Consider the following 56,490-nt stretch of genomic DNA (forward strand, 5'->3'; position numbering starts at 1 on the left):
TCGAACTGAATTGGTGTGAAGCATGGACCGGCATTATCCCAGCCGCGCGGCGGTTTGTCCTTTTTTTCTGCACCTTTCGACAAGAAAACAGGAAACCGCGGCGCCGGCAGGTTTTACGTGCGCAAGGCGCGGGCCAGGATGGCGGCGCAGTCGCTGGACGCCGGCAGCCGCCCGAAGGCCCCGCCCGGCGCGACGGCGATGCGCGAGGCCACGAAGGCCTCGGCCACATAGCCGGGCGCATGGCGCAACAGCAACGCGGCCTGCACCGCCAGCACCAGGCGCTCGGCCAGGCGCCGCGCGCCGGCTTCAACGCGGGCCAGCGCCGGCAGTTCGTCGAGCAGGCCGCGCGCGAACGCGTCGAAGCGCGGATCGAGGCCGACGGCCGGCAGCAGCTCGGCAGAGAGGGCCTCGCGCGCCTCCGGCAGCGCCTTGCCGAGCGCGCGCAGCAGGTCCAGGCACATCACGTTGCCCGAGCCTTCCCAGATCGAATTGACGGGAAATTCGCGGTACAGGCGCGCCAGGGGACCGTCCTCGACGTAGCCGTTGCCGCCCATGACCTCCATCGCCTCGGCGCCGAAAGCCGGACCGCGCTTGCAGATCCAGTACTTGCCGGCCGCAGTCAATATGCGGCCCAGCAGGGATTGAAGTGGATCGCCGCCCTGGTCGAAGCAGCGCGCCAGGCGCAGCGCGAAGGCGGTTGCGGCTTCGGATTCGAGCGCCAGGTCGGCCAGCACGTTCTGCATCAGCGGCTGCTCGCTCAGCACGCGGCCGAAAGCGCTGCGACCGCGCGCGTGGTGCAACGCATGGCACAGCGCCGCGCGCATGATGCCGGCGCTGCCGAGCACGCAGTCGAGCCGGGTGTACCCGCCCATCTCGAGGATGGTCGGGATACCGCGGCCCGGCGCCCCGATCATCCATCCCAGGGCGCCCTGGAACTCGACCTCGGACGAGGCGTTCGAGCGGTTGCCCAGCTTGTCCTTCAGGCGCTGCACGCGGATCGCGTTGCGGCTGCCGTCCGGCAGGTATCGCGGGACAAAGAAGCAGCTCGGGTGGTCCGGCATCCCGGCCTGGCTGGCGCCGTCGCCGGTCTGTGCCAGTATCAGGTGCGCGTCCGCCTGCGGCACCGAGAAGAACCACTTGTGGCCGACGATGCGCCAGGCGCCCTCGCCCATGCGGCCGAAACGCTCTGCCGCCTCGGATGGCGGCATTGGCTCGGCGCGGGTGGTGTTGGCGCGCACGTCGCTGCCGCCCTGCTTCTCGGTCATGCCCATGCCGACCAGCGCGCCGCGCTTGTGCTCGACCGGAAGCGAGCGCGGATCGTAGTCGTTCGACAGCAGCTTCGGCAGCCAATGCGCCGCAAGCAGGGGCGCCCGGCGCAAGGCGGGCACCGCGGCGAAGCTCATCGTCACCGGACACTGGCTACCGTTTTCGACCTGCCCGAACAGCAGGTACTGGGCCGCGCGCGCCACCTGGGCGCCTGGGCGCGGTTCGCGCCAGGGCGCGGCGTGCGCGCCGGCGCCGATCAGCTTTGCCATCAGGACATGCCAGGCTGGGTGGAATTCGACTTCGTCGACCCGGTTGCCCATGCGGTCGTAGCTCACCAGGCGCGGCCCGTTGGCATTCGCCAGGCGCGCCAGCTCGAACGTTTCAGCGCGCCCGAGTTCGGCGCCCAGCGCGTCCAGCGCGTCGCCGGCCCAGCCGGCGCCCTCGCGCGCGAGCGCTTCCTGCAGCGCCGGATCGCAGCCGAACAGGTTCACATCGGCGAAGGGCGCGGCCTGATTCAGCACGTCGTGGGTCTCGAAGGGCTTCATTTTTGTCTCTCTCTTCCGTTATAGCCTGGTAGGCGCCGGATCGGGCAGCCAGGTTTCGTCGGCACTGAGGTGTTGCAATCGAGCATCAACCAGCGGGCGATCGTCATCCAATAATTTGCTTTGGAGTAATTATCGGCGACAATATCGATGCATACCTGTCACTTGCCTGAACAGCAATGACGCTAACGCAAAGGCCGGATCAAGGCAAGCCGCTGTGACAGCGCAATGACAGGCAAAACAATGTCCGCGCTTGTGATTTTTAATGCCTTTTGGAATCTTTCAGTGCTACAGTCGCCATTGGTTTGGTAGACTTGCATGGTTTACACGTGCCCTGTCAGCGCGTGGCAGCAACAACAAGGCAGACATAAGAGAATGCACACCAGTTCCACCGCCGCCAGATTCGAGCCGCGCAAGCAGCCCGTCTCGCTGCTCGACAGCCTGCTTGAAGCGGCCGGCGACATCGTGTTCCGCCTTGCCCTCGACGGCCAGGTCCGCGCCGCGAGCCGCCGGGCACTGACGCTGACCGGCGTGGAGATCGGCGGGCGGCCCCTGGTATCGCTCGCGCACGACGTCGACCAGCCCGCCTTGCGCAATGCCATCGTGGGCGCCGGCACCGGCAGCGCGCCGGCACTGGTCGAGGCGCGCTTCCGCTGCCAGGAACGCGACATCTGGTTCGAACTGCGTATCGCCGCCATCGCCTCCGGCGACGACGCCCCGCTGCTCGTCATCGGCCGCGACATGTCGGCCCAGCACGCCACCGAAGAACGCCTGCGCCACATGGCGACCCACGATTCGCTGACCGAGCTCCCGAACCGGGTGCTGCTGTCGGACCGCATCCGCATGGTGATCGCCAATGCGCGCCGCTCCGGCCAGGGCTTCGCGGTCGCCACCATCGGCCTGGACGGCTTCAAGAAGGTCAACGACGGCCTCGGCCACGCGATCGGCGACGCGGTGCTGCGCATGGCCGCCGGGCGCCTGCGCCGCACGCTGCGCGACAGCGATACCCTGGCGCGGGTCGGCGGCGACGAGTTCGTTGCGGTCTTGCCGGGTTCCGAAAACGAGGCCCAGATCAAGCTGGTCACCGGGCGCCTGATGGCCGCCCTGCAATCGCCCTTCGAGATCGACGGCCACACCATCTACCTGGCCGGCTCGATCGGTATCGCCACCTATCCGGAACATGCCGAGGACGAGGTGCGCCTGGTGACGCTGGCCGACACCGCCATGTCGCGCGCGAAAGAGACCGGCAAGGCGCGCGCCGTCACCTACAGCCCGCGCGACCAGGGGCCGCCAGAGCACGACATCTCGCTCGAAGCCGCGATGTTCAACGCGGTGCGCGAAGGCGAGTTCCAGCTGTATTACCAGCCCATCGTCGATGCCCGCACCCGCACCATCGAAGGCTTCGAGACCCTGATGCGCTGGAAGCATCCGACCCTCGGCATGGTGCCGCCGGTACGCTTCATTCCGATCGCCGAGACCAATGGCCTGATCAACCTGCTGGGCGCATGGGCGCTGAAGGCGGCCTGCATGCAGATCCGGCAGTTCGAGGAAGTCGCCGGCCGCGAGCTGTACATCTCGGTCAACATCAGCCCGCGCCAGTTCAGGAGCGACCGCTTCCTGACGGTGCTGGACGATGCGCTGGCGCTGTCGGGAACGCCCGGCAGCAAGCTGGTGCTCGAAATCACGGAAGGCACGCTGATGGTTGACCCGGTGCATGCCGAGGCGGTGCTGGCCAAGATGACCGAGCGCGGAGCACGCATCGCGATCGACGACTTCGGCACCGGCTACTCGAGCCTGGCCTACCTGAAGCGCTTCCCGATCTCGGTGCTGAAGGTCGACCGCGCCTTTGTGAAAGACCTGCCGGGGGCCGAGAAGGACGCGGCCATCTGCAACGCCGTGCTCGACCTGGCCAAGCACCTCGACCTGTCGGTGGTGGCCGAAGGCGTGGAGACCGAAGCGCAGCTGGCCTGGCTCGACAACCTGGGCTGCCATTACGTGCAGGGCTACCTGACCGGCAAGCCGATGCCGGCCCATGTCGCGGTGGCGGCGCTGAAAGAGAATCTATACACCGAATTACTGCCGGCCGACTTCCGGGCGGTCAAACCATGACGACACCAGCCGCTACCCACCGTTCGCCCCGGGCCGAAGCCACCCTCTCCCTGCTGTGGGAACGCATCCGCAGGCAGGGCGACATGCCCGGCTTTACCAAGGCCATCAACGCCATCCTCGCCTCCATGCGCGGCGAAGACGAGCGCGAGTTCTCGATGACCCAGACGGTGCTGTCGGATCCGGTCCTGACCCAGAAGGTCCTGCGCCTGGCCAATAGCGGCATGTATTCGGCCTTCGGCCAGCGCATCAACACGGTATCGAAAGCGGTGCTGGTGCTCGGCACCGAAGCGATCGGCCACCTGGCGCTGGGCCTGAAGCTGATCGAAGAACTGGCCAAGTCCACCCCCGACACCGAGACCGCCCACATCGAGATGGAAAAGGCGGTGCTGGCCGGGATGGTGGCCCAGCAGGTGGCGGCCAGCGCGGTGTCGCGCGACCCCGAGGAAGCCGTGGTGTGCTCGATCCTGCATTCGCTGGGGCGCATGATGATCACCTTCTACATGCCGGAGCGCTGGAGCCAGATGCGCGAGGCCACGGGTGCCGGACGCGAGGAACTCGCGGCCGAAGCGCAGCTCGGCCTCTCGCTGGAAGAGATCGGCCGCGCCACGGCCGAACACTGGGGCCTGCCGCGCAACCTGGTGGCGGGCATGCGGCGGGTCGAACCGGGCGAGCGCGGCGAAGGCTTCGGGCACGACGACTGGCTGGCCGCGCTCGGCACCATGTCGACCCAGGCAGCCGAAGCGCTGTGGCACGATGACGAAGCGGCCGGCGCCCGCGTCGCGGCCCTGGCCGAGAGCTTCGCGCCGATGCTCGGCGTGGAGCCGACCGGCCTGCTCGGCGCGATCGACAAGGCGCGCGCCAGCGCCGCTGCCGACCTGACCATCGCCCCGCTGGCCAAGCCTGCCGAGAAACGCGCCCAGCTGGCGGCCGCGACCCGCAAGCGCATGGCCGGCAATAAGATCCTGATGAGCGGCGTGGCCGACATGCGCGACGCCGGGGCGAGCGCGACGCCGGGCCAGATGATGTCGATGGCGCTGGAGACGATGCACCAGGGCCTGTCCTTCACCCGTTCCTTCGCTTTCCTGCGCAATCGCCGCGATGGCCGCTATGCGGCGCGCCTCGGCCTCGGCGAAGGCAGCAAGGCGCTGCTGCCGAACCTGGTATTCGACGACGCCTACGAACCGAACGTGTTCCATGCGGCGCTGGGCAGCGACCGCGTGATCTTCATCGAAAATGCGCACGACGCCAAGTTCGCGGCCAAGCTGCCGGGCTGGTGGAGGGGCACGCTGAGCGAGGCGCGCTGCTTCGTGGTGATCCCGCTCTGTGCGCATGGCCAGCCGGCCGGTTTCATCTATGGCGAATGGGACGACAGTTTCCCGTCGGTTGTACTGAGCCAGACCGAGTTCTCGCTGTTGAACGACCTGCGCGGGCTGGTGGTGCGCACGGTGGAGAAGCGGCACCAGGCGGAGGCGGTGGCGGTGGCGACGCGGGTGTGATACCCGCGGCGCCCGCCGCCGTCGCCGTCGCCAGTCAACCTTCCATCACCCCAGCTTCGGGGTGCCCACCTTCACATCCCCGCACTGCGCGCGCTGCATCAGCGCATGGTCGATCAGGACCAGCGCCAGCATCGCCTCGGCGATCGGGGTCGCGCGGATTCCCACGCAGGGGTCATGGCGGCCGAAGGTTTCGACCACCACCGGATTGCCGTCCTTGTCGATCGAGCGGCGCGGCGTACGGATCGAGGACGTCGGCTTGATCGCGATCGAGACCGTGATGTCCTGGCCGGTCGAGATCCCGCCCAGCACGCCGCCGGCATTGTTGCCGACGAAGCCTTCAGGGGTGAGCTCGTCGCCGTGCTCCGACCCTTTTTGCGTCACCGACGCGAAGCCCGCGCCGATCTCGACGCCCTTGACGGCATTGATGCCCATCATCGCGTAGGCGATGTCGGCGTCGAGCTTGTCGTAGATCGGCTGGCCCCAGCCCACCGGCACCCCGCGCGCCACCACGTCGATGCGGGCGCCGATCGAATCGCCGGCGCGGCGCAGCTCGTCCATCGCGGCTTCCATCCGCGCGAGCAGATCGGCATCGGCGCTCGCAGCGAAGAAGGGATTCGCGTGCACATGTTCGAAGGACTGGAACGGCACGGCGATGTCACCCAGTTGGGTCATGCAGCCGAAGAACTCGGTGCCATACTGTTCGCGCAGCCACTTCCTGGCGACCGCGCCGGCGCCGACCACCGGCGCCGTCAGGCGCGCCGACGAGCGCCCGCCGCCGCGCGGGTCGCGTACGCCGTACTTGTGCCAATAGGTATAGTCGGCGTGGCCCGGGCGGAAGGTCTCGGTAATATTCCCGTAATCCTTGCTGCGCTGGTCTTCGTTCTGGATGAGCAGTGCGATCGGCGTGCCGGTCGTGACGCCCTGGTAGACCCCCGACAGGATCTGCACCCGGTCCGCTTCCTGGCGCTGCGTCACATGGCGCGAGGTGCCCGGCTTGCGGCGGTCGAGCTCGGGCTGGATGTCGGCTTCGCTCAAGGCCATGCCGGGCGGGCAGCCATCGATGACGCAGCCGATGGCCGGGCCATGCGACTCGCCGAAAGTGGTGACGGAGAACAGCTTGCCGAAGGAGTTGCCGGACATGGTGGGTCTGTTTTCTAAATGGTGGGTTTGTCATTCTACCAGTACCGCGCCGGGTCGTTGGGAGTGCCAATTTCCGACAAATAGTTGCCGTAAGGATATATATTTGCCTATACAAGTGCGCTTGGGGCTTCCATGTTAGCAATTGCATATATACTGACTCCATCAAGAGACCCGCCCACTGGAGACGTAGCGCATGTTTGCCCCGATGCCGCCCGCAGGCACACCGACCGGCCAGGACGACCTGGTCTTCGTCGACGAGGGTGACACGCCCCTGCCCGCGGGCCGCGGCGCAGCCTGGCGCATCCTGGTCGTGGACGACGACGCCGACGTGCACTCGACCACCACCTTCGCCCTGCAGAATGTCGTGATGCAGGGCCGTCCGCTGGCCTTCCTGCATGCCTACTCGGCAGGCGAGGCGCGCGCCATCCTCGAACGCGACCCCGGCATCGCCGTGGTCCTGCTCGACGTGGTGATGGAGCGCCCCGACGCCGGGCTGCAGCTGGTGCGCCAGATCCGCGAGGAGCTGGGCATGATCGAAGTGCGCATCATCCTGCGCACCGGCCAACCGGGCTACGCGCCCGAGATCGAAGCCATCCGCGGCTACGACATCAACGATTACCGCACCAAGTCCGAACTCACCCGCACCAAGCTGTACACGGCGGTCGCCGCCGCGGTGCGCTCCTACCAGCAGTTGTGCGCGCTCGACGCCCACCGCGCGGGCCTGGAGCAGATCGTCGCCGCCGGCGCCTCCCTGATGTCGCTGCACGGGGTGCGCGACGTGGCGCAAGGCGTGCTGCGCCAGGCCGCTACCCTGCTGGGCCAGGGCGCCGCCGGCGTGCTGTGCGTGCGCGAGAGCGGCCAGGGCCGGCCCGACATCCTGCAAGTGGTCGCCGCGGCCGGCGACCATGCCGCACTCGAAGGGCGCGAACTGAGCCCGCAGCGCCATCCGGCGCTGGCCGGCGCGGCCGCCCGCACGCTGGACGGATGCGCCGGCGTGGTGGCCGAGGGCTGGCTGTCGCTGCACTTCCCCGGCAAGTCCGGACGCGACTTCGCTGCCTGCATCCCGTTCGCGCGCGAGCTCGGCGAGCTGGAACGGCGCCTGCTCGATGTCTTCGCCAGCGTGGTGGCCGTCGGCCTGGACAATGTGGAACTGGTCACGCACCTGAACCAGGCCGCGTTCCGCGACCAGCTCACCGGCCTGCCGAACCGCACCCGCGTGGTCGAGATGATCGACGCGCTGCTGGCCAGCCCTCAGCGCGAGACGGCCACCCTGGCCCTCGTCGACCTCGACCATTTCGCGGAGACCAACGACGCGCTGGGCCACCATTTCGGCGACCTGCTGCTGGTGGCGGTGGGCAAGCGCCTGGAGTCGCGCCTGAAGTCTCGAAACAGTGCGGAAACCAGCGCCGCGGGCGATGCCTGCCTGGAAGTGGCGCGCATCGGCGGCGACATTTTCTGCGTGCTGGGCGCGGCCGGCGCGGTGCAGCCGGCCGCGATCCAGGCCCTTTTCCGCGTGCCTTTCCACATCGACGGCCAGGACGTGCAGGTATCGAGCACGCTCGGGCTGGTGCGGCTGAGCGAGCACGACAGCAGCGGCGCCGACGCGCTCAAGGATGCCGACATCGCGCTCAAGCGCGCCAAGTCGCAGCAGCGCGCCGGCCATTTCTATTTTTCGCGCAGCATGGGCGTCGAGATCCGCGAGCGCGTCCGCATGATGCACGCCCTGCGCAGCGGCTTCCAGCGCGGCGAGCTGTTCCTGGCGTACCAGCCGCAGGTCGACCTGGCCACCAACCGCCCCTTCGGCGCCGAGGCGCTGCTGCGCTGGCGCATGGAAGACGGGCGCATGGTCGGGCCCGACCGCTTCATCCCGATTGCCGAGTACTCGGGCCTGATCGTCGACATCGGCGAATGGGTGCTGCGCCAGGCCCTGGCCGAGCTGGTGCGCCTGCGCACGGCCGGCTACCTGGACTTCACGATGTCGGTGAACGTCTCGCAGGTGCAGTTCCGCCATCCGCAATTCGTCGACATGCTGCGCCGGGCGCTGGATGCCACCGGCGCGCCCCCCGAGTTCGTGGAACTGGAGATTACCGAATCGATGGCGATGGAAGAACCGGCGCTGCTGGTCGAAAAGCTGGCCCAGGTCAAGCGCACCGGCGTGTCGATCGCGATCGACGACTTCGGCACTGGTTTCTCGTCGCTGTCGCACCTGCAGCGCCTGCAGGTCGACCGGCTCAAGATCGACCGCACTTTTGTTACCGAGATCACCGGCTCGGCGCGCGGCAGCAGCATTGCGGAGATGGTGATCCAGCTCGGCCGCAACCTGGGCCTGTCGGTCATTGCGGAAGGGGTCGAGGACGAGCGCCAGGCGCACATCCTGCGCACCCTGGGCTGCCCGCTGGCGCAGGGCTTTTTATTCGCGCGGCCGTTGTCGCCGGCGGCGCTGCTGGAGTGGCTGGGCGATCAGGGAGAAGTAGAAGCCGCCTGATGTACCGTTGGGTGGTCGGCTCTGCCGACCACCCAACGGTACATCAGTCTTCGGTGACCTGTTCGGCCGGCCAGTCGCGAATATACGCCTTCAGCATGCGGTTCTCGAAGCTCTGCGCTTCCAGCACGGCCTTGGCCACGTCATAGAACGAAATCACGCCCAGCAGGGTGCGGGCGTTCATCACCGGCAGGTAGCGCGCATGCTTTTCCAGCATGATGCGGCGCACTTCGTTGACTTCGGTATCCGGCGTCACGGTGATCGGGCTGTCGTCCATCACCTTGCGCACGGTGCCCGAACCCAGGGTGCCGCCCTGTGCGTGCAGTTCCTTGATCACTTCGCGGAAGGTCAGCATGCCGACCAGGTCGCCGTATTCCATCACGACCAGCGAACCGATGTCCTTTTCCGCCATCGTCTCGGCAGCCTGGAGCAGCGGCATGTCGGGTGTGACGGTATAGAGGATTTCGCCTTTCACCTGCAGGATCTCGGAGACTTTCATCGTGGCCACCCCGTCCGGTTGGTTTGTAATTGCTGCAATATTTGTATAACTCATAACTTGACTGTAGCCGATGCCCGCCAAAAAATCCAGCATTGCGCCAATTCAGGGAAGTGCAATGTTGCGCAAGCATAAATCAATGCTAGGATGCGGCCCATCTTGTTCAACGGATGAGTCAAACAGATGAGCGGTCCCCAGTACCCAGGTTTCGACACGCTGGCCCTGCACGCCGGCAGCACGCCCGACCCGGCCACCGGCGCGCGCGCCACGCCGATCCATTTCACGTCCGCGTTCGCCTTCCGCGATTCGGATCATGCGGCCGCGCTGTTCAACATGGAACGTGCCGGCCACGTGTATTCGCGCATCTCGAATCCGACCAATGCGGTGCTGGAAGAGCGCATCGCCGCGCTCGAGGGCGGCGTGGCCGGCATCGCCACCGCCAGCGGCCAGGCCGCGATGCACCTGGGCCTGACGACCATTCTGGGCGCCGGCGCACACATCGTCGCCTCCAGCGCCCTGTACGGCGGTTCGCACAACCTGCTGCACTACACGCTGCGCCGCTTCGGCATCGAGACCAGCTTCGTGAACCCGCGCGACCTCGACGCCTGGCGCGCCGCGATCCGCCCGACGACCAAACTGCTGTTCGGAGAGACCCTCGGCAACCCCGGGCTCGACGTGCTGGACATTCCGTCGATCGCCGCCATCGCGCACGAGCACGACCTGCCGCTGATGGTGGACGCCACCTTCACCACGCCCTGGCTGCAGCGCCCCTTCGACCTGGGCGCCGATCTGCTGTTCCATTCGGCCACCAAGTTCCTGTGCGGGCACGGCACCGCCATCGGCGGCCTGCTGGTCGACGGCGGCACCTTCGATTGGGATGCCGCCCATGCGCGCACGCAGCGCTTCCCGGAACTGTGCGAACCCTACGAGGGCTTCCACGGCATGGTGTTCGCCGAAGAATCCACCATTGCTCCGTTCGCATTGCGCGCGCGCCGCGAAGGCCTGCGCGACTTCGGCGCGGCGATGAGCCCGCACAATGCCTTCGCCATCCTGCAGGGCATCGAGACACTGGGCCTGCGCATGGAGCGCCATGTGGCCAATACCCGCCGCGTGGTGGAGTTCCTGCTGTCGCACCCGATGGTCGAATCGGTCTCCTACCCGGAACTGCCGTCGCACCCGGATCACGCACTGGCCCAGCGCCTGCTGCCGAAAGGCTGCGGCGCCGTATTCACCTTCAACCTGAAGGGCGACCGCGCCGCGGGCCGGCGCTTCGCCGACGGCCTGCAGGTGTTCTCGCACCTGGCCAACGTGGGCGACGCCAAGTCGCTCGTCATCCACCCGGCCTCGACCACGCATTTCCGGGTGCCGGCCGAGCAGCTGGCCGCCTCCGGCATCCTCGAAGGCACGATGCGCCTGTCGGTCGGCCTGGAAGACCCTGACGACCTGATCGAGGACCTGAAGCGCGCCTTGAAACTTGCCCAGAAGGGAGCCTGAGATGCAGTTCGAGATCGATGGCGCCATCGCCTACGCCTACACCGGCGGCAAGGCCTTCGACCCCAGCCTGCCGGCCATCGTGCTGATCCACGGCGCGCAGAACGACCATTCGGTCTGGGCCTTGCAGAGCCGCTACCTGGCGCACCATGGCCATGCGGTGCTGGCGCTCGACCTGCCGGGCCACGGGCGCAGCAGTGGACCGGCCTTGACCACCGTGGAAGCCATGGCGGACTGGGTGCTGGCCGTCCTGCAAGCCGCCGGTGTGTCGCGCGCGCTGCTGGCCGGTCACAGCATGGGTTCGCTGATCGCGCTGGAAGCGAGCCACCGGGCGCCGGGCGTGGTGGCCGGCCTTGCCCTGCTGGGCACGACCTATCCGATGAAGGTGTCGGACGCGCTGCTCGAGACCGCGCGCAGCGACGAGGGCGCCGCGATCGACATGGTGAACATCTGGTCGCATTCGTCGATTGCCCACAAGCCTTCCTGCCCGGGACCGGGATTCTCGGTGATGGGCGGCGCGCGGCGCCTGATGCAGCGGATGTCGGCCCGTAACCCGGCCCAGCTGTTCTACACCGACTTCGCCGCCTGCAACAGCTATGCCAATGGCGAGGCCGCCGCCAACGCGCTGCGCTGCCCTACCCTGTTCGTGTTCGGCAAAAAGGACGTGATGACGCCACCACGGTCGACGAAACTGCTGACCGGGGCGATCAAGCATGGCAAAATCGTCAACGTGGACGCCGGCCACCAGATGATGGCCGAAGCGCCCGACGCGGTGCTCGATGCGCTGGCCGCTTTTGCCGCGTCGATTCCCCATCCGGAGATTCAGGAGACGCCATGACGGCACGGTTCGCCAGCTTTGCGGAGTTCTACCCCTACTACCTGACCCAGCACGCCGACCGGCGCTGCCGCCGCGCCCACTTCATCGGCACCTCGTCGGCAATCGCAGCGATCGCCCAATACATCGACAGCCTGAACGCCTGGTGGCTGCTGTTCGCGGTGGTGAGCGGCTATGGCGGCGCCTGGATCGGCCATTTCTTCTACGAGAAAAACCGGCCGGCATCGTTCTCGCAGCCGTGGTTCTCGTTCCGCGCCGATTGGGTGATGTACTGGCAGATGCTGACCGGTAAGCTCAGCTGGTAGTTCAGCGCTCGCCTGGACAGGCAGCGCCGGCGAAGTGCGCGTCCAGGGTCTGCTCCAGCCCGTCCTCCACTGCCGCCTCGACCTGGCGCGCCAGCGCCGCCGTGTCGAGCGCCAGCGGCGCGGCCGGCAGCGGCTCCTCCGCGCTGCCATCGGCCCCGCCGGCATCGAAGACGAACAGGCGGTAGACGTCGGCCAGGCGCAGCGTGCCGGGATCGGCCAGCAGCACCCAGTTATCGGCGCCTTCGCGATTCGTTACCCCCGCGCGGCCCCAGCGCGCCCGCGCCGGCAGTTCGTCCTGCACCCGACCGACCCAGCCGGCCGCCAGCATCTTCTCGAGCAGCATCGACATCTCGTCGTAGCCGATGCGCGTATTGGCACGGATCGAAGCGCTCCTCACCAGCGCGGTGCCGGTCGCCTGCCGGCTGCCGTGCAGCACCTTGAGCACCGCCATCGCATCCACGAAAGCGCTGCCCGGCGTCGGCTGGTGCTTCCAGCGCTCGTACTTCACCACCGGCAAGGCGGCGGCCAGCACCGCGCCCACCAGGGTGATCAGCCAGGACAGGTACAACCAGACCAGGAACAGCGGCAGCGCGGCCAGCGCGCCATAGATGATCGCGTAGGTCGGGAACTGGCGGATGAACAGGGCGAACAGGCGCTTGGCGATTTCGAAGGCAATCGCCGCCGCCAGCCCGCCCCAGAGCGCATCGCGCCAGAAGACACGGCGGTTCGGCACCGTCATGTAGAGCAGCGTGTAGGCCCCCGTGGTCAAGCCCACCGACAACATGGTGTAGAACAGCGTGCCGAACAGGGGCGCGGACTTCGCCAGCCCACCCGTGGCGCTGAACAGCTGGCCGGTGGCGGACAGGGACAGGCCGAACAGGATCGGGCCGAGCGTGATCAAGGCCCAGTAGACCAGCACCCGCTGCGACCACGGCCGCGGGCGGCGCACCCCCCAGATCTGGTTGAAGGCGCGCTCGATCATGCCCATCATCGCGGTCGTGGTCAGGAGCAGGAGTACCGCGCCAAGCAGCGACAGGCCCTTGGCCTTGCTGGCGAACTGGGTCAGGTTGCCGCTGATGGTATTGGCGATTGCCTTGGGCATCAGGGTCTGCACGAACCAGGTGTCGAGCGCCGTGCGCAGCTGGCCGAAGACCGGGAAGGTGGTGAAGATCGCCAGCACGATGGTCAGCAGCGGCACCAGCGAGAGCGTGGTCGTGAAGGTCAGGCTGCCTGCCACCTGGGGCAAGCGTTCCTCGCGCAGGCGGCGCCGCGCGAAGCGCAGCAGGTCGCGGTGCTGTTGCCAGCTGAGGCCCAGCGTCAGGCCGCGCGCGCGGCCGACGATGGACGCCAGCAGCCCGGCGGTATTGCGCGGTAAGAAATGGTTAGATTTGGAAAGCATCCGCAAATTCGATTCGCCCCGCAAAGGCATGTCATTTGAGCAAAGCGCCCTATAATACCAACGATGACGCCGAACCCGACTCCGAACCCCAATTTGCCTCTGACAATTCTCGTGCTGTACTACTCGCGCCATGGCGCCACCCGCAAGCTGGCCGAACTGGTCGCCCAGGGCATCGAGAGCGTGCCTGGGCTTGAAGCGCGCCTGCGCACGGTGCCCGCCGTGTCCGCGGTGAGCGAGGCCACCGAGCCCGACATCCCGCTCGCAGGCGCCCCCTACGTCGAGCTGGACGACCTGCGCGACTGCGCCGGCCTGGCGCTCGGCTCGCCGACCCGCTTCGGCAACATGGCGTCCAGCGTCAAGTACTTCCTCGACGGCACCGCCGCCGACTGGGTCAACGGCACCTTATCCGGCAAGCCGGCGGTGGTGTTCACCTCCACCGGCAGCCTGCACGGCGGCCAGGAATCGACGCTGCTGTCGATGATGATTCCTTTGTTACACCATGGCATGCTGGTGATGGGCCTGCCCTATTCGCATCCTGAACTCATGAATACCGCCAGCGGCGGCACCCCCTACGGCGCTTCGCACTGGGCCGGCGCCGACGGCAGGCGCGCGCTCACCGAGGACGAACGCGTGCTCGCCATCGCCCTCGGCAAACGCCTGGCCCTGGCGGCGGTCAAACTGCATGGAATGCAATGATGGATACCGCAAAAGTCTTTCATGCCGGCGCGATTGCAAGCCTGATCTGGCTGATCGGCTGGCTCGTGGCCTGGGAAATGTTCGTCGCGCCCCTGCACCCGGGCGGGTCGCTGCTCGCGCTCAAGGCGCTGCCCCTGCTGCTGCCGCTGCGCGGGGTGATCAAGCGCGACCTGTACACCCTGCAATGGTCGTCGATGGTGATCCTCATCTATTTCGCCGAAGGGGTGGTGCGGGCCTGGGCCGACACCTCGCAGGCTTCACGCGCGATGGCGCTCGGCGAAATCGTGCTGGTGCTCGTGTACTACGCCTGCGCGCTGCTGTTCCTGCATCCGTACAAGCGGGAAGCCAAGCGGCTCGCCAAGGAACTCCTCGACAAGGTCAAAGTGCCGCATGACTGAGCCGCTGCCGGCCGGCGACGCACTTGCCATCGCCGGGCTGGGCGCCATCGTCGGGCAGGCGCACCTGGTCACCGATCCGGGCGCCATGGCGCCCTACCTCACCGACTGGCGCGGCCGCTTCACCGGCCGCGCGCTGGCCGTCGTGCTCCCTGGCGATACCCTGGAGGTCGCACGGGTGGTCCAATTGTGCGCGGCGGCGCGCATCCCCATCGTGCCACAGGGCGGCCGCACCGGCCTGGTGCTCGGCAGCGTGCCTGACGCCAGCGGCAGCGCCATCGTCCTGTCGCTGCGGCGGCTCAACCGCATCCGCCAGATCGACACCGCCAACCGCACCATGACCGTCGAAGCCGGATGCATCCTGGTCGACATCCAGCAGGCCGCGGCGGGCGTGGACATGCTGTTTCCGCTGTCGCTGGCCAGCGAAGGCAGCTGCACCATCGGCGGCAACCTGTCGACCAATGCCGGCGGCACCGCGGTGCTGCGCTACGGGAATACCCGCGAGCTGTGCCTGGGGCTGGAAGTCGTCACCGCCCAGGGGCAGGTCTGGAACGGTCTGCGCGCCCTGCGCAAGGACAATACCGGCTATGCCTTGCGTGAACTGTTCATCGGCGCCGAGGGCACGCTGGGGGTCATCACCGCCGCCGTGCTCAAGCTCCATCCGCAGCCGAAGGCCGCACTGACCGCGCTGGTCGCGCTCGAATCGCCGCGGGCTGCGGTGGCACTGCTGTCGCTGGCGCAGGAGCGCTGCGGCGCCGCCCTGACCGGCTTCGAGCTGATGTCCGACTTCTGCCTGCGCCTGGTCGCCACCCACTTCCCCGACCTGCCGCGGCCCTTCCCGGCGCGTTATCCGCACTATGCGCTGCTCGAACTGTCGAGCAATGAATCCGAAGACCACGCCGCCGACCTGGTCGAGTCGGCGATCGGCGCGGCCCTCGGCGCCGGCATCGCGCTCGATGCCGTGCTGGCAACCTCGATCGGCCAGTCGATCGGCCTGTGGAAGCTGCGCGAGCACATCCCGCTGGCGCAGGCGACGGCCGGCAAGAACATCAAGCACGACATCTCGCTGCCGGTCTCGCGCATACCTGACTTCATCGAGCAGACCGATACGGCGCTGCAGTCCGCGTTCCCCGGCTGCCAGGTCGTATGCTTCGGGCACTTGGGCGACGGCAACCTGCACTACAACATCGCGCCGCCGGACGGCATCGGCCACGACGGCTTCCTGGCACACCAGGATGCCGTCAACCGCATCGTGCACGACAGCGTCGCCGCCTTCGATGGCTCGATCTCGGCCGAACACGGCATCGGCGCGCTCAAGCGCGAGGCACTGCCCCGCTACAAGGACGAGGTCGAACTGGACATGATGCGTGCCGTCAAAGCCGCGCTGGACCCGCTCGGCATTATGAACCCTGGCAAAATCCTATGACCGGGGAGATTCACATGCACAAGGGGGTATCCATCGCCGCGCTCTGCCTCGCCTCGCAGGCGGCAATGGCAGGGACGATCTACAAGTGCGTCGAGGGCGGCACGATCAGTTATCACGACAGGCCGTGCGGCGCCGACGCGGTCGCCCTGCGGGTGCAGGCCGCCGCGGCGCCCACGCCCGACGCGCTCGAACGCATGGCCCGCGAGCGCGCCTTGCTGCGGCAAATCGAGGATGCGCGCGCAGGAGAGGAAAAGCGTGCGCAGCAGCTGGCGCGCGAAGGCGCACGGGTGCAACGGGCCGCGCTGGCCCAGCGGCGCCGGTGCGACAAGCTGCGCCTCCAGCACAAATGGGCCGACGAAGACATGCGGCGCGCCGGGCGCGACGATGCACAGCAGGCCCGCATCAAGGCGCGGCGCCAGGCCGAGACACTGGCGCTGGAATGTCCCTGACGCGCTGGCTGCTGTTCGGCGAATGGCGCGCCCATCCCCTGCGCGCACTGCTGGCCATTGCCGCCATCGCGGTCGGCGTCGCGATGGGCTTCGCCATTCACCTGATCAACGCCGCCGCCTTCAACGAATTCTCGGCCGCGGTCAAGAGCCTGTCCGGCCAGGCCGACGTGCAGGTGGCCGGGCGCGAGCCCCTGGTCGACGAATCCGTGTATGCGCGCCTGGGCGCGCACCCGCAGGTGGCGGTGGCCGCGCCGGTGCTCGAGCTCTCGGCCGCACTCCCCGGCGTGCAGGGGTCGCTGCGCATCGTCGGCATCGACGCCCTGCGCGCCGGTTTCATCTCGCCCGACCTGACCGGCGTGCCGCAGGGCGGCCGTATGCTGGATGTGCTTGCCGACGATGCGATCTTCCTGTCGCCGGCGGCCCAGGCCTGGCTCGGCAAGCGTGCCGGCGACACGCTGGTGCTGCGCGCCGGCCTCGAGGACGTGCGGCTGCGCGTGGCCGGGCCAGTGGCGCGCGCCCGCGCCGGCCAGCGCATCGCCGTCATGGACATCGGGGCGATGCAATGGCGTTTCAATCAGCTCGGCCGCATCTCGCGGGTCGACCTCAAGCTGCGCGACGGCGTCGACCGCGCGGCGTTCCGGCACGCCCTGAGCAAGGAACTCGAGGTCGCCTACCCGGGCCGCTTCGCGGTGCGCCAGCCGGACGACGGCGACCAGGAGCAGCGCAACGCCAACCTGAGCCGCGCCTACCGCGTCAACCTGACCGTGCTCGCACTGGTGGCATTGTTTACCGGCGCCTTCCTGGTGTTCTCGACCCAGGCGCTGTCGGTGATGCGGCGGCGCAGCCAGTTCGCGCTGCTGCGGGTACTGGGATTGGCGCGCGGCCAGCTGCTGCGCCAGGTGCTGCTCGAGGGCGCCAGCCTGGGGGTGCTTGGGGCGCTGCTCGGGGTGGCGGGCGGGTATGGCCTGGCAGCAAGCGCCCTGCACTTCTTCGGCGGCGACCTGGGCGCGGGTTACTTCCCGGGCATCCGTCCGCAGGTCCGGTTCACGCCACTCGCGGCCGGCGTGTTTTTTGCACTCGGCCTCGGGGTGGCCCTGCTCGGCTGCCTGGCGCCGGCACTCGAGGCGGCGCGCGCGCGCCCGGCGGTGGCGATCAAGTCAGGCGCCGACGAAGCCGCGCTGTCCCGGCTGGCGCGGGTCTGGCCATCGCTGCTGTGCCTGGCCCTGGCGGCCTTGCTCGCCTTCGCGCCGCCGGTGTTCGAGCTGCCGCTGTTCGGCTACCTGGCGATCGCGCTGCTGCTGGTCGGCGGCATTGGCCTGATGCCGCGCCTGGCCGCCGAGGCCTTCCGCCGCGCCGAGCGCCTGATGCTGCGCAGCGGGCGCGCACCGCCGATCCTGTCGCTGGCCCTGGCGCGCCTGGCCAATGCGCCCGGCCAGGCCGCGATCGCGCTGGGCGGCGTGCTGGCCAGCTTCAGCCTGATGGTCGCGATGGGCATCATGGTGGCCAGCTTTCGCGAGTCGGTGGACGACTGGATGGGCCACATCCTGCCGGCCGACCTCTATGTGCGCGCGGCGAGCGGCGGCAATACCGGCTTCCTGAGCCCGCAGCAGCAGGCCCTGCTCGCCGCCACGCCGGGCGTGGCCCAGGCCCACTTCCTGCGCACCAGGCAGGTGGCGCTGTCGCCCGATCGGCCCAGCGTGGTCGTGATCGCGCGCGACATCGATACGCTGGATCCGGGGCGCCTGCTGTTCCTGGTCGGCGCCAGCGCCCCAATTCCGGCGGGCAGCCGCCCGGCCTGGGTCTCGGAAGCCCTGCTCGACCTGTATGGTGCGCGCGTCGGCGAGAGCCTGGAGCTGCCGCTCGGCGGCGGCCGCGCCCCGTTCTTTGTCGCCGGCGTGTGGCGCGACTACGCCAACCAGGCTGGCTCGGTGGTCATCCGCCTGTCGGACTATCGGGCCCTGACCGGCGAGGCCGAGGTCACCGACGCCGCGCTGTTCGCGGCGCGCGGCGCCAGCGTGGACGCACTGGAGGAGGCGGTACGCGCACTGCCCTTCGGCAAGGCGCTGCAGACCATGTCGGCCGGCGACATCCGGGCCATGAGCCTGAAGATCTTCGACCGCAGCTTCGCGGTCACCTATCTGCTGGAGGCGATCGCCATCGCGATCGGACTGTCCGGCGTGGCCGCCAGCTTCTCGGCCCAGACGCTGGCGCGCTCGAAAGAATTCGGCATGCTGCGCCACGTGGGCGTCACCCGCGGCCAGGTGCTGGGCATCCTGGCCTTCGAGGGCGGGAGCCTGGCCCTGCTCGGGGTGGCCTGCGGCTTCGGATTGGGGCTGGTCATCAGCCTGATCCTGGTTTATGTTGTGAATCCCCAGTCCTTCCATTGGACGATGGAGCTGCACCTGCCATGGAGCTTGCTGGGAAGCGTCGCCGCCGTGCTGGTGGCGGCATCGATCGCGACGGCGCTGGTGTCCGGACGCTACGCGCTTTCCGGCGGTCCGGTTCGCGCAGTCAGGGAGGATTGGTGATGGGACTATGTTGAGGCGCGCTGCGCTGTTTGGTTTTCTGCTGCTGATCTGCCAGTGGGTCCATGCCGATCCGCCGCAGTTCGCGCCGGTCACGCCGGGCACGGCGCTTTCCTTCCCGCGCGACTTCGGCTCCCACCCGGAATTTCGCACCGAGTGGTGGTACGTCACCGGCTGGGTCGAAACGCCGGACCGCAAGCCGCTCGGTTTCCAGGTGACCTTCTTCCGCAGCCGCACCGAACACGATCCGAAGAACCCGAGCTCCTTTGCGCCGCGCCAGCTGGTGATCGGCCACGCCGCCCTGTCCGACCCGGCGCTGGGCCGGCTGGTGCACGACCAGCGCAGCGCGCGCGAGGGCTTCGGCCTGGCCTGGGCGCGCACCGGCAACACCGACCTGAAGCTGGACGACTGGCGCATGGTGCGCGAAAGCTCCGGAAATTACCGCGTCACGATCCGCGCCAGCGAGCTGACGCTGGAACTGCGCCTGCAGCCGACCCAGCCGGTGCTGGTGCAGGGCGAAGGCGGCTATTCGCGCAAGGGCGCCAGCCCCCAGCATGCCAGCCATTACTACAGCGAGCCGCAGCTGAAAGTCAGCGGCAAGGTCGGCCGCGCCGGCAGCCTGCCCGTGGCGGTGACGGGCAGCGCCTGGCTCGACCACGAATGGTCGAGCGAAGCCTTGCAGCCCGAGGCCACCGGCTGGGACTGGATCGGCGTGAACCTCGACGACGGCGGCGCGCTGATGGCTTTCCAGATCCGCAGCAAGGGAGGTGGTAAACTATGGGCGCACGCCACCGTCCGCGATGCCGCGGGCAAGATCACCCGCTATGCACCGGACCAGGTGACTTTTACGCCCACCGAGCACTGGAAGTCGCCGCGCACCGGCGCCGAGTACCCGGTGGCATGGAGCGTCACGACGGGTGCGCAGCGCTGGCAGCTGACTCCCCTGCAGCACGACCAGGAACTCGATTCGCGCCGCTCGACCGGCGCGGTCTACTGGGAAGGCGCGATCACGGTCGGCCGCGACGGAAAGCGCCTGGGACGCGGCTACCTGGAAATGACGGGCTATGTGCGCCCGATGAAGCTGTAAACTCAAGAACAACACCACCAAGCACCAAGACAAGCAAGCACGAGACGATGACATCCCGCTCCACCGGCACTCCAGAATCTGATTCTTCCCGCAAAGGCGCACTGGCCGCACTCAAGGGCCTGCTTCCCTTCCTGGCGCCCTACCGCCGCCAGTTCATCCTGGCCGGCATCGCGCTGCTGTTCGCGGCCGGCGCCACGCTGGCGATTCCGGCGGCCTTCAAGCAGATGATCGACCACGGCTTCGGCGCCGACGCAGCAAGCCAGAGCATCGAGCACGTCGACGCCACCTTCCTGGCCCTGTTCGGGGTCGCCGCCGTGCTGGCGGTGGCCACCGCGGCCCGTTTCTTCATGGTGTCGTGGCTGGGCGAGCGCGTGGTCGCCGACGTGCGCGCCGCCGTCTACCGCCACGTGGTGCACCAGAGTCCCGAGTTCTTCGAGACCACCCGCACCGGCGAAGTGCTGTCGCGCCTGACCACCGACACCACGCTGATCCAGTCCGTGGTCGGCACCAGCATCTCGCTGGCGCTACGCAATACCCTGCTGTTCGCGGGCGGCCTGGTGATGCTGTTCGTGACCAGCCCAAAACTCTCGGCGATCATCCTCGGCCTGCTGGTGCTGGTGGTGCTGCCGATCGTGCTGTTCGGGCGCCGCGTGCGCAAGCTTTCGCGCGACTCGCAGGACCGCATTGCCGACGCCTCCGCCCTGGCCGGCGAAATCCTCAATGCCATGCCCACCGTGCAGGCCTTTACCCACGAAGGCATCGAAGCCGGACGCTTCCAGGCATCCAGCGAGGGCGCCTTCCAGACCGCGATCCGGCGCATCCGCGCACGCGCCACGCTGACCCTGCTGGCCATCGTGCTGGTGTTCGGGGCCATCGTGTTCGTGCTCTGGCTCGGCGCCCATGCCGTCCTGCAGGGAACGATGACCGGCGGCGACCTCGGACAGTTCATCCTGTACGCCTCGATCGTGGCCGGCTCGGTCGGCGCCTTGTCGGAAGTGATGGGCGAGGCCCAGCGCGCCGCCGGCGCCACCGAGCGCCTGCTCGAGCTGCTCGCGGCCCGCTCCGACATCCAGGACCCGGCGCATCCGCTGCCGCTGCCATTGCGAACCGCAAACGGCGCCCGCGTCACCCTCGACGACATCAGCTTCAGCTACCCGTCGCGGCTCGACACGGCGGCGCTGTCGCACCTGAAGCTCGACATCGCACCGGGCGAGACCGTGGCCCTGGTCGGCCCCTCGGGGGCCGGCAAGACCACCCTGTTCCAGCTGCTGCTGCGCTTCTACGACCCGCAGGCAGGCAGCATCCGCCTGGACGGCGTCGACATCCGCGACCTGGCGCTGCACACCCTGCGCGGCGCGATCGGCATCGTCCCCCAGGACACCATCATCTTCTCCAGCAGCGCGCTGGAGAACATCCGCTACGGCCGGCCCGACGCCAGCGACGAGGAAGTGGTGGCCGCCGCCAAGATGGCGGCGGCCCATGAGTTCATCGAGCGCCTGCCGGAAGGCTATGGCTCCTTCCTGGGCGAGCGCGGCGTCCGCCTGTCGGGCGGCCAGCGCCAGCGCATCGCGATCGCGCGCGCCTTGCTCAAGAACCCGCCGCTGCTGCTGCTGGACGAAGCCACCAGCGCGCTGGATGCCGAATCGGAACGCCTGGTGCAGCGCGCGCTTGAAGCGGCCATGTTAGGGCGCACCACCATCATCATCGCCCACCGCCTGGCCACCGTGCAAAGCGCTGACCGCATCATCGTGCTGGACGAAGGCCGGGTGGTCGAGTCGGGCACCCACGCGGCGCTGGTGGCGCACGGCGGCGTGTACGCGAACCTGGCCGCGCTGCAGTTCCAGGCGCATGCGCCGCTCGAACGCCAGGCATGAAGAACATTGGTAAATTCGCTAAATTTTATTGAAATTCAAGCACTTGTGTTGTGCGTACGCATCGCGTTTTTGTGAATAAGGGGAACCTCTAGTTGTAACTAGGAAATACCCGACAGTATGATGGGCACTGCCCAACACCGCTGCCATCCATCATGAACCCGTCCCGCTACCACCCCGCCAACTGGAACGTCGGCACCCGCATCAGTGCCCTCACCTTTGTCCTGATGGGCGGTGTCATCGCCGTCCTGCTGGCGGCCATCACCTTCGCCACCTCCGCCATGCTGGAAGAACGCGCCCGCCAGAGCGTCTCGAGCGAGCTGAAAAGCGTTGCCAACACGGTCGAGCTGTTCAACAAGAGTGTCAGCAGTTCGGCGAAGAGCTTCGGTCACATTTTCCGCAATTCGGTACCGGGCGCCTTCGAGCTCGATCCGGCGACCACGGTGGACATCAACGGCAGTGCCACCCCCACGCTCAAGCTCGACGGCAAGCCGCTGAACCTCGACTTCAGCGCCCCCGACGCATTCACCGCGCAGACCGCCGGCAACGCGACCATCTTCGCGGCCGACGGCGAGGACTTCGTGCGCGTGACCACCTCGGTAAAAAAGGAAAACGGCGAGCGCGCCATCGGCACCAGGCTTGACCGCAACAGCCCGGCCTACGCCGTGCTGCGCGCCGGTCGCACCTATATCGGCCTGGTGACCCTGTTCGGCAAGCAGTACATCACCCAGTACGAACCGGCGCGCGATGCGAACGGCAAGGTGGTGGCGGTGCTGTACGTGGGCGTCGACATCACCGAGGACATGAAGCTCCTGAAAGACCGCATCCGTGCGATCAAGGTCGGCGACACCGGCTATTTCTATGTGCTGAACGCCGCACCCGGCAAGGCGTATGGCGACCTGATCGTCCACCCGGCCAAGGAAGGCAGCAACCTGCTGGCCAGCCGCGCCGCCGACGGCCGCCTCTTCATCAAGGAGATGCTGGAAAAGAAAAACGGCGACATCGTCTACGACTGGCAAAACCCGGGCGAAGCGCAGGCGCGCGAAAAATTCGTGGCGTACGCCTACATCAAGGACTGGAACTGGATCATCGCCGGCGGCACCTACCGCGACGAGATCACCGCGGCCGCCACCCAGCTGCGCAACCGCTTCATCGGCTTCGCGCTGGCCGCCCTGGCCGCGCTGGCCGCGGTGCTGTACCTGCTGGTGCAGCGCAGCGTGTCGCGCCCGCTCGCCGACGTGCGCGAACTCGCCGCGCGTATCGCGGACGGCGACCTGGGCGCCCGCATCGCCGGCACCCGCCACGACGAGATCGGCCTCTTGACGACCGCTATCAACGCCATCGGCGCCAAGCTGTCGGACGTGGTCGGCAAGGTGCGCGAAGGCGCCGAGCAGATCGCCCACGCCTCGCAGGAGATCTCGGCCGGCAATCTCGACCTGTGCCAGCGCACCGAAGAGCAGGCCACCAGCCTGGCCGGCACCGCATCGTCGATGGACCAACTGACCGCCACCGTACGCCAGAACGCCGATAATGCGCGCCAGGCCAACGGACTGGCCGTCAGCGCTTCCAGCGTAGCCCAGCGCGGCGGCAGCACGGTAGCCCAGGTGATCGAGCGCATGGATGCGATCAGCCAGTCGTCGCGCAAGATCTCGGACATTACCAGCGTGATCGACGGCATCGCTTTCCAGACCAACATCCTGGCGCTGAATGCCGCGGTGGAGGCGGCGCGCGCCGGCGAGCAGGGCCGCGGCTTTGCGGTGGTCGCGAGCGAAGTGCGCAACCTGGCGCAGCGTTCGGCGGCGGCAGCCAGGGAAATCAAGTCCCTGATCGACGCCTCGAACGGTGAAGTCGTCGCCGGCAGCAAGCTGGTGGCGGAAGCCGGCGTGACCATGGACGAGGTGCTGGCGAGCGTGGCGCGCGTCACCGACATCATGGCCGAGATCAGTGCGGCCAGTGTCGAACAGACCAGCGGCATCGAGCACGTCAACCGCGCGGTCGGCGCCATGGACGAAGCGACCCAGCAGAACGCCGCCCTGGTCGAACAGGCCAGCGCCGCCGCCCAGGCCATGCAGGACCAGGCCGCCGAGCTGGCCCGCGCGGTGCGCTTGTTCCGCCTTGCGGATGGCGCGCAAGCCGGCGCCGGGGACACGACGCCGCGCCGTCTGGCACTGGGCGCGCACTCGGTGTAGAGTGGCAGGCTTCGCCAGGAGCCCGCCTTGACCTCTACCTCTCGCGACACCGAACTGCAGCGCCGCTGCCACACCATCTTCCCCGGCCACCGCGCCCGTACGCCCGCCGAGCTGTTTGCCGCCATGGCCGCCTGGTGCGAAGCAAACGGGGTCGAGCACGACGTCTACGGCAGCGGCGCGCTGCTGCAGGAATTCGAAGCGAAGATCGCGCGCCTGCTCGGCATGGAGGCGGCGGTGTTCTGCATCAGCGGCACCATGGCGCAAGTGACGGCGCTGCGCCTGGCCTGCCAGGACCGCGCGCGCGACCTGGTGGCGCTGCACCCGACTTCGCACATCTTCGTGCACGAACGCTCCAACTACCAGCTGCTGGGCCATTTCAAGGCGCTGCAGGCGGGCGACCGCCATCGCCCCTGGGTAGCGGCCGACCTGGCGGCGATCCCGGACCGCCTGGGCGCGGTCGGCATGGAGCTGCCGCTGCGCGAGATCGGCGGCCAGCTCTCGCCGTGGGACGAACTGGAGGCGATCAAGGCGGCTTGCCGCGCGCGCGGCGCGCACCTGCACATGGACGGCGCCCGGCTGTGGGAAGCCGCCGCCGGCTACGGCAAGCCGGTGAGTGAAGTCGCAGCCGGTTTCGATTCGGCCTACGTCTCGCTGTACAAGGGGATCGGCGGGCTGGGCGGCGCCATGCTGGCGGGCACCCGCGAATTCGTCGAGCGCGCGGCAGAATGGTTCCGGCGCCAGGGCGGCAATGTCATCCACCGCTCGCCCTACGTGGTCGCGGCGGCGATGCAGTTCGACGCGCGCCTGGCCGCGATGCCGGCCTACCTCGAGCGCACCCGTTTCCTGTACCGGGAACTGGCCGCACACCCGGCCATCCGCGTCAATCCCGCGGCGCCCCAGGCCAACATGCTGCACCTGCACCTGCCGGTAATGCCCGAGCGTGCGCTGGCGATCCGTAGCGAACTGGCCGAGCAGCACGGGATCTGGATGTTCAACCGCATTGCCGGCGCCACCCTGCCCGGCACCAGCTCCTTCGAACTGTACGTGGGCGACAACCTGCTGGACGCGCCTGACGAAGCGGTGCGCGCGGCGCTTGCCCGCTTCGCGCGGGCCCTGGTGGCGGACAGCTAGGCGCCGTCCGGCGGCGGCAGCGCCGCGTACCAGTGGGCATAAGGCGTATTGGCCACCATGCGCAGGTTGTAGTCCGGCGCGCCGTCGGTCCACCACACCGGTCCCCGTTCGCCGAGCCCGCGCTTGGCCGCATCGACTGCCGCGCGCGCACCGCGTTCGGCCTCGACATCGCCTGCCCGCTTCGCGAGACCGACCTGCCGGCGCGCCGCCATCAGCTGGTCGACCAGTTCCTGCCGCTGTCCCGGTGCGAGCGCCGGATTACTGGTGCGCCACAGGCGGCCCGCGACGACGAAGTAGCGACCGTCCGGCGTGCTGGGATACTTGGTATTGTTCGGCATCGCCACACTGTACCGGAGCAGGCGGCGGCGGTTCGCACGACTGCCCCGGCCGCAGGCTTGCTAGAATCACACGTTTCCATCCTGTTCACGTCCATGCAACGATTCGCCTCCCCCGGGATGGCGCCGCTCTTGCGCGCCGCTGCCCTCGTCCTGTGCACAGTATTCGCACTGCTGTGCCTCGCGAAAGCGCGCCTCATCGGGGACGGCATGGAATACCTGACGATGGCCCAGGGCTTCGTGGCGCATGGATCGCCCGAACTGCGGGCCGACGACATCGACGCCTTCAGGGCGATGCCGCCGCGAGCGCTGGCGCGGGGCAATCTGGATCCGGACAGCCTGGCGGCGGCGTTCGAGCGCGTCGAACGCGAGGGCGCGATCGCGCTCGGCTACGCCCGCGCCCGGGACGGCAGCGTGCACGCGATCCACTTCTGGATGTATTCGCTGCTGGCCGCACCTTTCCATGCGCTGGTCACCCTGCTGGGCCAGAACCCCTTCATGTCGCTGGTCCTGCTCAATATCGCCATCGTCGCCGCCGGCGCCTGGGGCCTGCACACCTCGCTCCCCCGGGCCGGCCTGCCCGAACTGGCCCTGTTTGCGCTCATGGGGCCGGTCTACTACACGGTCTGGACCGGCCCGGAGGTGATGGCCGGCTGCTGCGTGCTGCTCGCGACACTGGCCATGCTGCGGCGCGAGCTGCCGCTCGCCGTGGCGCTGGCGGGTCTGGGTGCGACCCAGAACCCGTCGATCGCGGGACTGATCCTCGCCGCGCCGGTCTATGCGCTGCTGTACCGTTGCGTCCCGTCCGCGCTGCTGTTTCCGGCTGCAACGCCGGCACCGCGACCCCTGCGGGCGGCGCTGCTGGTGCTCGCCGGCATCGTGCTGGCGCTTCTGCCGTATGTCCACAACCTGACGCTGTTCGGCATGCCGAGCATTATCAGCCGCTATTTCACCGACATCGGGCTGGTCGGCGCCGAGCGCTTGTTCTCTTACCTGTTCGACCTGAACCAGGGCCTGGTCATCGGCTTTCCTGCCCTGCTGTCCTGCGCGGCGATCGTGCTGCTGGCCATGCCGGCCGAACGGCGCCGGGCCTGGCTGCTGCACCTGGCGCTCGCGGTCCTGCTCACCATCGGCCTGGCGTTGCCGACACTGGCGGCAAGCAACTGGAACAGCGGCTCGCTCGTCGTCGCGCGCTATGCCTACTGGACCTCGATGCCGATCCTGGCGGTCTGCCTCGCGGGCCTCGTCCAGCTCGGGGTGCGCAGCCGCTGGCTGGCGCTGGGCGTGGCCCTGCTCCTGCAGACCGGCGCCGCCTGGCAGACCCTGTCGGGTAAGGGCCCGGCCTTCACCAGGCACGCAGGCCTGGCCGCATGGGTGCTCGACCACGCCCCGCGCTACTACCATCCCGATCCGGAGATTTTCCTGGAGCGTGAACGGCGCGGCGAAGAGCCGCTGACCCAGGACCAGGTGGTGGTGCACCGTGGACCGCTCGGTGCGACGAAGCTGATGCGCTTCTGGTCGAACAGCGGCGACGCCGGCGGTTTGTGCGCGCCCGGTACGCACCTGGTCGCCGACGACGTGCGCACGCTGGACTCGGGCTGGCGCTACTACAACGCGCCGCTGCGCTGCGCGCCAGGCCCGGCGCCGGCGATGCGCATCGCGATCGGTCCCGGGATGCCGGCGATCCTGGGCAGCGGCTGGTCCGTGCTCCAGGGCAGCGCGGTCTGGAACGAGGGCCAGCGTGCAAGCCTGCGCATCGCGCTTCCCGCAGGGCGCCAGGCGCGTGCCATCGGCTTCGACGGCCACTATCACCACGGTCTGCGCAGCTCGCGCATCAGCATCAATGGCATCGACCTCGGCGCCACCGCCCTCGGCCGCGCGCCCTTGCCGCTGCCGGCAGACCTGGGCCGCGCCCCAGTACTCGACATCTCGATCGCGCACACGACCGCGCCGCGGCCCGCCGGCGCCGGCGACACGCGCGCCCTGGGCTTCCTGCTGCGGGCGGTGCACATCGAATTCGTTGACTGATCTTCACCGCGATGTCGAATCGCGGCCGGCCCGTTCGTCGTCGCGATTGAGGAAGCTCCTCTGCCACTCTTGAAAGGAAACACCGCCATGTCCACCAATTCCGTCGAGCTGCACCGCGTTTTGCGCTCCAACGCCGAGCGCGTGTTCCGCGCCTTCACCACTCCGGCCGCCTATGCCAAATGGCTGCCGCCGCACGGGTTCACCGGCACCGTGCACGAGATGGACAGCCGGGTCGGCGGGCGCTACCGCATGTCCTTCACCAATCTGAGCACCGGTCATAGCCACGCGTTCGGCGGAGAATACCTCGAACTCGCACCCGGCGAGCGCTTGCGCTACACGGCCGTGTTCGAAGACCCCAACCTGCCGGGACAGATGCAGACGACGGTCATCCTGCGCGACATCGCCTGCGGCGTCGATGTGCAGATCCGGCAGGAAGACATCCCCGCGATGATCCCGGTCGAACTCTGCTACCTCGGCTGGCAGGAATCGCTCGAGCTGCTGGCCAAACTGGTGGAAGCCGAAATCCGGGACTGAGGCTTCCCCGCATTTGCTGTCGGGTACAATGACGGGCTGTCATCCAACGTGATTCCCAATGCGCCAATACCTCGAATTCATGCGCCATGTGAAAGAGCATGGCGCGGTCAAGACCGACCGCACCGGCACCGGCACCCTGTCGGTCTTCGGCCACCAGATGCGTTTCGACCTGGCTGCCGGCTTTCCGCTGCTGACCACCAAGAAGGTCCATCTCAAGTCCATCATCCATGAACTGATCTGGTTCCTGCAGGGCTCGACCAACATCGCCTACCTGAAGGAAAACGGGGTCACGATCTGGGATGAATGGGCCGATGCGAACGGCAACCTGGGCCCGATCTACGGCTACCAGTGGCGCAGCTGGCCCACGCCCGATGGCGGGCACATCGACCAGATCACCCAGGTGCTGGACCAGATCCGCAACACGCCGGATTCGCGCCGCATGATCGTCTCGGCCTGGAACGTGGCCGACGTGCCGAACATGAAGCTGCCGCCCTGCCACGCCTTCTTCCAGTTCTACGTGGCGGACGGCAAGCTGTCCTGCCAGCTGTACCAGCGCAGCGCCGACATCTTCCTCGGCGTGCCCTTCAATATCGCCTCGTACGCCATCCTGACCCACATGATGGCCCAGCAGGCCGGCCTGGAAGTGGGCGAGTTCGTCTGGACCGGCGGCGACTGCCACCTGTACAGCAACCACATGGAGCAGGTCGCGCTCCAACTGTCGCGCACGCCGAAGGAATTGCCGCGCCTGGTAATCAAGCGCAAGCCGGAATCGCTGTTCGACTACCGCTTCGACGACTTCGAGGTGCACGGCTACGATCCGGACCCGGCCATCAAGGCCCCGGTCGCGGTATAAGCGCAGGGCCCGGATCAATAACCCGGCGGCGCGGCAGTCGGGACATAGACGACGCCGTCGTTCGCATACCCGGCCGCGTACCAGGTGGCCCCGCAGTAATAGTGGGCCACCCCGTTGACGGAAATAGCGGCCACGTCGCACGGCGGGCTGGACACGACGACGGCCGTGTTCGGGGTGGCGGCTGCGACCACGGCGCCGCCCACCACCGCGCCGGCCACGAATCCGGCCGCCGCCGAGCCGCTGTCCCAGTTGCGGCCGCAATTGTAGCAATCGTCGCGGTTATTCTGCAGGTTGGTGGCCGTGGCCGCACGGGTGTTCTGCGCCTGCAGCGCCGTTGACTGGCGCGCCCCCTGGTTCTCGGACATGCTTTGCTGGCGGCCGGCCTGGTTCGAACTTCTGGTCGCCTGGCGCTGCCCCGCGCGCGCGCCGCCGTCGCCGGACGAGAAGCCGCCGTGGGCAGCGGCGCCGCCACGCGAATAGCCCCCACCGCCCCCACCACCCCCGCCGCCGCGCCGCTGGCTCGCCGCCTCGTCGATCACGCCGACGGTGAAGATGGCGGCAAGCACGACCGTCACGGCCGATTTTCCTGGTGTTGCCATCACTTGCCTCCCTTCTGCGGCGCTTCCTTCGGTGCGGCGCGCCCCGCACGCGGCAGCTGGGCTGCGAACGCGACCTTTTGCAAGCCTTCCGGCACCTGCACCGTGAACGTGGCGGCATTGATCTCCGGCGCCAGGTTCCATTTGGAGAAGTCGGCGCGGAATTGCGGCTGGCCCGGCTCCTTCTTGTAGGTCAGTACGATGCGCTGGGGCAGCGGCTGCGCGCCGTCGGCTACCCACAGCTGCACATCCACCGTCTCGCCCCGCGCGGCGATGTGGTGGGCAGGGACGCCGTCGATCTTGCCCAGCTCGACGTAGTCGACCGACTGTATCCGCTCCTGCAGCTCGGCCGGCAGCCGGCCCAGCAGCATGGCGGCGAGGGGCAGGCGCATGCCGAGATCCCTGACGAAATAGACGATGGCGTCGTCCAGCGGGCCGGGTTGCGGCGTGCGCGCGTACACCTTGCTGCCATAGTCCTGCACGACGACTTCCTTGCCGGTAAACACCGTCAGCAGCCTGGTGCCATCGCTGCGCGTGCCTTCGATGCGCAGGCGGTCCGGGCGCATCAGGGTGACGCTGCGGTTTTCGTGGAACTCGATCTTCTGGCCGGACGCCTGCACGCTGTCATACCCCGCCTGCAGGTCGACCCGGAAACGCTGGGCGGCGGCCAGAAACTGCGCCATCTTCATCATGATGGCGCGCGCCTGCGCCTGCTGCTGCGCGTCCGGCTTGGCCGCTGCGGCGACCTGGCATGTGGCCGGTACGGCGGCCAGCACCAGTGTCGACGCGCAAAATACTCTGGCCGCAAGGCGCCGTGTTTCGATGGACGATTTCATCAAGGTCTCCGGCGAAGGGAGTCTCGCGACTCTATTCCCTGGCAGCCAAGCCTGCCTATTGGCCCTTGGTCTAACACTTAGCCGGACAGCAAGGTCGAGCTGGAATAGAATACGCATATGCAAACTTCTTTCCACCCTTCCTGATGGCTCAGCTCACCCTGGTCGTCGCCATCGACGCCGCGCGCGGCATCGGCGTCGACAACGCCCTGCCCTGGCACCTCCCCGAAGACCTGGCGCACTTCAAGCGCGTCACCCTGGGCAAGCCGATCGTCATGGGCCGCAAGACCTTCGATTCGATCGGCCGCCCCTTGCCCAAGCGCCGCAACATCGTCATCACCCGCAACGCCGGCTGGTCGCACGAAGGCGTCGAAGTCGCCGGCTCACTGCAGGCCGCCATCGACCTGCTCGGCGGCGAGCCGGCCAGCATCATCGGCGGCGCCCAGGTCTTCACTGAAGCGATGGCCCGGGCCGACTGCATGATCGTGACCGAAATCGACCACGTATTCCGCTGCGATACCTTCTTCCCGCCGATCGACCCCGCCGTGTGGGTCGAGACGGCCCGCGAGACCCATCATTCCGAGGCCAACGGCTTCGATTTCGCCTATGTCACCTATACGCGCAAAGGGAGCGAACAATGACGGACCAGGCAATTCGCACCCCGGGCACGCGCGGCGGAGACGGCTTTGCCGGCAAGGTGGCGGTCCTGATCGCCATCCTGGCCACCCTGGGCACCATGTTCGGCTTTATCGGCAGCGCTTCGCACAACAATGCGGCCCTGTACAAGAGCAATGCCGCGATCGACAAGACCAGCGCGGCCAATGCCTGGAGCCACTACCAGGCCAAGGCCAACCGCCAGAACCTGGCCGAAGTGGCAGCCGCCATCCCGGGCGCGGATGCGGCCCGCTACCGCGAAGAGATGCGCCGCTACGGCGTCGAGAAGGAAGTGATCCGCAAGGAAGCCGAGGGTTTCGAGGCCGCATCGCACAAATGGAACGTCCTGTCCGAAAAGGAGCTGCACCGCCACCGCCAGTGGGCCGCCGCCGCGGTTGCGCAGCAGATCGCGATCTCGCTGGCCGCCATCACCCTGCTCTCGCGCCGCACCTGGCTGCTCACGCTCACCTGCGCCGTGGCCGCGTTCGGCATCACGCTGGCCTTGTTCGCGGCGATCCAGGCCGAGCCGGTGCCGTTCTCGGCGGGGCCGCTGCTGGCCGCGGTCGGCGCCGCCGCGCTGACAGAGGCCTTCCGCCGCGTCGGCAAAAAGTTGACTAACTGAGTTGGCCAGCTAGAGTGCGCCAGACATCGCCCGCACTGTTTACCCTTGTAAAAAAATTGCACTGGCGCGCGCAATTTCTGCGAAAATCCGTTTCCTCTTTTTTCCAGTGCCGTGGCCGGCGCATCAGCCTGATCAAGGCTGAGCGCTTCCGCGGCGCTTCGCTTTGGAGCTGTCCATGAAATTTCGTTTCCCGATCATCATCATTGACGAGGACTTTCGTTCCGAGAACACGTCCGGTCTCGGCATTCGCGCCCTCGCGGCCGCGATGGAGCAGGAAGGCATGGAGGTGCTCGGCCTGACCAGCTACGGCGACCTGTCCCAGTTCGCCCAGCAGCAGTCGCGCGCCTCGGCCTTCGTGCTGTCGATCGACGACGAGGAATTCGGCGGCGGCTCGATCGAGGAGACCGACACCGCGCTGACCCGCCTGCGCGCCTTCGTGCAGGAGATCCGCCACAAGAACGCCGACATCCCGATCTACATCTACGGCGAGACCCGCACCAGCCGCCACATCCCGAACGACATCCTGAAGGAGCTGCACGGCTTCATCCACATGTTCGAGGACACCCCGGAGTTCGTGGCGCGCCACATCATCCGCGAAGCGAAGGCCTACCTCGATTCGCTGGCGCCGCCCTTCTTCCGCGCGCTGGTGAACTACGCCTATGACGGTTCGTACTCGTGGCACTGCCCGGGCCACTCGGGCGGCGTCGCCTTCCTGAAAAGCCCTGTGGGCCAGATGTTCCACCAGTTCTTCGGCGAGAACATGCTGCGCGCCGACGTCTGCAATGCGGTCGAGGAACTCGGCCAGCTGCTCGACCACACCGGCCCGGTCGCCAAGTCCGAACGCAACGCCGCGCGCATCTACAGCGCCGACCACTGCTATTTCGTGACCAACGGCACCTCGACCTCGAACAAGATGGTCTGGCACTCCACGGTCGCACCTGGCGACATCGTGGTGGTGGACCGCAACTGCCATAAATCGATCCTGCACTCGATCATCATGTGCGGCGCGATCCCCGTGTTCCTGATGCCGACCCGGAACAACCTCGGCATCATCGGCCCGATCCCGCTGGAGGAGTTCACGCCCGAGTCGATCGCCCGCAAGATCGAGGCGAACCCGTTCGCCCGTGAAGCCGTCAACAAGAAGCCGCGCATCCTCACCATCACCCAGTCGACCTACGACGGCGTGGTGTACAACGTCGAGACCCTGCGCGAAATGCTGGACGGGAAAATCGACACCCTGCACTTCGACGAAGCCTGGCTGCCGCACGCGACCTTCCACAGCTTCTACAAGAACATGCACGCCATCGGCCAGGACCGCCCGCGCGCCAAGGAGTCGATGATCTTCTCGACCCAGTCGACGCACAAGCTGCTGGCCGGCCTGTCGCAGGCCTCGCAGGTGCTGGTGCGCGAATCCGAGACCGTCAAGCTCGACCAGGACGCCTTCAACGAGGCCTACCTGATGCACACCTCGACCTCGCCGCAGTACTCGATCATCGCCTCGTGCGACGTCGCCGCCGCCATGATGGAAGCGCCGGGCGGCACCGCGCTGGTGGAGGAATCGATCCTGGAAGCGCTGGACTTCCGCCGCGCGATGAAGAAGGTCGATGCCGAATTCGGCGACGACTGGTGGTTCAAGGTCTGGGGCCCGGACGTGAAGTCGGAAGAAGGCATCGGCGAGCAGGCCGACTGGATGATCCACGCCGAGGACGACTGGCACGGATTCGGCAAGCTCGCGCCGGGCTTCAACATGCTCGATCCGATCAAGTCGACCATCGTGACCCCGGGCCTGTCGCTCGACGGCCAGTTCGGCGACACCGGCATTCCGGCCTCGATCGTCACCAAGTACCTGGCCGAACACGGCGTGATCATCGAGAAGTGCGGCCTGTACTCCTTCTTCATCATGTTCACGATCGGCATCACCAAGGGCCGCTGGAACACCCTGGTGACGGCGCTGCAGCAGTTCAAGGACGACTACGACCGCAACGCCCCGATGTGGCGCGTGATGCCGCAGTTCGCCGCGGCCAACCCGCGCTACGAGACCCGTGGCCTGCGCGACCTGTGCACCGAGATCCACCTGTTCTACAAGCAGTACGACGTGGCGCGCCTGACCACCGAAATGTATTTGTCGGACATGGTGCCGGCCATGAAGCCGTCGGACGCATTCGCCAAGATGGCGCACCGCCAGATCGAGCGCGTCGCCATCGACGAACTGGAAGGCCGCATCACCGCGATCCTCCTGACGCCTTACCCGCCGGGCATTCCGCTCCTGATCCCGGGCGAGCGCTTCAACAAGACCATCGTCGATTACCTGCGCTTCGCGCGCGACTTCAACGAGCGCTTCCCGGGCTTCGAGACCGACGTGCACGGGCTGGTCAAGCGCGAGGTGGATGGCAAGCGGGGGTATTTCGTGGATTGCGTGATGCAGGACGCGTAAGCCAGCAATACGGCAGAAAAAAAGGGGCGCAAGCCCCTTTTTTCATGTGCGTCGTTGTTGCCCTGATCGTAGGGTGGGCGGATTCTCCGCCCACGCGGTCGACGCACCGATGATTGATCCTTGAGCGTGCCAGGATACCTGAGTTGACCGCGTGGGCAGAATCTGCCCACCCTACAAAAGCAGCTGGCAAGACTTAACTGAACGGCATTGGGGCACAATGTGCGTCGTTTTGCCTAGCGGCGTTTGAGTTCGATGGTGGGCTGCGACATCGGCGCCGCTGCCGCGCGCAACTCGGCGCGTGCTTGTCCGATAACGGAATACGCCGCAGACAGCCCGAGCAGGCCCATGACGGTGGCCACCAGCAGGTCCGGCAGGCCGCTGCCGGTCTGGAACACGCCCAGCGCCGCCAGCAGCACTGCGACGTTGCCGATCGCATCGTTGCGCGTGCACAGCCACACCGAGCGCATGTTGGCGTCGCCGTTGCGGTAGGCGTACAGCAGCACACCGACGAAGCAATTGGCAGCCAGGGCGGCAAGGCCGATCCAGCCCATGGTGTGGGCTGCGGGCACGGTGCCGCTTTGCAGGTGCCACAAGGCCGTGCCGAGCACGAAGATACCGTAGCCACCCATGGTCGCGCCCTTGATCAGCGCGGTGCGCGAGCGCCAGACGGGCGCCAGGGCCAGCACGAACAGGGAAATGCCGTAGTTGGCGGCATCGCCGAGGAAGTCGACCGCGTCGGCCAGCAGCGAGACCGAGCCCGCCGCCCAGCCGCCGACGATCTCGACCCCGAACATCAGGGCGTTGACCCACAGCGCAATCCAGAGGATGCGGCGGTAGCGCGGATCGACGGGTGGCTTGCCGGAGGAGCAGCCGCCACTGCAGCAGTCGGACATGATCGTTCAGCCTTTAAAACATGATTCAGTTTCGAAAGGCTACCATGAAAATTTGAATCAGGTTTTCGGCAGCGTGACGCCGTGCTGGCCCTGGTACTTGCCGCCGCGGTCCTTGTAAGAGGTCTCGCAGACTTCGTCGGACTCGAAGAACAGCACCTGGGCGCAGCCCTCGCCCGCATAGATCTTGGCCGGCAGCGGCGTGGTGTTCGAGAACTCCAGCGTCACGTAGCCTTCCCATTCCGGTTCGAATGGAGTGACATTGACGATGATGCCGCAGCGCGCATAGGTCGACTTGCCGAGGCAGACGGTGAGCACGTTGCGCGGAATGCGGAAGTACTCGATGGTGCGGGCCAGCGCGAAGGAATTCGGCGGGATGATGCAGACATCGCTCTTGACGTCCACGAAGGAGTTGGAGTCGAAATTCTTCGGGTCGACGATGGTGCTGTTGATGTTGGTGAACACCTTGAATTCGTCGGCGCAGCGGATGTCGTAACCGTACGAGGAGGTGCCCCACGAGATGACCCTGCGCCCGTCCGATTCGCGCACCTGCTGCGGCTCGAAGGGTTCGATCATGCCGGTCGATTCCGCCATGCGGCGGATCCATTTATCGCTCTTGATAGCCATTGTCGAGATTCCAAAAAATCAATCCCGCGATTTTACGCTAAACCGCCGCCACTGGCACCAGGCGCCTGCTGCTTGGCGCAAAGGTGATCTGGCGCCAGCAGGCGCTCGATCATCTCGTGTGCCAGGCGCGCGGTTTCCTCGGGCTTTTCGAGCGGATACAGGTGGCCGCCCTCGATCATCACCAGGTTCGGTCCCACCAGCTTGCGGGTCGCGTCCAGCCCGGCCTGGCGCAGCTCTTCCGAGGTGGTGCCGGCGATGAAGCCGATCGGCAGCGGATACGGCGCGCGCAGGATCGCGCCCATGTGGTGGGGCAGCGTGTTGTAGATCATGGTCTCGACAGCGCGGTCGAATCGCAGCTGCACGCCCTCGGGATGCGGCGTCAAGCCATGGTCGAGGTAGTCGTCGAGCGCACCCGGCGCCCAGGCCTGGAACATCGGTTTCGCGATGAAATGCTGGTAGACCGCCGCACGGTCCGGCCACACATTGCGGCGCCGCTCGGAAAAGCGGGCCGGCGAAAACCGCGAACCCAGGCCGCGCTGCTTGACCAGCCGCCACAACAGCGCGCGCCAGCCGGCCACTACCGGCGAATCGAGCATCACCACGCAGCGCGCCAGTTCCGGACGCTGCTTGGCCGCCATCATGCTCAGCATGCCGCCGAGCGAGTGCCCGAGCAGGATCGGCGGCTGGGCGTAGCCTTCCAGCTGGTGGATCAGCTCCTCGACCAGCCCGTGCCAGCCGTCCCCCACCGGAAAGCGCGGATCGTGCCCATACATATCGTGAGCGCGCACCTCGTAGTGCCCGCCCAGGGCCCGGAACAGCCGGCTGTAGGTGCCGGCCGGGTAACTGTTCCCGTGGGAGAAGTGCAGCAAGGGTTTGCTCATGGCGCTCATTAGAGTGAATGTCAACGGACCATTGTAATGAATGCCGCCGGCATGCGGGCCTCGTTTAGAGGGGAATGCCTACACCAGGCTGCCCCGTTCATCGCATGTAAATCCAGGTAAAGCATCCCCCCATGCCGCAGCGCCGGGGCGGCGGGTTTGCTATGCTGCTCCCCCATGAACCACGTACTGCTGATCGACGACGACGTCGAACTCGTCGGAATGTTTTCCGAATACCTGGAACAGGAAGGGTTTCGCACCACCTGCGTCCACAACGGCCACGATGGCGCCCGCGAGGCGCTGCGCGGCGACTATGCGATCGCCATCCTCGACGTCATGATGCCGGGCACCAACGGCATCGACGCCCTGCGCCGGATTCGCACCGACAGTCGGCTCCCCATCCTGATGCTGACCGCGCGCGGCGACGACGCCGACCGCATCCTGGGCCTGGAACTGGGCGCCGACGATTACGTCGCCAAGCCCTGCACCCCGCGTGAACTGACCGCACGGGTGCGTGCCATCCTGCGCCGTACCCATGCACGCGACAGCGCCGGACCGGGCGCGGTGCTCAACGTCGGCAAGCTCGGCATCCATCCGGAGCAGCGCCGCGCCACCTGGGACGGCGCCGCGCTGGACCTGACCAGCACCGAATTCAACCTGCTCGAGGTGCTGGCGCGCCATGCGGGCCGTCCGGTGAGCAAGAACGCGCTGTCCGAGCAAGGCCTGGGCCGGCCGCTGGCGCGTTTCGACCGCAACATCGACGTCCACCTGAGCAGCCTGCGCCAGAAATTGGGCCTGCTCGCCGACGGCCGCTCGCCCCTGCAGACGATCTACCGCCAGGGCTACCAGCTGATCCGGGATTGAGTGTGGGCCGCCTGTTCTGGAAGTTCTTCCTCTGCATCCTGCTTGCGCAAGTGGCCGCCACCATCGGCATCGGCGGCGCCTTCTGGCTGCGCGACCGCGCCCGCAGCCAGGCCGCCGAACTCGATACCGGACCGCCGGCCTATATCGCGCTCGACGCGGCCGCCGCCACCCTCAGGCATGGCGGCGTGGCGGCCCTGCGCGGGATGCTGGCCGAGCTGCGGCGCCCGCAGGTGTTCGTGCGCGACGGCGCGGGACGCGAGCTGCTGGGCCGCCCGGTGCCGGCCGAACTGGAAGCGGAAGTGCGGCGCCAGTTGGCCACCGGCGAACCGCGGCGCGGCATCCGCCGGCTGGCCGGGCCGGACGGCGAAGCCTATCTCGCCTTCGTCAAGCGCCCGCAGCGTGGCGATGTGGCGATCTTCCGCGGCGCACCGCGCGGCCCCGGCGGCGGCCCCGGCCGGCGCGTCGGCCAGGTGGCCGGCATCGTCGCGGCCACGCTGGCCAGCCTGCTGTTCGCCGCCCTGCTCGCCTGGTATTTCTCGCGACCGATCCGGGCGCTGCGCAAGGCCTTCGAAGCGGCCTCGCGCGGCGACCTGGCGCCGCGTTTCGCCGCCCCGGGCCGCGCGGGCGACGAACTGAGCGACCTGGGGCGCGACTTCGACCGCATGAGCGCCCGGCTGCGGGCCCTGATGGACGGCCAGCGCCGCCTGCTGCACGACGTCTCGCACGAACTGCGCTCGCCGCTGGCGCGGCTGCAGGCCGCGGTCGGGCTGGCACACCAGCAGCCGGAAAAAATCGGTGCCTCGCTCGAGCGCATCGAGCGCGAGAGCATGCGCATGGATCAACTCGTCGGCGAGCTGCTGACCTTGTCGCGCCTCGAAGCGTCGCCCGGCCTGGCCCGGCGCGAAGCGTTCGACCTGACCGAACTGGCGGACGAGATCGCCGCGGATGCGCGTTTCGAGGCCGGCCCCGATGCGCCCCGGCTCAGCGTCGACGCACCCGGCCCCATCGTCGTGCACGGCGACCCGGACCTGATGTGGAGCGCGCTCGACAACGTCGTGCGCAATGCCGTCCGCCACGGCGGCAGCGGCGGCCCGGTCGAGATCGTGCTACAGACGGACGCAGATTGGGCCCACGTGGACGTCCTCGATCGCGGTCCCGGCATCGCAGCGTGCGACCTGGCCGCTGTATTCGAACCCTTCTTCCGGTCCAACCCGAACAAGGTCGACGGCCATGGACTCGGCCTGGCGATCGCCCGGCACGTGCTGGTGGCGCACGGCGGCAGCATCAAGGCCGCGAACCGCGAAGGCGGCGGCCTGCAGCTCAGGCTCAGCCTGCCCCTGGGGCGCAAGCCCTAGCGGCCGTGCCAGTAGCGCGGGCGCTCGCTGCGGTATTCCGTCACCTCCAGCGCAGGGCCGAAGCGCAGCGTGACGGCGCCCGATTCGTCGGTGCGCAGCCGGCGGATGCCGCGGCTGCCGTAGCGCTCGTAGACCTCCTGTTTCGGGTGCCGGTAGCGATTGCGATAGCCGACCTGGAAGAGTGCGACCGTCGGCTTCACCGCCGCCAGGAAGGCCGCGGTCGACGACGTGCCGCTGCCGTGATGGGGCGCGAGCAGCACGTCGGCGCGCAGTTGCTGCGGCGCGCGCTGCAGCAACTGCGCTTCCTGCGCGGCCTCGATGTCCGCCGCCAGCAGCATGGCCCTGCCTACGGTGCTCACGCGCAGCACGCAGCTGCGCGCATTGGCCTTCAGGCCGGCCTCGTCGTAGGACGACAAGGCCGGCCCGAGCATCTCGAAGCGCACCCCGTCCCAGGTCCAGGCCTGCCCGGCTGCGCAGCGGCTGTGGCGCCTGGCGGCGCGCACCACCGGGTGGTGGCCGCCCAGCGAGGAATGCAGCTGCGCGACGCTCATCCCTGCGAGCAAAGTACGGGCGCCGCCGGCATGGTCGACGTCGCTGTGCGAGACCACCAGCGCATCCAGTTCGCCGATACCGCGTCCGCGCAGGTAGGGCAGCAGGATCCGGCCGGCCGCGTCGGCGCCCGGCCCGTATTGCGGGCCCGCGTCGTACAGCAGGCGGTGACGCTCGGTCTCCACCAGCAGCGCCATACCCTGCCCCACGTCGAAGGCGGTGACCGTGAAGCTGCCGGCTGCCGGCGCGGTCGGCAGCTGGGTGAGCATCGGCGCCCATGCGGCCAGCCCGGCCCACCGATGCGGCCAGCCGCGCGGCGCAAGCATCCACGCCGTGCCGATGAGCGCCAGCACGAACACCCACGGCTGCGGCGCCGGCGCGTTCACGACCGCGAGCGGGCTGGCGGCCAGCAAATGCAAGCCCTCGGCCAGCAGTTCGACCGCAAGGTGCGCCAGGCCCAGGATCCATCCCGCGAACGGCGCCGGCAGCAGCGCCCCGAACAGCGCCAGCGGCGTGACGAACAGGCTGATGACCGGAATGGCCACCGCATTCGCGAACGGACTGGCCAGCGACACCTGCGAAAACAGCAGCAAGGTCAGCGGCACCAGTCCGATGGTGATGGCGTACTGGGTCTGTACGGCCAGCAGGAGCGTGCGGCGCCAGCCGGTGGTGCCCGTCACCCGCCCCAGGCCGGCGTACAGGATTACCGCCACCGCGCCGAACGAAAGCCAGAAGCCGGCGCCCAGCACCGCCCAGGGATCGATCAGCACCGCCACGCCCAAGGCCAGACAGAGGACGTGCGATAGCGCGACCACGCGTCCGAACCACAGCGCGGCCGCCACCGTCGCCAGCATATAGAAGGTGCGCTGCGCGGGCACGCCGGCCCCGGCCAGCAGCACGTACAGTAGCGCCACCAGCGCGCCGGCCAGCGCCGCGGCCTCCTGGGCCGGCAGGCGCAGGGGCAAGGCGGCACCATCGATAAAGAAGGAGCGCCGCCACAGGCCGGACATCGCCCATGCGGCAAGGCCGGCGAGCATCGTGATGTGCAGGCCCGAGATCGACACCAGGTGGCTGATGCCGGTGCGGTTGAACACGTCCCAGCTTGACTGCGGGATGCCGCGCTGGTCGCCGATCACCAGGGCGACGATCACGCCGGCATAGCGTTCACCCTCGAGCTGTCGCAGGATATGGCGGCGCAGCGCGGCACGGGCGCGTTCCACCACGTGCCCTGGGCGCGGCACGAAGGCGTCGAGGCGGACGTTGCGCGGGCCGGCAGGGCGGACGTAGCCGGTGGCGCGCACGCCCTGCTCCAGCAGCCAGGCTTCGTAGTCGAAGCCGTAGGGGTTGGCATTGCCGTGCGGGCGCTGCAGGCGCACGACCAGCTGCCAGCGTTCACCGGGTTGGACGGCATCCGGGCCGTCCGGGCCGTACCAGGAGACGGCGACTTTGCGCGGCACCTTGGCGCCTGGCGTCAGCACGCGTTCGACGCGAACATTGAAGCGGGTCCCACCTTCGAATTCGTGGGGCAGGCTGTCGACGGTGCCGAGGATGGCAACGTCCCTGCCCTCCAGTTCGCGCAGCAGTGCGTCGGCGAGCGCGCCGTGGGCGATCCAGGCTGCCCACGACGCGCCCAGCAAGACGGCGGCAGGCAGGATGGCCAGGCGCCTGCGCAGTGCGCACAGGGCCAGCGCCACGGCAACGGCGCCCGCCAATGCGCCCGGCGCCGGCAGCTCGGCGCAAGTCTGCAGCCAGCAGATCCCGGCGAGGAATGCGAGGATGGCGCAGCGCATGGGCCGTTCCGGCGTGGTACCTGGCGATCGCGAGCTATGCTGCGGGGCGCTAGGAGACGATCTGGAAATCGGTGAACTGGTCGGCGACGAGCTTGGGTGCGGGCGAGCAGGCGCAGATGCACAGGTCGTCGCTCAGCGCGCATTCCTTGCCTTCGGACTGATCGGGCAGGCGTGGCATGACGCACTGGATGACGCCCTGTTGGCCGCAGGCGGGGCAGTCGACCGGGTCGCCCTCGCGCGCGAGCGGCAGGCCGTCGAAGGTAGTGAAGGTGCTGGAGGCACGGACGATGCCGTCGGCGGTGGTTTTGGCGCCGTCGCGGATGTAGTAACGTTTATGGCTCACGCTTGCGCTCCTTGCGGGGAAAGCTGGAATGTAGCTGAGCTGGCCTGGTTCGGCCTGCGGCAACGCAGACCGTCATTCACAGATCCGCATTTATGCCTCTGCCAGCTTCTTGGGGGTGGTTTTCGTATCCGTTCCAGGATGGGTAACCCGCAAGCGAATGCTGGACAGTATTTTGTCCCACAAGTCGAGCGCAGCGTCATCTGATAAAGAAGATGGGACGGGCCCAGAATTGCGATTTCCTGTGTTCATTTTGAACACGAAGTGGGGGACAAGGACTTTGTCTTCGGTCCCGTTTACCTCCCACCAAAAGCTATGTACTCGCGCATCATTCTTTTCAGAAAAGGCTTCAACTAACTCCTCTCCAGGAAGCCCGGCAATTGTTCGTGGTGCTGCACGTAATGTTGAAATGCGCATCCGCTCCAATAGCGAAAAACCTCTCGTTGAAGCGCTAGATCGCTCTAACAGGCCCTGCTCGTCGGGTTTCGTTCCTGCGGCAAGGATGAGCAGGAAATCAATGTATGGATAGCTTGGCAACCCGGCGAACATTGTGATCTGTTCGCCTTGGTCGGCAGTGAGCGGATCGCGAAAATAGGCATGATCGATGCAAAAACCGGGCTCCTTCGGTGTCGTATTACCAGGATTTGGGACGAGCTGCGAGACTAACCGGGCCAGCCCCTCAATCCGGTCTGGATCATAATAGTCTGCCGCTAAGTCAATACTGATACCTGAACCGTGCACGAGCGCCTCGAGTGCAACTCCTTCGTAGCGATAGCGCACAAGTTCGAGTCCCTTTGCTGCAGTACCCTCAGTCACTTTCCGACTATGGACGAATATCGTGCCAACGATCCCATTGTCGGATTTGACTGGGGTCTCCGACTCCAGATTACTGTTCCCGCCGAGCCGGTCTGGCTTGGCCCTGATTTCCGCCTCGCGGTCAGCGAGACGCCTCTGGAACTCTTCGGCGGTTTCCACAAAAGCCGCAATGTTGAATCCGTCAATAGTCGGTGTACCTAGCTCAACCTTTGCCTGCTCTGGCATATCGACCAGGAACCTGCCGATGCAGTGCGTTTTCATTCTGCTGGTGAGTCGCGCCACGTCATGCTTTCCTTGCTCGGCACCATCATCCCGGGATCGTGCCAAACTTGCCATAACAACTCCCGCGAGGACGAGTGCGAGAGCGAGTGCAGGTCGAAGTATGCGTCCCATCTTTGACTCCTGTAAAACACATCAGCAACAACCGGCAGAGGTACGAGCGACACTGGCTGTAGCCCTACGCTTTTCCAATTGCCGGGGGGGCTATGCCGGGATCTGACGGCAGGCGATCCGGATCATCGTGTTCCAACGTATCTGCGAGCCGAACCAGCCGCCATTCACCGCGACGTTGAATAGACTTGGGGGCATTCGCTGATCCACCGAAAAGGCCGGGTGGAACAGCGAATGTCGCAGGTGGTAACAAGGCACCTTGGCCAAACCAGCGGGTTCCGTCGAGCGCATGAGATTGTTCGCAACGCCACCATCCGCTTGCGGGGCATGGCGCCCCCGTAACAGCAAAACTGCCAACCGAAACGTGGCTCTGATCATTAGCACTTACACCGCCACTAGCGATGGCCGTGGTCGGGGGTGAAACAGGCAGGGCTAGCGGCAGAGGCGGCGGCACACGCTTTTGGACACGCTTGTCGACAAGCTTCCAGAATGTGGGACTCTTTGGTTCAAAACTAGGCTGCAGACCTCGCACTTTGTCCCACAGGGTGCGGGGTGGAAGCAGTAGCGCTTGGGGCATCCGATCGCCTTTCTTGATGTGCTGTCGTTGGCCGCCCAACACGCCGATGCCATTACCGCCGTCGCCACATAGCCACCAGCCGCTTTCAGGGCAGCGTTCGCCAGCGGTAGCGTATGTGCCAAGCGGTGTTGTCGGCGCTTCGGCGCGCTTACTTGCTACGGGTTCAGCCGACCGCAGTCGGATACTGGACACGATCTTGTCCCACAAGCCAAGTGCGGCGCCGTCCGAGAGCGAGGATGGAACAGGTTTTCGATTGCCGTTCCCCGTACTCATCCTGAATACGACGTGGGGGACGAAGACGTTGTCTTCCACCCCGTTCACCTCCCACCAGAAACTGTGGCCACGGGTTTCATTTTCCTCGACCACCAGCTCCACAAGTTCCTCTCCATCGAGACCACCAATCTCCCGCGGCGACGCTCGTAATCTGGTGATACGCATCCGCTCGGCGATCGATAGCCGTCCGTCTGCTGCTTCATTCCTCGCCAGGACACCCTGCGCCTCGGGCTTCATTCCAGCCGACACCATGAACATGAATTCGACATCCGGGTGACCTGACAGCCGGCCGAACATCATGACTTGTTCGCGCTGATCGGCGCTCAGCGGGTCACGCACATAGACGCGATCCATGCAGAATCCCGGTTCGGTAGGAATACGGTTGTCCGGGTTAGCTACAAGCTGGTTAACTAGCGCGGGCAGATCCTCGATTAAGTCGGGATCCCTGTCTTCATAGAACAGGTCGATGCTGATACTAGGACCATGCACGAGCGCTTCTGTCGTGATACCTTCGTCGCGATAACGCTCCACTCCACCCAAGCCGTCGCCGCGAGTGCCTTCCTGCACCGTCCGGCTGTGCATGAAGATCTTTCCGACAAGGCCGCTGTCGGTGTTGACGTCCCTCGCCGACTCCATATTCTTACTGCTTCCAAGGTAGTCCGGCTTAGCCTTGATTTGCGCCTCACGGTCTGTAACACGCTTCTGAAACTCTTCCTCCGTTTCGTTGAACGACGCGATTTCGAAGCCATCGATACGCGCCTGTCGCAGTTCAATCTCCGCCTCCTCCGGCACGTCAATTAAGAACCTGCCGACACATACTGTTTTCATTCTGTCGGTCATTCGAGCTACCTCATGTTGGTCTCGCCGGCCTTCTTCGCGTTTATCCAAAGCTTTTCCAACCGCCCATGTGGCGACCAAGCCCGCGCACAGAGCTCCGGCCAGCATTCGGGCCGGCCTGCTCCGGAGCCAATTCTTCACGAGATCTCCTGGACGATCTTGGTAATCAATCGAAGCGTTAATTTGAGCATGTGCTCATTGTTATACGATCCTTGGTGGTCGTAGCCCTCAGTCGCAAACACCTGTCTTAATTTGCCTGCCGGCCCAGCACCGGATTGCTGCGGTACGGTGCCGTCGCCTCGCGCATCCTGCTGATCAGGCGAGAACCGAAGCTCGGTCTTTCCCTCGACGAGCACGCGCCGCTGTCCGGTATCGGAATGACCCATGTACCGCGCGGCGGTGAGATTTGCAGGTGTGAGCGCCGTTGCTGAACCTGGCTGCTGAAGGGCGACCCACCGTAGCTGCCCGAATGTGAGTTGCTCTTTATCGTCGCCATAGAAAGCATAGCTATTAGGGTGGTAATAGTCCCCAAGCGTTCTGTGGAAAGTCTCGGCAGCATTGACAGCCTTATTAATCGCTGACACCACGCCGTCTCGTTTATTAACATATTTGCCAGCCGGATCAGCGAAGTCCGGATTGATCAAACGAAACCAAGATTTCATGTCACGGTACAGATCGTAGGGATTCTGGAGTGTCGCATTTGGGAAAGACAGCGCGTCAGAAGGCTTGGTATGGTATCCAGTTGCCCCATTGTTTCCGACTCGGCTTGCTGTTTGCGTCCCGCCGGCAAACCTAATTACGCGAACGTGCAACCACGGTTGCGGATACAGGTGATTCGGCAAAAGCTCGAGCGCCCCGGGCGATATCGCTAGAACAGGCGTCGTTTTATCAGCGCTGTTCCCTAAAATCATCGCCACCCTAGAATCTGCAAACTTCTTGAGAGGGGAACTATTAGGCGAAAACGACTCGGTTCCACAGGCAATCCGGCGGTAAGCAACAGGCGCGCCAAGTGCCGGCATGACGCCGTGGACCACACCGGCGATTTTTTCCGGGATACGCTTTGCGCATGCTCTGGCTACGAGTCCCCCCATCGAATGAGTTACCAGAATAACTTTGGAGCACTGCCGCTTCGCCCTCTTCCACGAATCGATGATCTGAAGAATTCGTTTCTCGAGCATTTCCGCCGACGTTTTACAGTCCTGTAACCAGCAGTATCCAGCCGCGTACACCGGAAAGTAGTATTGAGCGTGCTTCACGAGGTGGTCTTCCGTTAGCGGCGCGAACTGGCGCAGCCCCCATCGCTGGGGATCACAGGCCATCACGTCCTTCCAGTGCTGTTGGACGAAGCGCTTCTTGCCCTGCTCGTCAAACCCGAACGTCTGATTCAGGCGAGTCTGCAAGCCGTAGAGAAGTCCGCTATACGAATCGGCATGCACTTCGCCCCACCCGCGTTCCCGCAGCTCACGCTCGGTCAGAATATAGCCGTCCTCGGACCCCGGTATGACGACAGGTCCGCTAGGGTCCACTTCCAGAGTGGCGGGATCAAACAGCAACTGGCGCTCTCGCGGCGTGTACTTGTCCCAGATTTTGGCGGCCTTGAGCCCCTCGCTGTCGCCGTTAGGAGGGCGCCAGACAGGTTGACCAGCGCCGACCATTTGGTTCCGCTCATCCTCTATCCGGCCTAAACGTGGTTTTTCTTTGGCCCTTAGATTCGTACCCATGATGCCGGGTACAACAATGACCGGGATAATCTTGTTGGGAGGGACAAGTGCGAGGCCGCGGATCGTAAAATCCGCGGAGGACATAAAGGAATCGGCTCGCCACCCACCATTGGGCAAAGGGACGAGCGAAGGCAATGGCCTGGTCGGTTCACGCATGACGGTTCCCGACAGCTTAAATAGTGGATGGAAGAAGCTCGAACTGCACAGGCCCCAACGCATCATCCTGCATCAGCGAAGTCCGGCCTTCCTCATCGCTGGTGCCCTGGATGGTCCTGCCGTCGCTGAGGTGGGCAATGTAATTTTGATATGGAATTGGTTCCCGCGTTTGGAGATTACGCAGGACAAGTCTTTCCGTCGTCTCTAATGATGAGTTTTTAAACTCGGGTTTAGTGGGGTCGCCGCCACCGGCCGGCCCGCGGTTGATACCGGTCGCGTTGATGATATGCGCGCCAGCGCTTTGCAGTGTGATCGTGCCGTCGGCCCAATCCGTCTGCGCGCCTTTCGAGATGATCCGCACCATGGGCGCTTCGATATGAATCGCTTCCGCCGAAATCAGGCTGATCTTGCGCGACGATCTGACTTCGACAGCGCCCTGGTGGGACTCCAGCAGGATATTCCCCTCGCCCGCCACCAGCTTGATCCCTAGCGCCTGGGCGAACGCGCTGATCCCGCGGGCCGCACGGACGAAGATGTTCTTCCCTGCAGAGGTCCGCACATCGCCCCCGCTCACCATGTCGAGCTGCTTCTCGGACCCGAGCGCGACATTGTCCTGGCTGGCCACCATGATGCCCGCCGGCGCCGTCACCGCCACGATCGGTTCGCCGCCCTTGTCGCCCGGGGCGACGTTGGACCCCTGGTCCCAGCGCCGCAGCTTCTCCGACAGGTCGGCAAGGCGCTCGCCGCTCGGTTCATCTTCCGTGTGTTTATCCGCCAGCTTGGCGACCTCGTCTGCGATGCTCTGCATCAACTCAGCCAGACCAAGCAGCCCGGCGCGTGCCAGGTGCGCCCCCTCGGCCGACGAAGCGGCTTCGGCGCTTACCAGCACCCCTTCCTTGCCGCGGATCGCCACGGCATGGTCGCTGCGCAGCTCGGCGCCTTCGCCGCGCGGCTCGGCGCTGCCGTTGGCCTTCGGCTGGGTCAGCCAGCCCAGGTTGAGCTGGGCTGCACCATGATCGCTCGCCAGCTGGGCGCTGATTTCGCCGCGGGTGTCGTCGAAGCGCAGTTGGTTGCCGCGCGCGCCGCCGATCTCGCGCGTCCGGGTGCCGGACAGGTAGCGGTTGCCGGGCAGTGCGCCGGCCGTGCTCAGGGCCGGCGGCTCGCCGCGCTGGTTGAAGACTTGCGACAGGACCACCGGGCGGTCGGGGTCGCCGCCGAGGAAGGCCACCAGGACTTCGCTGCCGACCCGCGGCAGCGACAGCGTGCCGCATTGCTGGTTGGCGCCGGGGCCGCTGCCGGCCCAGTTGGAGGCGACCCGCACCCAGGCCGAATCGGCCGGCGTGTCGGAGGCGCCGGCGCCGTGCGCGTGCTTGTGATCAAGCGTGCGCATGCCCGGGAAGCGAATCTTGACCCGGCCCAGCGCGTCGCAATGCACTTCTTCGCCCGGTGGACCGGTGACGATCGCGCTCTGCAGCTGCGGATGCGGCAGGTCGATACGTGGATCGAAGTCCGGCACCAGCGGGATGCCGCGCCGTACCGCGTCGAAGCGCATCCGCACGCGCACGCCGTCGCCGGCCACCGGGTGTTCGTTCGGCGCCAGCATGGCGTCCACCGGGCTGTACGGCCCCATCAGGCGGCGCACCCGTGCCGACAGGTCGGCGGGCAGGTTGTTCTCGGCCTCGAACCAGACGGCGCTGACGACAAAATCGCGCTCGGCTTCGGGGTGGGTGTCGATCTCGGGGTGGCCGCTCAGGGTGAAGTATTCGCCGGCGCACAGGTCGCGCACGCTGCCTTCGCCGTGGAAGCACTTGGTGTCGAATTCGTGGCGGTTCATGCGTACCTGGCCGAGCCGCCAGTGGTCTTCGACGTCGTTGCCGGCATGCGGCATCTCGACCAGGTAGTCGTCGAGCGTGGCCGCCATGGCGTTGCCGCTGCGGCCCTGGTCGGCCATGCTGCGCGCGGTGGTGGTCATGAACTGGGCACCCAGGGGATTGCGGTAGTCCCAGCTGTGGCGGGTGATGCTGCCCGGCTGCAGGCGCCGCGCGGCGCACCAGGAGACGACGGTGTCGCGCTCTTCGGTGGCGTGGTCGCGGTGGTAGCGCACCGTGCCGGCCGCGCTGCGCGGCAGCGAGGCGGGATCGGAGAACAGCACCAGGGTGTGGCTAGGGGTGTCGTCCGGTTCCTGGTCGGCGCCGCCGGCGCGGGCGCGGCCGGGGCGGAAGGTCCAGGCGATGCCGCGGCGCTTGAGCAGGCGGCGGACAAAGGCGGCGTCGGATTCGTTGTACTGCATGGTCTGTTCGCGCGGCGGGTACAGGCGCATGTCGAACAGCGGATCGAGCTCGTAATCGAACGCGCTGGCCATGATGCTGTTGGACTGGCGCCATTCGTCGAACAGCACCTGCACGATCTCGAGTTCGTTCTGGTAGCGGAATACGCGGCTGTTGACGCGCTTTTCCATGACCGCCAGCGCATCGCGCAGCACCAGCTGGTAGACGGCCAGCCCGCCGTCGTGGTCGCCGGCGCGCGCCTCGGCGACGATGCCGCAGATGCCCCGCAGTTGGCCGCGGTCGGTCACGAGCTGGAGTTCGGCCGGGAGGGCGATGAGTTCCTTGAGCGGGAGGCGCGGCGTGTCGGCGACACAGGTGACGACGTATTCGAAGCCGCCGCAGACCGACTCGTGCCCCTGCACGCGCTGCGGCAGCAGCAGTTCGTCGGCCAGGTGGTCGGCATGGCCCAGGCGCAGCCGGATCGGCCGGTGGGCAGTGGTCAGCGATTTCTCGTGCCTGAGCATCCGCAGGAATTCGCTCGCGCTATCCAAATCACTCTCCTGGTATCGGGCTGCTGTCGCAGCGAAGAGTGCATCTTGGCAGAACGGAACACTAGCAGCCTTGTCGTGCTTCAACGCTACAAACGAACTAAATCTTATAGCCACGGTCGTTGCGAGTAGTTAGCCAGCTAGTGCCACTTATCGGCGCAAGCGCTGCTACTTTGCTACTTAGCTATTTGTCCAGAGTCGGAAGCGAATAGGAGGCCAGGCGCGGGATCGCGGCCAGCGTGTTGCGGTGGACCGCTCCCCGCACCTCCTCCACCCCGATCCCGCGCAGCTCGGCCAGCGCCGCGCCGATGGCGGGCAGCTGGTCGGGCGTGTTGCGCCCCGGGTGAATCCACGCGGGCGCGATGTCCGGCGAATCCGTCTCCAGCACGATCGACGCCAACGGAAGCTCGGTTGCCAGGCGCCGGATCTGCAGCGCGCGGGTAAAGGTCATGGCGCCGCCGAAGCCCAGGTGCATGCCCAGGTCGATGAAGGTCTGCGCCTGCTGGAAGCTGCCGTTGAAGGCGTGCGCGATGCCGGCCGGGGGACGGATCTGGCGCAGGTGCTTCAGCACCTGGTCCTGCGAGCGGCGCACGTGCAGCATCACCGGCAGTCCGAAGTCGCGCGCGATGCGCAGCTGCGCGCGCAGGAAGCGGTCCTGCTTTTCGCGCATGGCCGGTTCGCACAGCAGGGGGATGAAGAAGTCGAGCCCGATTTCGCCGATGCCGACGAAGTTCGGATCAGCCAGCGCCGCCTCCACCGCGCCGCGCAGCACCTCCAGGTCTTCGTCGCGCGCCTGCGGCACGCAGATCGGGTGGATGCCCAGCGCATACGTGATGTTCGGCGCGCGCGCCGCCAGGCTGGCCACGGCGCCGAAGTTGCCGCGCTCGACCGCCATCGCGACGATCATCGACACCCCCTCCCGTTCCGCCTGCGCAGCCACGTCCAGCGATCCGTCCCCGAACTCGTGCGCATCCAAGTGGCAGTGGGTATCGATCCACATGCGCGGCTCCCTGTCAGGCCTCGACCTGCTGCAAGCCGTGTTCGGTGAGGCGGAACACGCGGTCGCAGCGGCGTGCCAGCTCCATGTCGTGGGTGACGATCACAAACGCCGTGCCGAGGGTGCGCGACAGCTCCAGCATCAGGTCGAAGATCGTCTGCGCGGTGCTGTGGTCGAGGTTACCGGTCGGTTCGTCGGCCAGCACGCAGCTTGGCTCGGTCACCAGGGCGCGCGCCAGCGCCACCCGCTGGCGCTCGCCGCCGGACAGTTCGCCGGGACGGTGCACCACGCGCTTGCCCAGGCCCACCCGCCCCAGGATCGCCTCGGCCTTTTTCAGCGCGGCCTCACGCCCCTCGCGCCGAATCATCAAGGGCATCATGACGTTGTCGAGCGCCGAGAATTCCGGCAGCAGGTGGTGGAACTGGTAGACGAAGCCGAGCGACGAGTTGCGCAGGTCTCCGCGCCGGGTCTCGGACAGGGTGGCGAAATCCTCGCCGAGCAAGGTGACCGAACCCGTCGACGGGGTATCCAGCCCGCCCAGCAGGTGCAGCAGGGTCGACTTGCCGGAGCCGGACGCGCCGACGATGGCCACCCGTTCCCCGCGGTGGATCGCGAAGTCGACCGCGTCCAGCACCTTCACGGTGTAGTCGCCCTGCTTGAAAGTCTTGCCCAGGCCGCGGCAGGCCAGGACCGGCGTGGTGTGATTCATTGGATTATTCGGGTTACTACTCGGGTTACTATTCATAACGCAGCGCCTCCGCAGGTTTTACGCGCGACGCCGACCAGCTCGGGTACAGGGTCGCAGCAAACGCCAGCAGCACCGACACGCCGCCGATCTTGAAAACGTCCGGCCAGCGCAGGTCGGACGGCACCGCGCTGATCAGGTAGATATCTTTCGACAACAACTGCACTCCCAGTAAGCCTTCGATGAACGGGACGATGACGTCGATGTTCAGGGCCACCAGCACGCCCCCGCCGACGCCCAGCACCGTCCCGATGACGCCGACCAGCGCGCCCTGCACCATGAAGATCTTCATGATCGAGCGCGGCGATGCGCCCAGGGTGCGCAGGATCGCGATGTCGGCCTGCTTGTCGGTCACCGTCATCACCAGGGTCGACACCAGGTTGAAGGCGGCCACCGCGATGATCAGGGTGAGGATGATGAACATCATCTTCTTTTCGGTCTGTACGGCGGCGAACCAGTTGGCGTTGAGCTTCGACCAGTCGCGCATCTCCAGATTGCCCGGCATGGATTTCTTCAGCTCGGCCGCCACCAGCGGCGCCTCGTGCATGTCGGCGACGCGCAGCCGCAGGCCCATCGGGGCCGGCAGGCGTTCCATGCGCTGCGCGTCTTCCACGTGGATGAAGGAGAGCGCCGCATCGAAGTCCATGTGGCCGGCCTCGAAGATCCCGGACACGGTGAAGCTGCGGCTGCGCGGCAGCAGCCCGGCCGGCGTGATCTGCCCTTGCGCCAGCAGCATGGTGACCTTGTCGCCAATGCCGACGTTCAGCGAGCGCGCCAGCGCATAGCCCAGCACGATGTTGAACGACCCGGGCCGGAGCGTATCGAGGCTGCCCTGGGTGACCTGCCTGGCGACGTCGGACACCCTGGGCTCTTCCGCAGGCAGGACGCCGCGGATCACCGAGGGACGCATCACGCCCTGGCCCTCCAGCAGGCCCTGGGTCTCCACGAACGGCGCCACGCCGCGCACCGCCGGGTTCTTCAGCGCGTCGCGGCCGGCCGCGCGCCAGTCCGGCATACTGCCGCTGCGGTCGAACACTTCGATGTGGGCCAGCACCGAGAGCATGCGGTCGGTGACTTCCTTCTGGAAGCCGTTCATCACCGACAGCACGATGATCAAGGCCGCCACGCCGAGCGCGATGCCCGAGACCGAGATCAGGGAGATGAAGGAAATAAAGCTGTTGCGGCCGCTGCGCTTGCCGGCGCGCGTGTAGCGCAGGCCGACCAGCCATTCGTAGGGCAAATTCTGTGTGAATCTCATCTTATTCATAACGCAGGGCCTCGGCCGGTTTCACGCGCGAGGCCGACCAGCTCGGGTACAGGGTCGCAAAAAAAGCCAGCAGCACGGCCACGCCGCCGATCCAGCCGACGTCGCCCCAGCGCAGCTGCGACGGGATCTCGCTGATCAGGTACACCTCCTGCGACAGGAACTGCACCTTGAAGCTGCGTTCGATGAAGGGGACGATGACGTCGATATTGAGCGCCAGCCCGACGCCGGCAAGCACGCCCAGCACCGCGCCTAGCACGCCCACCAGGGTGCCCTGCACCATGAAGATGGTCATGATCGAGCGCGGCGAGGCGCCCAGGGTGCGCAGGATCGCGATGTCCGACTGCTTGTCGCGCACCGTCATGACCAGGGTCGAGACCAGGTTGAAGGCCGCCACTGCCACGATCATGGTCAGGATGATGAACATCATGCGCTTTTGCGATTCCACGGCCGCGAACCAGATCGCATTGACCTTGGACCAGTCGCGGATGTACAGCTCGCCCGACATGCTGCGATGCAGCTCGGTGGCCACGCGCGGGGCCTGCTGCATGTCGGCCAGGCGCAGCCGGATGCCGGCGGGGGCGGCGGCATTGGCGAGTCCCTGCGCATCGTTGATGTTGGCAAAGGCGAGCGAGGAATCGAATTCGAAGTGGCCGGCCTCGAAGATGCCGGCCACGGTCAGCGGCCGGGTGCGCGGCAGCGCGCCGCCGCCAGAGGTAGACGATGAGGTGGCGGCCGGGGTCGACGCCATCAGGAGCGTGATCCGGTCGCCCACGCGCACGTCGAGCGAGCTGGCGAGCGCGCGGCCGATGACCACATTGAACGAACCGGGCTGCAGCGCATCGAAACGCCCTTCGCGCATGTGTTTCGCTACGTCGGACACCTTGGCTTCCTGGGCCGGGTCGATCCCGCGCAGCAGCACCGGCTTCATCACGCCGTCGCTCAGCAACATGGCCTGGGTTTCGGCGAAGGGCGCGGCGGCGCGCACTTCCGGGTTGCGCAGGGCTTCCTGCACCGCCGTGCGCCAGCCCGGCATTTCGCCGCGGGCGTCGAACACCTCGACGTGGGCCAGCACCGACAGCATGCGTGCGGTCACTTCCTTCTGGAAGCCGTTCATCACCGAGAGCACCACGATCAGGGCGGCCACGCCCAGCGCGATGCCGGCCACCGAGGCCATCGAGATGAAGGAAATGAAGCTGTTGCGGCCGCTGCGCTTGCCGGCGCGGGTGTAGCGCAGGCCGACCTGCCATTCGTAGGGCAGCTTGTGGGTGATGCTCATGAAATCCGGTATTCGCGTAAACTAGACGTTATGGGTTTGCCAACCCGACAGTTTGCCAGACATCCGGCTTTCGTGGCGCAAAAGAAAGCTTCTTGTGTGTGAGCACTGCGGGACGCAGCGGGTGCACGACCGTTCGCTCACCCCGTATTTGCCCTAGAATAGCGGCATGCCGCACATTACGCTCGTCCTGCCCCACCTGTTGCCACTCCCTGAATTCGCGCCCGACCTGGTCCGCGCACTGCAGACCCCCGCCCTGGCCGCCCTGCTCACCCGTACGGGCGCGCACGAACGCCGCGCCATCCTTGATACCGCGCGCGCGCTGCCGCACGAGCAGTGGCTGGCACGCGCGCTCGGGCTGGCGCAGGATGGCCAGCCGGCGTTTGCCGCGGCCGCCATGCGCGGTTTCGGCCTGGTGGCCGACAGCGGCACCTGGTACATCGTCAACCCGGCCCACATCCAGATCGCGCGCAGCCATTCCATGATGGCCGATCTGCGCCATCTGGGCTTAAGCGAGGATGAAAGCCGGGCCCTGTACCAAGCGGCGCGGCCCCTGTGCGAAGAGATTGGCCACCCGCTGCTGTACGGCGACGCCCAGACCTGGTTCCTGCGCGCCGACGACTGGAGCGGCATCGAGACCGCCACCCCGGATACCGTGGCCGGCATGGACCTCTCCGACTTCGTCCCGCGCGGCAAGCAGGCCCTGCCCCTGCGCCGGCTGCAGAACGAAATCCAGATGCTGTGGCACACCCATCCGGTGAACGCCGCGCGCGAGGAGCGGCGCCTGCCGGCGGTGAACTCGTTCTGGCTGTGGGGCGCCGCCACCGGGGCGCAGCCTACGCCCGCGCCAATGACCAGCATCGGCATGCCCGGCTGGGTCCGCGGCCTGTCCAGCCACGCGCTTGCGTCGCTCGACGAACTTGACGGCGCATTGGCGCGCGATGGCATCGTGGCCGTCGGCTACCTGGCCGAGGCCGCCATCGCCGCCGACTGGGGCACCTGGGTGCAGCAGGTGCAGGCCCTGGAAGACAAACTGTTCGCGCCGCTGCATGCCGGGCTGGTCCAGGGCCGCATCAAGGAGCTGCGCCTGGTGCTGAGCAGCCGCGACGCCCTTGCCGAATTCACCACGACCGCCATGGCCCAGCGCAAGTTCTGGCGCCGGCCGACACTGGAACGAATGACTTGAGCATTAACACCCGCACCAATACCAGGATCACCACCCGCCCCTGCCCGTTCCGTACCTCCGAGATGCTGCGCCAGGGCGGGGTCCATCCGGTCCTCGCACGCATCTATGCGGCGCGCGGCCTGCTCGACGTGCGCGAGCTGTCGAGCGAGCTGGGGGCGCTGGTGCCCCCTGGCGCCCTGCGCCACATCGATGCCGCAGCCAGCTTCCTGGCCGACGCCATTCAAAGCCACAAGCGCATGACCATCGTCGCCGACTATGACTGCGACGGCGCCACCGCCTGCGCGGTCGCCCTGCGCGGCCTGCGCATGATGGGAGCTGGCGTCGACTACATCGTGCCGAACCGCTTCGAGTACGGCTACGGCCTCACGCCCGAGATCGTCGAACTGACCGCTCGCGAAAAATCGCCCGACATCATCATCACGGTCGACAACGGCATTGCCAGCATCGACGGCGTGCTGGAGGCCAACCGGCGCGGCATCGACGTGGTGGTCACCGACCACCACTTGCCGGGCGACGCGCTGCCGCCGGCGCGCGTGATCGTCAACCCGAACCAGCCCGAGTGCGGCTTCCCGAGCAAGCACCTGGCCGGCGTCGGCGTGGTGTTTTATGTCCTGCTGGCGCTGCGCGCCGAACTGCGCCGGCGCGGCGTGTTCGACGCCCAGACCCAGCCCAAGCTCGACAGCCTGCTCGACCTGGTCGCGCTGGGCACGGTGGCCGACGTGGTCCGCCTGGACGCCAACAACCGCATCCTGGTTGCCCAGGGCATCAAGCGCATGCGCGCGGGCCGCATGCATGCCGGGGTGGCCGCCCTGTTCCGGGTGGCGGGCCGCGAAGCGCGCTGCGCCTCGCCCTTCGATCTCGGCTTTGCCCTCGGTCCGCGCCTGAACGCCGCCGGCCGGCTGGAAGACATGTCGCTCGGGATCGAATGCCTGGTCACCGACGACGTCGGCCGCGCCTGGGCGATCGCCCAGCAGCTCAACGAGATCAACCTCAAGCGCCGCGAGATCGAGGCCGAGATGCAGGACACCGCCCTGCTCCACCTGGACAGCTTCGAGCCCTCCGGCGCCAGCACGATCAGCGTGTTCGACGAGGGCTGGCACCAGGGCGTGATCGGCATCGTCGCCTCGCGCCTGAAAGAGAAGTTTTACCGGCCGACGATCACCTTCGCACCGGGCAGCGAAGGCATGATCAAGGGCTCGGGCCGTTCGATCCCGGGCTTCCACCTGCGCGATGCGCTCGACCTGGTGTCCAAGCGCGTGCCGGGACTGATCGACAAGTTCGGCGGGCACGCGATGGCGGCCGGCCTCACCATCCGCGCCGAGCACTTCGACAGCTTCCAGCAGGCTTTCGAAGCGGTCGGCCGCGCCTGGCTGACCGAAGCCCAGCTGGAGCGCATCATCGAGACCGACGGGCCGCTCGAGGACGAGTATTACTCGACCCAGTTCATCGAACAGATGGACGGCCAGGTCTGGGGCCAGGGATTCGCGCCGCCGGTGTTCTGCGACGAGTTCCGGGTGGTGAGCCAGCGGATACTGAAAGAGCGCCACCTCAAGCTGCTGCTGGAGAAGAACGGCCGGCGCTACGATGCGATCTGGTTCGGGCATGCCGACAGTTTGCCGGAGCGGGCACGGGTGGCGTTCAGGCTCGACGCAAATGAGTACAACGGCGTCACGAAAGTACAGTTACTGGTGGAGCACGCAGAACCAGCGTAGCGTGGGCGGCTTCGCTTCCCACGCGTTCAACCAGTCGATGAACAGAGGCGCCGTATCAACGCATCAGTGATTTGAACGCGTGGGCGGACAAGCCGCCCACCCTTGTATCTTGAACCTCTGTGGAGCTAGCTACTCTACATGGAGCTGGGGCTAGCTTGGGTCCACCCTGATGGCCAGACCATGACAAGTAGATCAGGCGCCTCAGCTCTTTCT

45 protein-coding genes are annotated in these 56,490 nt (G+C 66.8%); 25 read left to right on the forward strand and 20 right to left on the reverse strand.

Annotated elements, in window-relative coordinates:
- Positions 1–113: 113 nt before the first annotated feature.
- Positions 114–1,811, reverse strand: a complete 1,698-nt coding sequence (locus tag AC56LU_RS03240) for an isovaleryl-CoA dehydrogenase (RefSeq protein ID WP_497174150.1) — start codon at positions 1,809–1,811, stop codon at positions 114–116.
- 372 nt (positions 1,812–2,183) lie between these two features.
- On the opposite strand from AC56LU_RS03240, the gene AC56LU_RS03245 reads away from it, so the two are divergent.
- Together AC56LU_RS03245 and AC56LU_RS03250 are read left to right on the forward strand one after the other, a co-directional pair.
- Positions 2,184–3,917: a putative bifunctional diguanylate cyclase/phosphodiesterase gene (locus AC56LU_RS03245; protein WP_497174151.1), complete on the forward strand. Its 1,734-nt coding sequence runs from the start codon at positions 2,184–2,186 to the stop codon at positions 3,915–3,917.
- The gene (locus tag AC56LU_RS03250) at positions 3,914–5,413 is read left to right on the forward strand and encodes an HDOD domain-containing protein (protein ID WP_497174152.1); all 1,500 of its coding nucleotides are present in this window, start codon (positions 3,914–3,916) and stop codon (positions 5,411–5,413) included. Before AC56LU_RS03245 ends, AC56LU_RS03250 begins: the two co-directional genes overlap by 4 nt.
- Before the next feature lie 45 nt (positions 5,414–5,458).
- Here the strand turns inward: AC56LU_RS03250 and aroC are convergent, their stop codons facing one another.
- Positions 5,459–6,553, reverse strand: a complete 1,095-nt coding sequence (gene aroC / locus AC56LU_RS03255; protein ID WP_497174153.1) for a chorismate synthase — start codon at positions 6,551–6,553, stop codon at positions 5,459–5,461.
- Between the two features lie 193 nt (positions 6,554–6,746).
- Between aroC and AC56LU_RS03260 the strand changes: the two genes are divergently transcribed.
- On the forward strand, positions 6,747–9,038 hold the full coding sequence (locus tag AC56LU_RS03260) for a GGDEF/EAL domain-containing response regulator (RefSeq protein WP_497174154.1): 2,292 nt from the start codon (positions 6,747–6,749) through the stop codon (positions 9,036–9,038).
- Between the two features lie 43 nt (positions 9,039–9,081).
- Here AC56LU_RS03260 and AC56LU_RS03265 read toward each other — a convergent pair whose 3' ends face one another.
- The gene (locus AC56LU_RS03265; protein ID WP_497174155.1) at positions 9,082–9,534 is read right to left on the reverse strand and encodes a CBS domain-containing protein; all 453 of its coding nucleotides are present in this window, start codon (positions 9,532–9,534) and stop codon (positions 9,082–9,084) included.
- 180 nt (positions 9,535–9,714) lie between these two features.
- Between AC56LU_RS03265 and AC56LU_RS03270 the strand changes: the two genes are divergently transcribed.
- The 3 genes from AC56LU_RS03270 to AC56LU_RS03280 are packed head-to-tail and all read left to right on the forward strand — an operon-like array spanning position 9,715 to position 12,162.
- Positions 9,715–11,025, forward strand: a complete 1,311-nt coding sequence (locus tag AC56LU_RS03270; RefSeq protein ID WP_497174156.1) for an O-acetylhomoserine aminocarboxypropyltransferase — start codon at positions 9,715–9,717, stop codon at positions 11,023–11,025.
- Between the two features lies 1 nt (position 11,026).
- Entirely contained in the window at positions 11,027–11,860 is an 834-nt protein-coding gene (locus AC56LU_RS03275) for an alpha/beta fold hydrolase (RefSeq protein ID WP_497174157.1), read from the forward strand.
- On the forward strand, positions 11,857–12,162 hold the full coding sequence (locus AC56LU_RS03280; RefSeq protein ID WP_027867544.1) for an Mpo1-like protein: 306 nt from the start codon (positions 11,857–11,859) through the stop codon (positions 12,160–12,162). The genes AC56LU_RS03275 and AC56LU_RS03280 overlap by 4 nt, the downstream gene beginning before the upstream one ends.
- 1 nt (position 12,163) lies before the next feature.
- Here the strand turns inward: AC56LU_RS03280 and AC56LU_RS03285 are convergent, their stop codons facing one another.
- The gene (locus AC56LU_RS03285; RefSeq protein ID WP_497174158.1) at positions 12,164–13,561 is read right to left on the reverse strand and encodes a YihY family inner membrane protein; all 1,398 of its coding nucleotides are present in this window, start codon (positions 13,559–13,561) and stop codon (positions 12,164–12,166) included.
- Positions 13,562–13,624: 63 nt separating this feature from the next.
- On the opposite strand from AC56LU_RS03285, the gene wrbA reads away from it, so the two are divergent.
- From wrbA to AC56LU_RS03330, 9 genes are all read left to right on the forward strand, one after another.
- Complete coding sequence (wrbA, locus tag AC56LU_RS03290; RefSeq protein ID WP_497174159.1) at positions 13,625–14,257, forward strand: NAD(P)H:quinone oxidoreductase; 633 nt, start codon at positions 13,625–13,627, stop codon at positions 14,255–14,257.
- Complete coding sequence (locus AC56LU_RS03295; protein WP_497174160.1) at positions 14,254–14,655, forward strand: DUF2069 domain-containing protein; 402 nt, start codon at positions 14,254–14,256, stop codon at positions 14,653–14,655. The genes wrbA and AC56LU_RS03295 overlap by 4 nt, the downstream gene beginning before the upstream one ends.
- The gene (locus AC56LU_RS03300; RefSeq protein ID WP_497174161.1) at positions 14,648–16,078 is read left to right on the forward strand and encodes an FAD-binding oxidoreductase; all 1,431 of its coding nucleotides are present in this window, start codon (positions 14,648–14,650) and stop codon (positions 16,076–16,078) included. Before AC56LU_RS03295 ends, AC56LU_RS03300 begins: the two co-directional genes overlap by 8 nt.
- 14 nt (positions 16,079–16,092) lie before the next feature.
- Complete coding sequence (locus AC56LU_RS03305) at positions 16,093–16,527, forward strand: DUF4124 domain-containing protein (RefSeq protein WP_497174162.1); 435 nt, start codon at positions 16,093–16,095, stop codon at positions 16,525–16,527.
- The gene (locus tag AC56LU_RS03310; protein ID WP_497174163.1) at positions 16,518–19,055 is read left to right on the forward strand and encodes an FtsX-like permease family protein; all 2,538 of its coding nucleotides are present in this window, start codon (positions 16,518–16,520) and stop codon (positions 19,053–19,055) included. Before AC56LU_RS03305 ends, AC56LU_RS03310 begins: the two co-directional genes overlap by 10 nt.
- Before the next feature lie 7 nt (positions 19,056–19,062).
- Positions 19,063–20,139, forward strand: a complete 1,077-nt coding sequence (locus AC56LU_RS03315; protein WP_497174164.1) for a lipocalin-like domain-containing protein — start codon at positions 19,063–19,065, stop codon at positions 20,137–20,139.
- A gap of 47 nt (positions 20,140–20,186) precedes the next feature.
- Positions 20,187–22,013: an ABC transporter transmembrane domain-containing protein gene (locus AC56LU_RS03320; RefSeq protein ID WP_497174165.1), complete on the forward strand. Its 1,827-nt coding sequence runs from the start codon at positions 20,187–20,189 to the stop codon at positions 22,011–22,013.
- 152 nt (positions 22,014–22,165) lie between these two features.
- Entirely contained in the window at positions 22,166–24,199 is a 2,034-nt protein-coding gene (locus AC56LU_RS03325) for a methyl-accepting chemotaxis protein (protein WP_497174166.1), read from the forward strand.
- A 27-nt stretch (positions 24,200–24,226) separates the two neighbouring features.
- On the forward strand, positions 24,227–25,330 hold the full coding sequence (locus tag AC56LU_RS03330) for a threonine aldolase family protein (RefSeq protein WP_497174167.1): 1,104 nt from the start codon (positions 24,227–24,229) through the stop codon (positions 25,328–25,330).
- Here the strand turns inward: AC56LU_RS03330 and AC56LU_RS03335 are convergent.
- A complete protein-coding gene (locus AC56LU_RS03335) occupies positions 25,327–25,668 on the reverse strand; it encodes a hypothetical protein (RefSeq protein ID WP_497174168.1) in 342 nt (113 codons plus the stop codon). The genes AC56LU_RS03330 and AC56LU_RS03335 overlap by 4 nt on opposite strands.
- 93 nt (positions 25,669–25,761) lie before the next feature.
- Between AC56LU_RS03335 and AC56LU_RS03340 the strand changes: the two genes are divergently transcribed.
- From AC56LU_RS03340 to thyA, 3 genes are all read left to right on the forward strand, one after another.
- A complete protein-coding gene (locus AC56LU_RS03340) occupies positions 25,762–27,693 on the forward strand; it encodes a hypothetical protein (protein WP_497174169.1) in 1,932 nt (643 codons plus the stop codon).
- Between the two features lie 87 nt (positions 27,694–27,780).
- Positions 27,781–28,227, forward strand: a complete 447-nt coding sequence (locus AC56LU_RS03345) for an SRPBCC family protein (RefSeq protein WP_497174170.1) — start codon at positions 27,781–27,783, stop codon at positions 28,225–28,227.
- A gap of 58 nt (positions 28,228–28,285) precedes the next feature.
- Positions 28,286–29,080 carry a thymidylate synthase gene (thyA, locus tag AC56LU_RS03350; RefSeq protein ID WP_497174171.1) on the forward strand — a complete coding sequence of 265 codons (795 nt, stop codon included), beginning with the start codon at positions 28,286–28,288 and terminating at the stop codon, positions 29,078–29,080.
- Between the two features lie 14 nt (positions 29,081–29,094).
- Here thyA and AC56LU_RS03355 read toward each other — a convergent pair whose 3' ends face one another.
- Both AC56LU_RS03355 and AC56LU_RS03360 read right to left on the reverse strand, forming a co-directional pair.
- On the reverse strand, positions 29,095–29,679 hold the full coding sequence (locus tag AC56LU_RS03355) for a hypothetical protein (RefSeq protein WP_497174172.1): 585 nt from the start codon (positions 29,677–29,679) through the stop codon (positions 29,095–29,097).
- Complete coding sequence (locus AC56LU_RS03360) at positions 29,679–30,512, reverse strand: DUF2092 domain-containing protein (RefSeq protein ID WP_497174173.1); 834 nt, start codon at positions 30,510–30,512, stop codon at positions 29,679–29,681. Before AC56LU_RS03360 ends, AC56LU_RS03355 begins: the two co-directional genes overlap by 1 nt.
- A 143-nt stretch (positions 30,513–30,655) precedes the next feature.
- On the opposite strand from AC56LU_RS03360, the gene AC56LU_RS03365 reads away from it, so the two are divergent.
- From AC56LU_RS03365 to AC56LU_RS03375, 3 genes are all read left to right on the forward strand, one after another.
- On the forward strand, positions 30,656–31,150 hold the full coding sequence (locus tag AC56LU_RS03365; protein WP_497174174.1) for a dihydrofolate reductase: 495 nt from the start codon (positions 30,656–30,658) through the stop codon (positions 31,148–31,150).
- Entirely contained in the window at positions 31,147–31,785 is a 639-nt protein-coding gene (locus tag AC56LU_RS03370; RefSeq protein ID WP_497174175.1) for a DUF4337 family protein, read from the forward strand. The genes AC56LU_RS03365 and AC56LU_RS03370 overlap by 4 nt, the downstream gene beginning before the upstream one ends.
- Before the next feature lie 175 nt (positions 31,786–31,960).
- Entirely contained in the window at positions 31,961–34,219 is a 2,259-nt protein-coding gene (locus tag AC56LU_RS03375) for an Orn/Lys/Arg family decarboxylase (RefSeq protein ID WP_497174176.1), read from the forward strand.
- 233 nt (positions 34,220–34,452) lie between these two features.
- Here AC56LU_RS03375 and AC56LU_RS03380 read toward each other — a convergent pair whose 3' ends face one another.
- From AC56LU_RS03380 to AC56LU_RS03390, 3 genes are read right to left on the reverse strand one after another with little or no spacing between them, the layout of a single operon-like run.
- Positions 34,453–35,112, reverse strand: a complete 660-nt coding sequence (locus AC56LU_RS03380) for a cation efflux transmembrane domain-containing protein (RefSeq protein ID WP_497174177.1) — start codon at positions 35,110–35,112, stop codon at positions 34,453–34,455.
- Positions 35,113–35,169: 57 nt separating this feature from the next.
- Positions 35,170–35,736, reverse strand: coding sequence for a dCTP deaminase (gene dcd / locus AC56LU_RS03385; protein WP_497174178.1), 567 nt, complete (start codon positions 35,734–35,736; stop codon positions 35,170–35,172).
- Between the two features lie 32 nt (positions 35,737–35,768).
- Positions 35,769–36,617: an alpha/beta hydrolase gene (locus tag AC56LU_RS03390; protein WP_497174179.1), complete on the reverse strand. Its 849-nt coding sequence runs from the start codon at positions 36,615–36,617 to the stop codon at positions 35,769–35,771.
- 174 nt (positions 36,618–36,791) lie between these two features.
- Between AC56LU_RS03390 and AC56LU_RS03395 the strand changes: the two genes are divergently transcribed.
- Positions 36,792–37,478, forward strand: a complete 687-nt coding sequence (locus AC56LU_RS03395) for a response regulator (RefSeq protein ID WP_497174180.1) — start codon at positions 36,792–36,794, stop codon at positions 37,476–37,478.
- A gap of 2 nt (positions 37,479–37,480) precedes the next feature.
- A complete protein-coding gene (locus AC56LU_RS03400) occupies positions 37,481–38,833 on the forward strand; it encodes a sensor histidine kinase (protein ID WP_497174181.1) in 1,353 nt (450 codons plus the stop codon).
- Here AC56LU_RS03400 and AC56LU_RS03405 read toward each other — a convergent pair.
- The 10 genes from AC56LU_RS03405 to AC56LU_RS03450 form a co-directional block, all read right to left on the reverse strand.
- Positions 38,830–41,172 (reverse strand): DNA internalization-related competence protein ComEC/Rec2, encoded by a 2,343-nt coding sequence (locus AC56LU_RS03405; RefSeq protein WP_497174182.1) that lies wholly within the window; start codon positions 41,170–41,172, stop codon positions 38,830–38,832. The genes AC56LU_RS03400 and AC56LU_RS03405 overlap by 4 nt on opposite strands.
- A gap of 49 nt (positions 41,173–41,221) precedes the next feature.
- A complete protein-coding gene (locus AC56LU_RS03410) occupies positions 41,222–41,515 on the reverse strand; it encodes a PAAR domain-containing protein (RefSeq protein WP_497174183.1) in 294 nt (97 codons plus the stop codon).
- A 90-nt stretch (positions 41,516–41,605) separates the two neighbouring features.
- Positions 41,606–42,610 carry a T6SS immunity protein Tli4 family protein gene (locus AC56LU_RS03415; RefSeq protein ID WP_497174184.1) on the reverse strand — a complete coding sequence of 335 codons (1,005 nt, stop codon included), beginning with the start codon at positions 42,608–42,610 and terminating at the stop codon, positions 41,606–41,608.
- A gap of 175 nt (positions 42,611–42,785) precedes the next feature.
- Positions 42,786–44,408: a T6SS immunity protein Tli4 family protein gene (locus AC56LU_RS03420; protein ID WP_497174185.1), complete on the reverse strand. Its 1,623-nt coding sequence runs from the start codon at positions 44,406–44,408 to the stop codon at positions 42,786–42,788.
- Between the two features lie 134 nt (positions 44,409–44,542).
- Entirely contained in the window at positions 44,543–46,282 is a 1,740-nt protein-coding gene (locus AC56LU_RS03425) for an esterase/lipase family protein (RefSeq protein WP_497174186.1), read from the reverse strand.
- Positions 46,283–46,298: 16 nt separating this feature from the next.
- On the reverse strand, positions 46,299–49,100 hold the full coding sequence (locus tag AC56LU_RS03430; RefSeq protein WP_497174187.1) for a type VI secretion system Vgr family protein: 2,802 nt from the start codon (positions 49,098–49,100) through the stop codon (positions 46,299–46,301).
- A gap of 181 nt (positions 49,101–49,281) precedes the next feature.
- Positions 49,282–50,097, reverse strand: a complete 816-nt coding sequence (locus AC56LU_RS03435) for a TatD family hydrolase (protein ID WP_497174188.1) — start codon at positions 50,095–50,097, stop codon at positions 49,282–49,284.
- 13 nt (positions 50,098–50,110) lie between these two features.
- Positions 50,111–50,803 carry a lipoprotein-releasing ABC transporter ATP-binding protein LolD gene (gene lolD / locus AC56LU_RS03440; RefSeq protein ID WP_497174189.1) on the reverse strand — a complete coding sequence of 231 codons (693 nt, stop codon included), beginning with the start codon at positions 50,801–50,803 and terminating at the stop codon, positions 50,111–50,113.
- Positions 50,804–50,831: 28 nt separating this feature from the next.
- Positions 50,832–52,097 (reverse strand): lipoprotein-releasing ABC transporter permease subunit, encoded by a 1,266-nt coding sequence (locus tag AC56LU_RS03445; RefSeq protein ID WP_497174190.1) that lies wholly within the window; start codon positions 52,095–52,097, stop codon positions 50,832–50,834.
- A gap of 1 nt (position 52,098) precedes the next feature.
- Positions 52,099–53,382 carry a lipoprotein-releasing ABC transporter permease subunit gene (locus AC56LU_RS03450; protein ID WP_497174191.1) on the reverse strand — a complete coding sequence of 428 codons (1,284 nt, stop codon included), beginning with the start codon at positions 53,380–53,382 and terminating at the stop codon, positions 52,099–52,101.
- 166 nt (positions 53,383–53,548) lie between these two features.
- Here AC56LU_RS03450 and AC56LU_RS03455 point away from each other — a divergent pair, with 166 nt between their 5' ends.
- Together AC56LU_RS03455 and recJ are read left to right on the forward strand one after the other, a co-directional pair.
- Positions 53,549–54,565 carry a hypothetical protein gene (locus tag AC56LU_RS03455; RefSeq protein WP_497174192.1) on the forward strand — a complete coding sequence of 339 codons (1,017 nt, stop codon included), beginning with the start codon at positions 53,549–53,551 and terminating at the stop codon, positions 54,563–54,565.
- 62 nt (positions 54,566–54,627) lie between these two features.
- Positions 54,628–56,277, forward strand: coding sequence for a single-stranded-DNA-specific exonuclease RecJ (gene recJ, locus AC56LU_RS03460; RefSeq protein WP_497174211.1), 1,650 nt, complete (start codon positions 54,628–54,630; stop codon positions 56,275–56,277).
- The last annotated feature ends 213 nt before the right edge of the window (positions 56,278–56,490 follow it).

The organism is Telluria sp. PB2R4, assembly GCF_059685695.1.

Bases quoted from the DNA above. Each gene is read 5' to 3' on its own strand.
- AC56LU_RS03355 (WP_497174172.1), bottom strand. From the start codon at position 29,679: ATGGCAACACCAGGAAAATCGGCCGTGACGGTCGTGCTTGCCGCCATC.
- AC56LU_RS03380 (WP_497174177.1), bottom strand. From the start codon at position 35,112: ATGTCCGACTGCTGCAGTGGCGGCTGCTCCTCCGGCAAGCCACCCGTC.
- AC56LU_RS03250 (WP_497174152.1), top strand. From the start codon at position 3,914: ATGACGACACCAGCCGCTACCCACCGTTCGCCCCGGGCCGAAGCCACC.
- AC56LU_RS03295 (WP_497174160.1), top strand. From the start codon at position 14,254: ATGATGGATACCGCAAAAGTCTTTCATGCCGGCGCGATTGCAAGCCTG.
- AC56LU_RS03310 (WP_497174163.1), top strand. From the start codon at position 16,518: ATGTCCCTGACGCGCTGGCTGCTGTTCGGCGAATGGCGCGCCCATCCC.
- dcd (WP_497174178.1), bottom strand. From the start codon at position 35,736: ATGGCTATCAAGAGCGATAAATGGATCCGCCGCATGGCGGAATCGACC.
- AC56LU_RS03375 (WP_497174176.1), top strand. From the start codon at position 31,961: ATGAAATTTCGTTTCCCGATCATCATCATTGACGAGGACTTTCGTTCC.
- AC56LU_RS03320 (WP_497174165.1), top strand. From the start codon at position 20,187: ATGACATCCCGCTCCACCGGCACTCCAGAATCTGATTCTTCCCGCAAA.
- AC56LU_RS03370 (WP_497174175.1), top strand. From the start codon at position 31,147: ATGACGGACCAGGCAATTCGCACCCCGGGCACGCGCGGCGGAGACGGC.
- AC56LU_RS03285 (WP_497174158.1), bottom strand. From the start codon at position 13,561: ATGCTTTCCAAATCTAACCATTTCTTACCGCGCAATACCGCCGGGCTG.
- AC56LU_RS03270 (WP_497174156.1), top strand. From the start codon at position 9,715: ATGAGCGGTCCCCAGTACCCAGGTTTCGACACGCTGGCCCTGCACGCC.
- AC56LU_RS03260 (WP_497174154.1), top strand. From the start codon at position 6,747: ATGTTTGCCCCGATGCCGCCCGCAGGCACACCGACCGGCCAGGACGAC.
- AC56LU_RS03360 (WP_497174173.1), bottom strand. From the start codon at position 30,512: ATGAAATCGTCCATCGAAACACGGCGCCTTGCGGCCAGAGTATTTTGC.
- AC56LU_RS03240 (WP_497174150.1), bottom strand. From the start codon at position 1,811: ATGAAGCCCTTCGAGACCCACGACGTGCTGAATCAGGCCGCGCCCTTC.
- AC56LU_RS03325 (WP_497174166.1), top strand. From the start codon at position 22,166: ATGAACCCGTCCCGCTACCACCCCGCCAACTGGAACGTCGGCACCCGC.
- AC56LU_RS03435 (WP_497174188.1), bottom strand. From the start codon at position 50,097: ATGTGGATCGATACCCACTGCCACTTGGATGCGCACGAGTTCGGGGAC.
- AC56LU_RS03420 (WP_497174185.1), bottom strand. From the start codon at position 44,408: ATGACCGACAGAATGAAAACAGTATGTGTCGGCAGGTTCTTAATTGAC.
- AC56LU_RS03455 (WP_497174192.1), top strand. From the start codon at position 53,549: ATGCCGCACATTACGCTCGTCCTGCCCCACCTGTTGCCACTCCCTGAA.
- AC56LU_RS03365 (WP_497174174.1), top strand. From the start codon at position 30,656: ATGGCTCAGCTCACCCTGGTCGTCGCCATCGACGCCGCGCGCGGCATC.
- thyA (WP_497174171.1), top strand. From the start codon at position 28,286: ATGCGCCAATACCTCGAATTCATGCGCCATGTGAAAGAGCATGGCGCG.
- AC56LU_RS03450 (WP_497174191.1), bottom strand. From the start codon at position 53,382: ATGAGCATCACCCACAAGCTGCCCTACGAATGGCAGGTCGGCCTGCGC.
- recJ (WP_497174211.1), top strand. From the start codon at position 54,628: ATGCTGCGCCAGGGCGGGGTCCATCCGGTCCTCGCACGCATCTATGCG.
- aroC (WP_497174153.1), bottom strand. From the start codon at position 6,553: ATGTCCGGCAACTCCTTCGGCAAGCTGTTCTCCGTCACCACTTTCGGC.
- AC56LU_RS03275 (WP_497174157.1), top strand. From the start codon at position 11,027: ATGCAGTTCGAGATCGATGGCGCCATCGCCTACGCCTACACCGGCGGC.
- wrbA (WP_497174159.1), top strand. From the start codon at position 13,625: ATGACGCCGAACCCGACTCCGAACCCCAATTTGCCTCTGACAATTCTC.
- AC56LU_RS03315 (WP_497174164.1), top strand. From the start codon at position 19,063: ATGTTGAGGCGCGCTGCGCTGTTTGGTTTTCTGCTGCTGATCTGCCAG.
- AC56LU_RS03245 (WP_497174151.1), top strand. From the start codon at position 2,184: ATGCACACCAGTTCCACCGCCGCCAGATTCGAGCCGCGCAAGCAGCCC.
- AC56LU_RS03265 (WP_497174155.1), bottom strand. From the start codon at position 9,534: ATGAAAGTCTCCGAGATCCTGCAGGTGAAAGGCGAAATCCTCTATACC.
- AC56LU_RS03395 (WP_497174180.1), top strand. From the start codon at position 36,792: ATGAACCACGTACTGCTGATCGACGACGACGTCGAACTCGTCGGAATG.
- lolD (WP_497174189.1), bottom strand. From the start codon at position 50,803: ATGAATCACACCACGCCGGTCCTGGCCTGCCGCGGCCTGGGCAAGACT.
- AC56LU_RS03305 (WP_497174162.1), top strand. From the start codon at position 16,093: ATGCACAAGGGGGTATCCATCGCCGCGCTCTGCCTCGCCTCGCAGGCG.
- AC56LU_RS03300 (WP_497174161.1), top strand. From the start codon at position 14,648: ATGACTGAGCCGCTGCCGGCCGGCGACGCACTTGCCATCGCCGGGCTG.
- AC56LU_RS03425 (WP_497174186.1), bottom strand. From the start codon at position 46,282: ATGCGTGAACCGACCAGGCCATTGCCTTCGCTCGTCCCTTTGCCCAAT.
- AC56LU_RS03335 (WP_497174168.1), bottom strand. From the start codon at position 25,668: ATGCCGAACAATACCAAGTATCCCAGCACGCCGGACGGTCGCTACTTC.
- AC56LU_RS03280 (WP_027867544.1), top strand. From the start codon at position 11,857: ATGACGGCACGGTTCGCCAGCTTTGCGGAGTTCTACCCCTACTACCTG.
- AC56LU_RS03390 (WP_497174179.1), bottom strand. From the start codon at position 36,617: ATGAGCAAACCCTTGCTGCACTTCTCCCACGGGAACAGTTACCCGGCC.
- AC56LU_RS03340 (WP_497174169.1), top strand. From the start codon at position 25,762: ATGCAACGATTCGCCTCCCCCGGGATGGCGCCGCTCTTGCGCGCCGCT.
- AC56LU_RS03445 (WP_497174190.1), bottom strand. From the start codon at position 52,097: ATGAGATTCACACAGAATTTGCCCTACGAATGGCTGGTCGGCCTGCGC.
- AC56LU_RS03345 (WP_497174170.1), top strand. From the start codon at position 27,781: ATGTCCACCAATTCCGTCGAGCTGCACCGCGTTTTGCGCTCCAACGCC.
- AC56LU_RS03405 (WP_497174182.1), bottom strand. From the start codon at position 41,172: ATGCGCTGCGCCATCCTCGCATTCCTCGCCGGGATCTGCTGGCTGCAG.